Genomic DNA, 52,950 nt, shown 5'->3' on the forward strand with positions numbered 1-52,950 from the left:
CCCGTTCGGTCGTTCGTGGGGACTGTAACGACCGGGCGGAGGTCGGCATTCCAACCTGCGCGACCTGCATCCCACACCCTTGAGGGTCAGGCGGCCGGTCGGTGGTGCTGCGATCGTCAGGGTGTGTAACGACCCCGGCCCGGCCATGATTCCGCCCCACGAGTGCGCCCCGTCACAGGACAGAGATCGCATAACTCGCAGAAGCCCACGCCCCGCGTCAAGCCCGAATGCCCCGGACCGGGCAAACCTCCCAGGCTGGCCGTCTCGGCTAGCCCTTCGGGCCGCGCACTCCGCTTGATCCACTCGGCATCATCGAAAACGCGGTGTCCAGCTGGGCAGGATGCCCCGACATCAAGGAACCCGTGTTGATCATGGCGGCGTCGGCGTCGGCGTCGGCCCCTAGGCCCGACCCCCCGGTCCCCGACCCCCCGTCCCCGTCCCCGGCCCCGGCCCCGGCCCCGGCCCCGGTCCCTGCTCCTGGGCCGCCGGCCCGGCCGCTCGCTCCGAACCCCTGTCGCAGCCGCGATGGCAGGGCGCAGGGGCAGGGCGGGACCCTGACTACGCGAAACCGCGGAAACCGTATGAAACGCGCGAACCGCGCCTCCGGGACGGAGGCGCGGTTCGCGGATGTCGGGGACGTGTGTCGGGTCAGGCGACGTTGCGTTGGGCCGGGACGGTCGACTTGTGCGGGCGACCCAGGCGGGCCTCCAGTCGTGCGACGTCGACCCGGGCGTGCCGGCGGTCTGCCAGGTCCTCCCAGCCGACGGCGAGCAGTCGCAGGCGCTCCGACTCGCTGAAGCCGCCCCACACGCCGTACGGCTCTCGTACCGACAGGGCGTGAGCGGCGCACTCGGCGCGTACCGGGCAGGCGCGGCAGACCGACTTGGCAGTGGACTCGCGACGCAGCCGGGAAGAACCACGCTCACCGTCGGGGTGGAAGAACTGGGCGCTGTCGCGCCCTCGGCAGGCACCGAGTCGCTGCCAGTCCCAGAGATCGACGATGGGTCCGGGCAGTCTACGTACGTTCGACATCAGCACCCCTCCTCCCGCGCGGCTCCGCGAGAATCCTTATGGCCGGCATCCGGGCGGCGGGCCGCGCAGGCGCACCGTTCCCGGCCTGGATCTCCCGGTACCCGGGCTGTCGTCAACTCACACGTGTGTGATCGAAAACGTCCGAGAAATTGCGGCTTTTGCCCCATCTGTCGGAAAAGTTCGAAGGATTGCCGGGAACCCCCTCCCCAGCCGACCGCGTCATGGTCTGCTCGTTGGCGGAGAGGAGACCACAGTGCGTACCGTTCTTGTGTGCGTTCGGACACCACTCGCGGCCCAGCACCTTACTTCTGCTGCCGCGCGGCTGGGGTTGTCCGCGATCGTTCGTACCGCCGTCTCTGATCCCGAGGTGATGCTGCGGCTGGCCGAGCGACCGGCCGACGTGGTGCTGGCCGACACGGCCCTCACCCGGCCGGACAGCGCCGGCTTCGTCCGCCGGGTGTTGGCGCGTGCGCCGCAGGCGGCGGTGCTGCTGCTCGGCACCGAGGAGTCCGAGGCCGCGGCGGCCACCATCAGCGCCGGCGCCCGAGGGCTCATCCAGAATGTCGATCATGATCTGACCAGCGCGGTGGCGAAGGCGCTCCTGCTGCTCACCGCGCCTGGCCGAGCCTCCCGGCAGCGGATCACCGATCCGGCCCGCGACGCGGCGGCGGTGGGTGGTTCCGGCCGCTCCGGGCCGTCGCCGCGCGGTTCCGGCGAGCCCGGCTGGACGGCCACAGCAGCCGACGGGCCGGCCGGGGTGGCGTCGGTGCCGGTGCAGCGGGGCGACGACGAGGCGGAGGCGGGGACCGGCGAGTCGCCGGCGCAGACCGACCCGGGCCGTCCCGCCCCGAACGCCCGACCCAGTCGGGCGTCGATCGGGCTCACCGAGCGTGAGCTTCAGGTGCTGCTGGGCATGGCCGAGGGCAAGAGCAACGCGGAGATCGGCCGGGAACTGTTCGTCTCGGAGGACACCGTCAAGACGCACGCCCGCCGGCTGTTCCGCAAGCTTGGCGCTCGGGACCGGGCGCACGCGGTGGCGGCGGGCTTCCGCGCCGGTCTGGTGGCCTGACACCCGGGCAACGCCGCCGCACGGCACGCCGCACTGCACGCCGCGCGGAAGCGAGCACGCCGCACGGCACGCCATGCAGCCGGGCGCGCCGCGCAGTCGGGGCACGCCGCGCAGCCGGGCACGCCGCGCAGCCGGGGCACGCCGCGCAGCCGGGGCACGCCGCGCAGCCGGGCACGCCGTGCAGTCGGGGCACGCCACGCGGCAGCGGAGCATCCGGCGGGTCGGCGGGAGGGACAGCAGGGGTACGCCGCGCGGCCGCCGCGCGGGGCTACTTGGTGGCGGTCGGGGTGTCCGGCTCGTCCTCGGTGCCCTCGGACAGGGTGTCGTGCACCCCGTCCGCGTACCCCCGGGCGTAGTCCCAGGTCACGTAGTGGTCCGGGTCGGGGTCGTAGGCGGGTTCGTGCACCCGGGGCCGACCCGAGTTGAGCAGGTGCCGCAGGTTGCCGCGGAGCAGGTCCCAGTCGAAGTAGTGCGGTTCGCGACAGTCCTCGCATTCGATCACGAGCCCGCGAACCCCGATCGGGGCCAGCAGGGCCTGGTAGATCTCCAGGTCAGCGAGGTCTTCCAGCACATCCTGCCGCTCGACGTCGGTCAGCGGATCCGGCGTCGCGTCATCGCCCGGGTCATCCAGACCCGCAGTCGGATCGGCCGGGTCGCCGTTGAACGGGTCGATGGGCTCGTCGTGCACCCCCTCACCGTAGACCCAACGCGGCGCGAACGTCCGCCCCCCGGTCTCCGGGCCGGCCCGGCCTGCCACGGACGGGTCGCCCAGCTCACTGGGTACGATGAAGCGACGTGCCGGCTTCGTGGTGCGCTCCGGTGCCCGCCCGCGCCACCTCGCTGAAGCCCATCCGAGCAGCTCAGGGGAGCAATCGTGGAAAATTCGCCCAGCACCGATCTTCCGGCCGGCGGCGAGCACGCCGACCTGGGCGGCCACCTGCCCGAGCTGCCGGCCGGCTCCGCCCGGGTGGTTCCGCTCGGCCTCACCTTCGATGACGTGCTGCTTCAGCCGGGCGAGTCGGACGTGGTGCCCAGCCGTGTGAATACCCGGACGAAGCTCACCCGCAACATCGAGTTGTCCATTCCGCTGCTGTCCAGCGCGATGGACACGGTGACCGAGGCCCGGATGGCGATCGCCATGGCCCGCCAGGGCGGCATCGGCGTGTTGCACCGCAACCTCTCGCTGGAGGACCAGGCACACCAGGTCGACCTGGTGAAGCGCTCGGAGTCCGGCATGATCACCAACCCGGTGACCGCGAGCCCGGACGACACGCTGCGTGAGGTCGACGAGCTGTGCGGGCGTTACCGCATCTCCGGTGTTCCGGTGGTGGACGGCGACGGCCAGCTGGTCGGCATCGTCACCAACCGGGACATGCGTTTCGTCTCCGAGCCGAACACTCCGGTTCGCGAGATCATGACCCACACCCCGCTGGTCACCGCGCGGGTCGGGGTGAGCAAGGACGAGGCACTGGCGCTGCTGCGTCAGCACAAGGTCGAGAAGCTGCCGATCGTCGACGACTCGGGCCGGCTGCGTGGCCTGATCACCGTCAAGGACTTCACCAAGAGCGAGCAGTACCCGGACGCCAGCAAGGACGACGCCGGCCGGCTGCGGGTCGCCGCCGCCATCGGTGTGGGCGAGGACGCGTACAAGCGGGCCCGTGCACTTGTCGACGCGGGCGTCGACGTGCTGATCGTGGACACCGCGCACGGTCACCAGCGGGCCGTGCTGGACATGGTCCGCCGGCTGAAGGCCGACGTGACGGTTGACATCATGGGCGGCAACGTGGCCACGTACGCGGGTGCGAAGGCGCTTGTCGACGCCGGCGCCGACGGCGTCAAGGTGGGCGTGGGGCCGGGCGCGATCTGCACCACCCGCATCGTCGCCGGGGTCGGCGTGCCGCAGGTGACCGCGATCATGGAGGCGGCCCGGGCCGCCCGCCCGGCCGGTGTGCCGGTGATCGGCGACGGCGGCATCCAGTATTCCGGCGACATCGCCAAGGCCCTGGTGGCCGGCGCGGACACGGTGATGCTCGGCAGCCTGCTGGCCGGTTGCGAGGAGAGCCCCGGCGAGCTGATCTTCGTCAACGGTAAGCAGTTCAAGACGTACCGCGGGATGGGGTCGCTCGGCGCGATGCAGTCCCGGGGTCAGGCCAAGTCGTACAGCAAGGACCGTTACTTCCAGCAGGACGTGCTCAGCGACGACAAGCTGGTTCCCGAGGGCGTGGAGGGCCAGGTGCCCTACCGGGGGCCGCTGTCCCGGGTCGCCCACCAGCTGGTCGGCGGGCTGCGGCTGGCGATGGGGTACGCCGGTGCGGAGAACATCCCCGATCTGCACCGCCGGGGCCAGCTCATCCGGATCACCGCGGCTGGTCTGAAGGAGAGCCACCCGCACGACATCCAGATGACCGTCGAGGCGCCCAACTACCACACCCGCTGATCCAACACCCCCAACCACCTGGAGTCCCCCATGCGTGACGTGGTCGAGATCGGGCTGGGCAAGACCGCGCAGCGCGGCTACCACCTGGACGACATCGCCATCGTGCCGAGCCGCCGTACCCGGGACGTCGACGACGTCTCGACGTCGTGGCAGCTCGACGCGTACCCGTTCGGCATTCCGTGCGTCGGTCACCCCTCCGACGCCACCATGAGCCCGGCCTCCGCGGTGCGGCTCGGTCAGCTCGGCGGCCTCGGCGTGCTCAACGTCGAGGGGCTCTGGACCCGCTACGAGAACCCGACCAAGGTGCTGGACGAGCTGGCCGGCCTCGACGAGGAGGCCCGCGCCACCAAGCGGCTCCAGGAGGTGTACGCCGAGCCGATCCGCCCGGACCTGATCGCCGAGCGGGTCCGCGAGCTGCGCGCCGGTGGCGGCACCGTGGCGGTGCGGGTCTCCCCGCAGCACACCCTCGCGCTGGCGCCGGTGATCCTGGACGCCGGGGTGGACATCCTGGTCATCCAGGGCACCATCGTCTCGGCCGAGCACGTGTCGACCACCGATGAGCCGCTGAACCTCAAGGAGTTCATCGCCGACCTCGATCTGCCGGTGATCGTCGGTGGTTGCACGGACTACAAGACGGCGCTGCACCTGATGCGTACCGGCGCGGCCGGCGTGATCGTGGGCATCGGTGGCGACGAGTGGTCGACCACCGAGTCGGTGCTGGGCATCCGGGTGCCGATGGCCACCGCGATCGCCGACGCAGCGGCGGCCCGCCGTGACTACCTGGACGAGACCGGTGGCCGGTACGTGCACCTGATCGCCGACGGTGACATCCAGACCTCGGGCGACATCGCCAAGGCGCTCGGCTGCGGCGCGGACGCGGTGATGCTCGGTGAGCCGCTGTCGCTCTGCGACGAGGCCCCTGCCGGTGGTGCCTGGTGGCACTCGGCGGCGAGTCACCCGTCGCTGCCCCGGGGTGCCTTCGAGGTTTCCGGTGAGCCGCTCGGGTCGATGGAGCAGTTGCTCTTCGGGCCGGCGGACGAGGCCGACGGCCAGCTCAACCTGTTCGGTGGGCTGCGTCGGGCGATGGCCAAGTGCGGTTACCGCGACCTGAAGGAGTTCCAGAAGGTCGGCCTGGTCCTCGACCGCTGACCGTTCCTGACGCGCGAAGGCCGGCCCGCACGGGCCGGCCTTCGTCGTGTTCAGTCGGCTGTCACTTCTCCACGTAGATGGTCAGGTCGGACATGTTGCGGTAGCTGGTCGCCGCGAAGTCGAGCGACTGGCCCTTGTTGTCCGCGCCGCCGGGGGCGGTGTCCATCTCCCAGTTGGCGTGGTGGAAGTTGCGCTCGCCGATGGTCTGGAAGAACTGCTGGAAGTTGAGGTCGCCGTCGCCCAGCGGGGTCATCTGGTACCCGTTGGGAACGCTGGTGTCCCGGTCGCCGTCCTTGGCGTGGAAGAGCGGGAACCGGGTGGTCCGGTCGGCCACGGTGAGGATCGGGTCGAACAGGTCGGTCACCTCCTGGCCGGCCGGGTTGACGTACTTCTGGTGCTTGTAACGGGCCACGTAGGCCCAGTAGATGTCCAGCTCGAAGAAGACGTACCTCGGGTCGGTGATCTCGAAGAAGTACTCCAGTCGGCGGATGCCGGAGGACCGGGTCTGCCGGCCCTGCGCGTCGCGTGGGCCCCGGTCGATCAGGAAGTTGTACGCGGCGTCGTGGTTGTGCGTGTAGAGCCGCATACCCCGGGCCTTGGCCTGCCGGCCCAGCTCGTTCCAGATGTCCGCGGCGGCGTCCCACTCTGCCTTGTAGGCGCTGCTGGTCGGGTCGCTGCCGGTGCCGATGTTCTTCATGCCGAGTTCCTCGGCGATGTCCAGCTGTTGCTGGAAGGTGGCCGGCTGGATCGAGGCGTGGGTGCCGTTGGCCACCAGGCCGTTGTCGTCGAGGATCTTGCGAATCTCGGCGGGGGTGATCTGCCGGCCCAGGATCTCGGTGCTCTGGGTGTAGCCGGCGAACTCGATCTCCTTGTAACCGATCTCGGCGAGTCGGGCGAGGACGCGCTCGAAGCCGTACGGCACCCCGCTGTCGTCGGGCGCGGCGGTGATCCGGTCGCGGACGCTGTAGAGGATGATGCCGCGGTTGCGGGCCGGGATCAGCGGCTCCACCCGTAGCTTGCTCGCCTTGCCGGGGTTGGCGAGCGCGGGGGTGCCGGTGGCGAGGACGGGTAGGCCGGCCGCGCCGATCGCGGCGGCGGCGCCGGCGGAGGCGGCGAGCAGGGATCGGCGGCTGAGCCGGCCGGTGGGGGTGGCGTCGGGGGCGGTGTGGTCTGGCATGGTTCCACCTTTCGCGACGGTGGTCGGAGACAGACACTAACGTCGGTCTAAGTCGAAAGATAGGTTCGATCGACGGCAGCTTTTGTTTGATTCAACGAAAGTTACTGATGATCGTCGATACCGGCCGCGCGGCCCGCGATGCTGACTACGCTCGTCCTGACCGCACCGCGCAGGAGGCGAGAGGCGCAGGAGGCGAGAGGCGCAGGAGGCCGCAACGCCGCAGGAGGAGTGGGCATGGTCCGGACCGGACGCAGACTGCGCATCGCCGCGCTGACCTGCGCGATCGGGCTGGCAGTCACCGGTTGTACCGGCGACGACCGCGACGGCTTCCGGCCCGGTGCCGCCGACGTCAGCGACCCGTACGTGCCGGGGCACGGCAACGGCGGTTACGACGTCGGGCACTACGGCCTCGACGTGCGCTACGACCCGTCGACCGACCGGCTGACCGGTCGAGCCGTCATCACGGCCACCGCCACCCAGGACCTGTCCCGGTTCAACCTGGATCTGGTCGGCCTGGAGGTCCGCGCGGTCAGCGTGGGTGACGTGGCGGCCGAGCACCGGCGCGACGACGGCGAGTTGGTGGTGACCCCCCGCGACGGACTGCCGCGCGGCCGGCAGTTCACAGTGACTGTCGAGTACGCGGGCATCCCCACCGCCGTCGACGACGGGGCGTTGGGCAGCGGTGGTTTCCTGCACACCGCCGACGGCGCGGTGGCGCTCGGCCAACCCGACTCGGCCGCCACCTGGTTCCCGGTCAACGACCACCCGTCGGACAAGGCCACCTACGACCTGGCGGTGACCGTTCCGGACGGCCTGGCCGCGCTGAGCAACGGCGTACCCGGGCCGAAGAGCAGCGCCGACGGTTGGACCACCTGGCGCTGGTCGGAGCGCGCCCCGATGGCCAGCTATCTCAGCACGCTCGTGATCGGCGACTACCGGGTGGTGACCGGCACGCACGCGGGTCGACCGATGGTCACGGCGGTGGCCGCGAGCCTGCCGGAGACCGGCGGCGCGGCCACCTCGCTGGCCCGCACCGGCGCGATCGTCGACTTCCTGGCCAGCCGCTTCGGCCCGTACCCGTTCGACTCGTACGGGGGGATCGTGATCGCCGACGACCGGATCGGGTACGCGCTGGAGACCCAGTCCCGGCCGGTCTACGGGCCTGGCTTCTTCGCGGACGATAAGCCGAACCCGAGCGTCGTCGCGCACGAACTGGCGCACCAGTGGTTCGGCGACAGCGTGTCGCTGACCAGGTGGAGCGACATCTGGCTCAACGAGGGCTTCGCCAGCTACGCCGAGTGGTTGTGGGAGGAGCACGACGGCGGCCGGACCGCCCAGCGCAACTTCGAGATCCAGTACGCGGCGACCGACTGGACGCAGCCGTCGGTCGAGCCGGGCCGGGAGCAGATGTTCGGCACTGCCGTCTACAAGCGCGGGGCGCTCGCCGTGCACGCGTTGCGCCGGACCGTCGGCGACGACCTCTTCTTCCGCATCCTGCGTACCTGGACCACCGAGCGGGCGGCGGGCAACGCGACCACGGCGGACCTCGTCGCGCTGGCCGAGCGGGTCGCCGGGAGGCAACTGCGTCCGCTCTTCGACGCCTGGTTGGTGGGCGGGTCGGCTCCCACACTGCCGTGATCCGGCCCCGCCGCCCGGTCGATATGCTGCCGCCTGCGAACGGCGGGTAGGCGCCCGTTCGCGCGGAACTGCGGAGGCCGTGACCGGCCACCGTGCGGAAAGGGTGTGGGATGCGCGGGACGCGGCACAGACTGCGAGTGGCTGCCGGCCTGCTGGTGACCGGTGCGCTCGCACTGTCCGGATGCGACTCGGCGGGCCCGGAGGCGGCCCCGTCACCGAACGCGTCCCCCACTCCGGCGCGGACGTTCGCCGCGGGCGCCGACGGGGTCGGCGACGCCTACTTCCCGACCTACGGCAACGGCGGCTACGACGTCGGGCGGTACACGGTGAAGGTGCGCTACGACCCGGCCAAGGACCAGCTGACGGGTACGACAACGGTGCGGGCCACCGCGACCACCGACCTGTCGTCGTTCAACCTCGACCTGGCCGGCCTGACCGTCAGCGCGGTCACTGTGGACGGCGCACCGGCGACCCACAGCCGCAAGCGGAACGAGCTGGTGATCAAGCCGGCTTCCGGGCTGATCAACGGCAACGGGTTCGTCGCCGAGGTCACCTACGCGGGCAAGCCGAAGCCGCTGAAGAACGAGGCGCTCGGTGACGGTGGTTTCCTGCACACCGCCGACGGTGCCATCGCGCTGGGTCAGCCCGAGTCGGCCAGCACCTGGTTCCCGGTCAACGACCACCCGTCGGACAAGGCGGCCTACGACTACGAGGTCACCGTTCCGGACGGCCTCACCGCGATCAGCAACGGCGTTCCCGGCGGGAAGACCAGCACGGGCGGTTGGACCACCTGGAAGTGGTCGGAGAAGTCGCCGATGGCCAGCTATCTGAGCACGCTGGTGATCGGCAAGTTCCGGATCACCACCGGCGAGCACAAGGGCCGCCCGGTCTACAACGCGGTCACCACCACCGAGCCCAAGGGGAACGCGGACGCGTCGATAGCGCAGACCGTCGCGGTGGCGGACTACCTGGAGAGTGTGTTCGGGCCGTACCCGTTCGACGCGTACGGCGGTGTGGTGATCTCCGACAGCCGGATCTCCTACGCCCTGGAGACGCAGAGCCGACCGGTGTACGCGGCGAGCTTCTTCCGGCAGGGCGAGAACACCGAGGTCGTCGCGCACGAGCTGGCCCACCAGTGGTTCGGCGACAGCGTCGCGTTGGCCAGGTGGGAGGACATCTGGCTCAACGAGGGCTTCGCGACGTACGCGGAGTGGCTCTGGGCCGAGCACACCGAGGCGTACACCGCCAAGGAGGCGTTCGACAACCGGTACGCCAGCATGTCCGCGCGGGTGTGGCAGACACCGCCGGGCAAGCCGGGCGCGGAGAAGCTGTTCAGCGAGTCGGTGTACCAGCGCGGCGGCATGACCCTGCACGCCCTGCGGGTGGCCGTCGGCGACAAGGCGTTCTTCGAGATCATCAAGACCTGGGCGGCGGAGAAGCGCGACGGCACCGCCACCACTGCCGAGTTCGTGGCAGTGGCCGAGCGGATCTCCGGCAAGCAGCTCGACGCGCTCTTCGACGCCTGGCTCTACGGCACGAAGAAGCCCGCACAGCCCAAGCGGCTTTGAGCCGCGGTCAGTTCTTCACGACAAGTTTGGGGTGGGCGGCCAGGTAGGCGTCGGCGCGGCCGGCGCGGAGTTCGGTGAGGAACTTCCGGCCCTCGGTGGTGAGCTGTTCACCCCGGTAGGCGCTGCCCTTGCCGACGCCGGAACCGGGTAGCCCGACCAACGTGAAACGGTTCTCCGGCAGGCCACTGAGGGCGTACGCGATGTCGACGATCCGGCGTCCGCCCACGTAGACGAGCGTGTCGCCCAGCGCGGAGACCACCTGGTCGACGCGCTCGGGTTGCTTGGCCAGGCCCTCGTCCAGGATCTTGCGGGTCATCGCCCGGATCAGCTGCTGCTGGTGGCGCTGCCGGGCGTAGTCACCGCCGGTGATGTAGCGCTGCCGCGCGTAGTCCAGCGCCTGCCAGCCGTTGAGGTGCATCTCGCCCTTCTCGTAGACCTGCTGCGGCCCCTTGTAGCCGCCTGGCGCGCTCTCCCGGTACTTGCCGTCCGGTCGGCGGTGCAGCGACTCGACCCGCTGGTCGATGTAGATGTCCACCCCACCCAGGGCGTTGACCAGCCGGTCGAACCCGTTGAAGGTGAGCACCGCGCCGGCGTCGATGCGCAGCCCGGTGTAGCCGCTGACAGTGCTGCGCAGCAGCTCGTACCCCTGGGCCGTGCTGGGTTGTTTGGGTTTGCCCGGCACCCGGCTGCCGAAGCTCATGGCGTGCGTGAGTTTGGTCTTGCCGCCCTTGTAGCCGGCCTTCGGGAACGCCGGGATGTCCACCAGCAGGTCGCGGGGGAGCGAGAAGAGGTACGCACGATTCAACCCCTTGGGTACGTGCAGCACCAGCACGGCGTCCGAGTGCGGCTCCCATCCGGGCACGCTGACCCGGGTGTCCACACCGACCAGCAGCAGGTTGAGCGGGCCGGTGATGTCCGCGCCCGGCGGTGGGCCGCTGGGGCTCGGGGTCGGCGTGCCGACGGGTGACGGGGTCGGTGAGCCGGCCACCGGAGCGCCGCCCGGCTTGTTGTCGCCGGTCAGACGGGTGATCACCACGGTGCCGGCCGCGATCAGCGCGACGACGGCGAGGGCCGCCAACCCCAGCAGCAGCCACCGTCGGCGCGGCGCCATCGACCCGAGAACCATCCTGGATTCCTCCCACCCGTCTGGTGAACAACGCTCCGACGGGTGCTCCGGGTTGCGGCCGGGAGGCGCCGGGTCGGTCGGCCGGAGCATGATCGCGCAAAAACGGGCGCTGGCGCGAGCGCTACTGGCGAGTAATGATGCACCCATGCGGTACGACGTGCTCGTCATCGGGTCCGGCTTCGGTGGCAGCGTCACCGCGCTCAGACTGGCCGAGAAGGGCTACTCGGTCGCGGTGCTGGAAGCCGGCCGCCGCTTCGCCGACGACGAGTTCCCGCAGACGTCCTGGCGGCTCCGCCGGTTCCTCTGGGCACCCAAGCTGGGCTGCTACGGCATCCAACGGCTCACCCTGCTCCGCCCGGCCGGTCGACGATCCGGCGGCGGAGTGCTGGTGCTCTCCGGCGCCGGGGTGGGCGGCGGTTCGCTGGTCTACGCGAACACCCTCTACGAACCGCTGCCGGCCTTCTACGACGACCCGCAGTGGCGGGACATCACCGACTGGCGCGACGAGTTGGCCCACCACTACGACCAGGCGAAACGAATGCTCGGCGTCACCACGTACCCGGTGGACACCGGCGCGGACCGCGCCATGCGCGCGGTGGCCGAGCGGATGGGGGTGGGGCACACCTTCCACGCCACCCCTGTGGGCGTGCACATCGGCCGGCCCGGCCAGCGGATCGCCGACCCGTACTTCGGCGGTGCCGGCCCGGAACGCACCGGCTGCCTGCACTGCGGTTCGTGCATGACCGGCTGCCGGCACGGGGCGAAGAACACCCTCGTCAAGAACTACCTCTGGCTCGCCGAACGGCTCGGGGTCACGGTCCGTCAGTTGACCACGGTGACCGCCGTCCGGCCCGCCGACGGCGGCGGGTACGAGGTGCACACCGAACGCACCGGCGCCTGGCTGCGCAAGGCTCGACAGGTCATCCACGCCGATCAGGTGGTCTTCGCCGCCGGGGCGCTCGGCACCCAGCGGCTGCTGCACGGGATGCGGGCCGACGGTGCGCTACCCGGGCTTTCGGCCCGCCTCGGTGAGCTGACCCGGACCAACTCGGAGGCGATCCTCGGCGCCTCGGTGCCACGCCAACGGGCCCGGTCCGAGCGGTTGGACTACACCGAGGGGGTGGCCATCACCAGCTCGTTCCACCCCGACCCGCAGACACACATCGAGCCGGTCCGCTACGGGCGGGGCTCCAACGCGATGGGGCTGCTCCAGTCGCTGCTGGTCGACGGCGGCCCGCACCGGGTCCGCCGCTGGCTGGGCAGCATCGTGCGGCAGCCCCGGTTGGCGGCGCGGATGCTGTCGGTACGCGGCTGGTCGGAACGGACGGTGATCGCCCTGGTCATGCAGTCCGTGGACAACTCGCTGACCACCCGGTGGCGGCGTGGCCCGCTCGGCAGCAGGTTGGTCACCGGCCCGGGCCACGGCGCGCCCAGTCCCACCTGGATCCCCGCTGGCAACACCGCCGCCCGAATGCTCGCCGACGAGATCGGCGGCACCCCCGGCGGCTCACTCACCGAACCGTTCGACATCCCGATGACCGCGCACATCCTGGGCGGGGCGGTCATCGGCGCCACCCCGGCCGACGGGGTGATCGACCCCTGGCATCGGGTGTACGGGCACGTCGGGCTGCACGTGGTCGACGGCGCGGCCGTCTCGGCCAACCTGGGCGTGAACCCGTCCCTGACGATCACCGCACAGGCGGAACGGGCGATGTCCTTCTGGCCCAACAAGGGCGACGAGGATTTCCGCCCGCCGCTCGGCTCCCCGTACCGCCGCCTCGCACCCGTACCCCCGCACAACCCGGCGGTCCCGCCGCACGCCCCGGGCGCGCTGCGACAGTGACCCGCCGCCACCTCCGCGATCTCGCACCTTCGGATGTCCTTACGTGGCATTCGTGGCCTTTGTCGGGGCAGAAAGTGCAAGATCGCCGGGAGAGTGGATTGCCGGCGAGCCGGTGCCGGCAGCGGCCGTGACTGTCGGTAGGCTTCGTGCACATGAGCCTGCCTCGCCCAGTCCTCGTGGTGGACTTCGGAGCCCAGTACGCCCAGCTCATCGCCCGCCGGGTCCGTGAGGCGAAGGTCTACTCCGAGATCGTGCCGCACTCGATGCCGATCGCCGAGATGCTGGCGAAGAACCCGGCCGCGATCATCCTGTCCGGCGGCCCGTCCAGCGTCTACGCCCCGGACGCGCCGCAGATCGACGCGGGCGTGTTCAGCGCCGACGTGCCGGTCTTCGGCATCTGCTACGGCTTCCAGGCGATGGCCCAGGCGCTCGGCGGCACCGTCACCAGGACCGGCAACCGTGAGTACGGTGGCACCCCGCTGCGCCCCCGCCTCCTCGACCCCGGTGTGCTGCTGCGTGACCTGCCGGCGGACCTGCCGGTCTGGATGAGCCACGGCGACTGCGTCACCGAGGCGCCCGAGGGCTTCACGGTGACCGCCGAGTCGGCGGGCGCGCCGGTCGCCGCCTTCGAGGACCTGGCCGGTCGACGGGCCGGCGTGCAGTTCCACCCGGAGGTCGGCCACACCGCGCACGGCCAGGAGATGCTGACCCGCTTCCTCTACGACATCGCCGGCATCGAGCCGACCTGGACTCCCGAGAACATCATCGACGAGCAGGTCGCCCGGATCCGCGCCCAGATCGGCGACAAGGAGGTCATCTGCGGCCTCTCCGGCGGAGTCGACTCGGCGGTCGCCGCGGCGCTCGTGCACAAGGCCGTCGGTGACCAGCTCACCTGCGTCTTCGTCGATCACGGCCTGCTGCGCGCCGGCGAGGCCGAGCAGGTCGAGAAGGACTACGTCAGTGCCACCGGCATCAAGCTGAAGGTGGTCGACGCCACCGACCGGTTCCTCGGCGCGCTCGCCGGGGTGACCGACCCGGAGCAGAAGCGCAAGATCATTGGTCGGGAGTTCATCCGGGTCTTCGAGGCCGCGGCCCGCGAGATCGCCGCACACGGCGACGTCGAGTTCCTCGTCCAGGGCACCCTCTACCCCGACGTGGTGGAGTCCGGCGGCGGCACCGGCACCGCCAACATCAAGAGCCACCACAACGTCGGCGGCCTCCCGGAAGACCTGAAGTTCGCGCTGGTCGAGCCGCTGCGCACCCTGTTCAAGGACGAGGTCCGCACGCTCGGCCTCCAGTTGGGCCTGCCCGAGGCGATGGTCTGGCGGCACCCGTTCCCCGGCCCCGGTCTGGCCATCCGGATCATCGGCGCGGTCGACCAGGAGCGGCTCGACCTGCTCCGCCAGGCCGACCTGATCGCCCGCGAGGAGCTGACCGCCGCCGGCCTCGACCGGGGTGTCTGGCAGTTCCCCGTGGTGCTGCTCGCCGACGTGCGCAGCGTCGGTGTGCAGGGAGACGGGCGCAGCTACGGGCACCCCGTGGTGCTGCGCCCGGTCTCCAGCGAGGACGCGATGACCGCCGACTGGTCCCGGCTGCCCTACGACATCGTGGCCCGGATCTCCACCCGGATCACCAACGAGGTCGCCGAGGTCAACCGGGTGGTCCTGGACGTCACCAGCAAGCCGCCGGGCACCATCGAGTGGGAGTGAGCGCCGCTCAGGCCGCCGGCGGCGGGCTGGACGGGGTCGTCGGCGGGTAGAGCGGGGCCGTCGGCGGGTAGGGCGGCGTCGAGGCGTACCCCTGCGGTGGTCCGCCGGGCGCGGGCCCGGCGGTGGGCGGCGGGCCGTTCTGCGGCGCGACGCCCGCGGCGTGCGGCCAGGCCGGCGCGCCGCTAGGCTCCTCCGGCATCAGGAACCACATGATCGGGTACGCGAACAGCGCGAGCCCGCCGGTGAGCAGGCCGGTGACCGCGAAGATCACCCGGACCAGTGTGGGATCGACGGCGAAGTAGCGGCCGACGCCGCTGGCGACCCCGGCGACCATGCGGTCGGTGGTGGGTCGCCGGAGCTGCTTGTAGGGAGCGTGGGGAGCGGTGGTCGATGTCATACCCCCACAGTCCGCGCTGGTGCCCGGCCCGCCCTCGGTGACCGCCCGGATCCTTACCCTGACCAATCCCTGACCGGGGCCAGATAGTCAGGAATCCGACTCTTTTCCGTTCCGGTAACCCGGCCCGGGGAGAATTTGCTCCCGTGACCACCTTGCTCAAGCCGCTCCGCAGGATCGCGGCATACGCAGTTTGTGCTGATTCAAGCGGCCGAGTCCTGCTGGTCCGCGCATCGGAGCGCTCCGGCACCCCCGGCACGTGGTCGCTGCCCGGAGGGGCGGTCGACCACGGCGAAGACCCGAACCACACGGTCGTCCGCGAGACCGCCGCCGAAACCGGCCTCTCCGTCGCCGTCTCCGGCCTGGCCGACGTGCTCGCCGACATGCGGGCACTTCCCGACCGCGGCATCACCATCCACACCGACCGGCTGATCTACCGGGTTGCCGTGCGCGGTGGCACCCTCGCCGACCGGGTCGGCGAGCGCCCCACCGACCTGGCCCGGTGGTACACCCTCGACGAGGCGCGCGAGCTGCCGCTGCGCTCGTTCACCGCACGCGCCCTCGGGCTGCCCGCCTCCTCGGCCGACGTGGTGCCCGACGAGGCACCCGAGTTCCCCTCCTTCTACGCCGTGCCCGGCCCCGACGGGCTGCACCGGGCCCAGCGCTTCGCCGCGTACGCGGTCTGCACCGACCCCGCCGGCCGAGTGCTGCTCACCCGCATCTCCGACGGCTACCCCGGCGCCGGCTGCTGGCACCTACCCGGAGGCGGCACCGACTACGGCGAACAGCCCGGCGCGGCACTCATCCGGGAGCTGATCGAGGAAACCGGCCAGGCCGGCCGCCTCGTCGAGCTGCTCGGCGTCGCGAGTCACCGCGACGCCGCCTCACTCGGCCCCGAGGGTTACCCGATCGACTGGCACGGCGTACGCGCCTTCTACCGGGTCGTCGTCGACCAGCCCAACCCGCTGACCGTGGCCGACGTGGGCGGCTCCACCTGCGAGGCCCGCTGGTTCGGCCGCGAGGAGTTGGGCGCCCTCCCCACCGACCGCCTCACCGAGGTGACCGCCGAAGCAGTCCAGGCCGCCCAACTCACCTGACCCCCGACCCCGAGGGGTCGTCCGGCTTCGGTAGGTCCATGCCCAGCCTGTGATCCACTCGGGTTCCTTGAAAACGCGGTATCCCGGGCGCTGGAATACCGCGCCTTCCGTGAACCCGAGTGGATCACCGCCAGCCTCGGGTTTCCCGTGCACTGCCTCGCATTGATCATGAAGTTATTGTCTGAACGCCAGTTGGACGACGGTAACTTGATGATCAACAGTTGTGGGTGCGGAAGCGGGGGCGAGCGAAGGTGCAATTCGCGCGGCGAGTCGGGGCTTATGGGCTTTTGCGGGACGCGGGCCGGGTCCTGGTGGTTCGGGACGGGGCGGAGGGCGAGTTTCCCGGGGTCTGGCGGTTGCCCGGCGGTGCCGTCAGGCATGCCGAGGACCCGGAGCGCGCCGTGATCCGCCAGGTCGACGAGCAGGTCGGGTTGACGGTTGCGGTGACGCGACTACTCGCGGTGGTTGCCGATGTGGCCACCTCTTCGGAGGACAAGGCTTCGCTGCACACCGACCGGCTGCTGTTCGACCTCAGCACGCCCCACGACGCGCTGCCGGATGGCGCGGAGCGTGAGAGTGCGCGGCCCGAGGGCGGGTCGCGCGGCGTCGGGGCTGGTCTGGTCGATCAGGCTTCCTGGCTTTCGCTGGCGGAGGTGGCGCAGTTGCCGTTGGCCCCGTTCACCGCCGAGGCGCTCGGCCTGCCAGTCTCCCCACTCCCGCCGGCGGCGCACCGATCGCGGGACCTGTTGCCGCCGCAGCACCCCGACCGTCGGCTGCGCTTCGGGGCGTACGGGCTGGTCACCGACCCCGGTGGGCGGATCCTGCTCACCCAGATCGCGGAGGGCTACCCGGGGGCCGGTCTGTGGCACCTGCCTGGCGGGGGCACCGATCACGGCGAGCAGCCGACCACCGGGTTGCTACGGGAGTTGGTCGAGGAGGGTGGGCAGGTGGGCCGGGTCGTGGAGCTTCTCGGCGTCAACAATCTGCACAATCCCGCCGCGCTGGGCCCGGAGGGTCGACCTCTGGACTGGCATGGCATACGGGTGATCTATCGGGTGCTGGTGGACGTACCTACCGACGCGGTGGTCACCGAGTCCGCCGGGGGGTCGACGGCGCGGGCGGGGTGGTTCACCCGCGAGGAGGCGACTGACCTGCCGTTGAGCGACATCGCTGCCGTGGCAATCGGACAGAGTGGTCGATAGCACACCGCCCGACGAGCCGAGTTGGTGACCCTCCGGTACAGTCAAAGGCGGGAATGATGGAGGAAAAGGGCGAAGAAGCCCGGGATGGGAACAAGCGAGCGGTTCGAGCGGTTTAAGCCAGATACAAGTACCGCCGGCAGCTATCGCCAAGCCATGTTCCCCTATGCGATGGTGTACTCCGCAAAACGGCTGCCGGGCCATGCAAGGTCCGGCACGAGACAGCCGGACACCCGCCACTTGGCGGTCAGCAGATCCGGTGATGGAGGAAACGTGCCGAGAGCCCCATGGCGCCGGCGTCGTACTACTGACAGTCCGCGCCCCGCAGGGCGTCGCTGGGCGGGCCGGTTGCGCCGCAGCAGCACGTTCGCCCGCCAGGTGCTGTTGGTCCGGGTCGGCCGCCGCGACGGCGACCTGCACCCGACCGACCTGGCCCCGACCGAGCACCGGTACGCCGATCGGCAGCGCCGTCGCTACGGCCTGGACCGGCTCAGCCGGCCGACACTGGGCGTGGACCCGACACTGGGCCTGGACCGAGCCGACGTCGAGGCGGTCATGCCGGTCAGCCCGGCGATGCCACCGATGACGCAGACCGACGAGGCCCACACGATCCCGCTGCTTCCCGGCGAGCGCACCATCGCGCGCCGGATGAAGTTCGGCCTGGTCAACGCCTGCACGCTGGCCAGCCTGATGCTCGGCATGCTGGCCATCTTCCTGGCCATGCAGGGCGAGGTGCGCATGGCGGCGCTCTGCCTGATCGCGTGCGTCGGCTTCGACGGTCTGGACGGCGCGCTGGCCCGACGGCTCGGGGTGGCAAGCCCGTTCGGCGCGCAGATGGACTCACTGGCCGACATGTGCTCGTTCGGTCTCGCCGCGCCGGTAGTGGTCTACGCCTCGCTCGCCGGTTCCGTCTCCACGGCGGCGGCGGCGGTGGCGTGCGCCCTGGTCGCGGCGTGCGCCGCGATCCGACTGGCCCGCTTCAACGTCTCGCCGAAGGACGGCAGGTTCTTCTGCGGGGTGCCCACCACCATGGCGGCCGCGGTCCTCGCCGTGACAGTGGCGATCGGCCTGCCGGTGCCCGGTGCCGTGCTGGTCGCCGGTGTGGCGCTGCTGGCCTTCGCGATGGTGTCGAGCTTCCCGTACGCCAAGCTCGCCCGCCTGGTGAAGCTGCCGCCGTGGCTCTGGCTGGCCCCGGTGATCGGCGCGCTGGTCGACATCCGGCTCACGTTCGCCCTGATCGTGGTGGGCTACCTGGTCAGCGGGCCGGTTCTCTGGCTGCGGCAACGTCGTACCGCCTGATTCGAACAGACAGAACGGGGCGCCGCGGTCAGCGGCGCCCCGTTCTTCGTCTGCGGGTCAGCGCCAGCGGGCGATGACCGTGGACCCGCCGACCACCTTGTCGCCCGGCCCGACCAGCGGGTCGGCGGCCTCGGCGGGTAGGTAGACGTCGGTCCGGGAGCCGAACCGGATCAGCCCGAAGCGCTCGCCCTTGGCCAGCAGCGCGCCGATCGGCGCGCGCTGCACGATCCGGCGGGCGATCAGCCCGGTCCGCTGCGCGACCACCACGGTGCCGCGAGCGGTGTCCAGCACGGTGTACGCGGCGACGTTGTGCTCGGCGTCCGGCTTCATCGCGTTGACGAAGCCGCCGTCGGCGACGAAGTAGTCCACCACCTTGCCGGCGACCGGAGCGCGGTTGACGTGCACGTCCAGCACCGACAGGAAGACCGCGATCCGTAGCCACTCGCCGTCGCCGAAGCGCTCGTCGTGCAGCCGCTGCACCGACAGGACCTTCCCGTCCGCGCTGGCGACCACGGCGCTCGGGTCCTCCGGCACGTCCCGTTCGGGGTCCCGGAAGAACGCGGCGACCGGCCCGGCGGCCAGGGCCGGCAGCAGCCACAGCTTGGACGACGGGCGCGCCACCCGGGCCAGCGCCGCGATGCCCAGCGCGATGCCCGCCGCCGCCACCCCGTTGGAGTCGATGTGCATGCCCCGGGTCACCGGCACGCTCGACGGCCGGTACGCGGGGGCCAGGCTGTCGGCAGCGGCCGGGCTGGCCGGGGTGAACCGCAGTCGGTAGACCCGCACCGGTGGCGAGTTGCGCAGCACCAGATCGGCGCCGACGCCGTAGAGGGCGTCCTGTCGGGCCAGCTCGGCGGCGGCACCCTCGGTCCGGCCGGGGGTGGCGACGGTCGCCACGCTCAGCACCGCCCCGTCGGTCAGGTACTTGACCAACCCCTCGACGCCGCTGCGGGTGGCCTCGGCGGTGCCGGTGAACGCCTCAGCGGCGATGACGACCTCGGCGGCCTCGGCCTCGGCCAGCGAGTCGACGACGCTCACCCGGTCGGCCACCCAGCGACCCTGGGCTGTGATGTGCTCGCTGAGCGCGGCAGCGCCGAACGGCTCGGCGGGCACCACGGTGAGCCGGTCACCGGGGAGCAGCGCATCGACCGCCGCGGCCAGCACCGCGGAGTCCGGGGTCACCCCGACCAGCAGGGCGGCCTTGGGGTCGTTGATCCGGGCCAGCTCGGCGACGAGGGTACGGGCGGCTCGCTCGCCGATGCGGACCGGACCGGACCGGCCGGTGGTACGCACGGCGGGGGACTGGGTCATGTCGGGCGGGCTCCTGACGGGGGTAGAGACGGGAATCGCGGCGGGACCGCCATGGGCGGGACGGGCCGGCCGGCGGAGGCGAGATCTCCACCAGCCAGCATATGCGTCCGTCCGCGCCGGCCGCACCGCCGTGGGGATGCGGTGGACCGACGCGGACGGCCGTCCGAGGTCAGGCTTGCCTGCGCGGACCCTCGTGCTCGTCACCCGGCTGGTCGCCGGTGGCCCCGACCGGTTGGTCGGAGCGGGTCGGCTCGTCCCCCTCGGACGAGGCCGGGCGGGCGGGGTTCCCGGTGGTCGGCTCGTCGTCTCCGTTGTCGGGTCGGCCGGGGATGGGCTCGGTCGACGGCTCCGACGGCGAATGTGCCAGCCAAGCCGGGTGGATCACGTCGGCGCCCGGCACGTTCTGCGCCCGCACCTCGGTCGTCGGCGTCTCCAACATCGGGTCCGAGATGAGCGTCGGGTCCGAGATGAGCGTCGGGTCGGAGGAGGGAGAGTCCCAGGTGGACCGTTCGGCTTCCCAGACCGGCAGGGCCGCGCCGGACGTCGACGTGGCGGCACCAGAGACGGGTGCGCCGGAGACGGGTCCGCCGAAGACGGACGTGCCGGAGACGGGTGTCCCGGAGACGGGCGCGACCGCCTCGGCTGCGCCGGCCTCGGCAATCGGTTCCGGCTGGTTCGGTCGACTCGAGCGCAGCGCGCCGACCAACCCGAAGACCCCGATCAGGATGAGTGCGCCGGCCAGGAACCAGCCGACCGGCGGCAGGGCGAGCCCGAGCAGTTGGGCGAGCAGCCACCAGGCTGACAGCGCCAGGAACACGAGCCCGAAGGCGAACGACACCAGATCCGTGCGGTGAGCCTTCACCGGGTCACCTCCAGGTTGCCGGCATTGACATGGATGTAGAGACGCAGGGTCCCGCCGCCGGGCCCGTCCGCGCCGACGTCGGTGGATTCCCGCAGGCGGCCGTCCAGCCCGCCGGAGCGGTTGCCGAAAATGTTGGCGTCGCCCGCGTTGACGTCGGCCACTGTGGTGACGTCCACGTTCGGCGGCACGACCACCGTCGCCTGGCCGAAGTTGACGGCCACCGTCACCTGGCTGTCCCGTTTCGCGAAGTTGATCCCTCGTAGGTCGAGCACGGCGTCACCGAAGCTGTTCTCGTACCGGTCCGCCAGGTCGCGGTGGTCGGTGGGCGCCCAGGTCACCGCGCCGTCGACCCCCCGGATCCGGTCGTAGGACTCGGCGACGGTCGCCGTGCCCAGCGCCGCTGCGGTCACCAGACCGAGTGCGATGAGCCAGCGCGCCCGTCCGAACCACGTGCCGACCAGCAGGCCCAGCGCGATCGTGGCCAGCGCGGCAGCGAAGTACGCCGAGGCGCTGACGGCGAAGACGTCCAGCAGGTCGAGCAGGGCGACCAGACCGAGTACCAGGAAGATCAGCGAGAAGGTCACCGCACCGAGCGGCGATCGCTCCTTGGGGCGCTTCGGCGGCTTCGGTGGCTTGGGCGGACGAGGCGCGGGCGGGGTCGGCGAAGCGTACGGGCCGTGCGGCGCGAACGGAGGGCGGTAACCGGAGGGCGGCGGGGCGGTCGGATAGCCGGCCGGGGCAGCGGGTGTGCTGCTCACCGGCGCCGACGGCCAGCCGGCGCTGGGCATGGCGGTACTCGGCCAGCCGGGCTGGGCAGCCGTCGTGCCGGCCGGTTGCCCGGACGTCGGGCCGACCCCGGACACCGGCTGTGTCGCGCTGGTCGGCGGCGCGTCGTACGCCGGAGCGGTGGCTGTGGTCGCCGCCCCCGTCGTCGCGGTGGCGTACCCCGGACCGGTGCCGAACATCGGCGGTGTCGCCGCTGGGCCGGTCGACGGCGCCGGGCTATACGACGGCGCGGGCCAGGTCACCGGTGGGACGACCGGACCGGCCGGGTTGCCGGACGGTGCGGCGGGCGGCGGACCACCGGGCGTGCCGGGCCGTGGGTTGCGGCCGTCCCGGTTGAGCAGGAGCGCGCCGGCGACCAGGATGGCAGCGCCGAGCAGCACCGCGCGGAAGGCGTCGGTGACGATGTACGCGAAGCTGGCCGCGACCAGGATGCCCAGGACGATCACTGTCACCGGGGACATGCTGGAGCGACCACGACCGAGCATGGACTCGACGGGGGACGCGGTGTCGCCCTCGTTCGGGATGATCAGCCAGGCGGCGACGTACACCAGGATGCCGATGCCCCCGAAGAACCCGAGCACCGCGAGCAGCACCCGCCAGAGCACCGGATCGGTGTTGGTGGCGCGTCCGATCGCCGCGCAGACGCCGGCCAGGTACCGCCCCTCGCGGGGGCGGACCAGCCCGTACCGCGAGGTGAATCCGGTGCCGCCCAACGGCGGTGGCGGTGCGGACGGACCGGGACCACCCGGCCCTGGCGGCGTGCCGCCCGGGCCGTAGCCGGTGCCCGCCGCGAACCCCGGGCCTGGGCCGTGGCCCGCCGTGGGCGGCGCGTAGCCGTCGGCCGGCTCGCCGGGCACGGTGCCGGCTGTCGCGTCGGTGCCGGCGCCCGGACCGAACGTGATGGGCTCGGTCCACTCGGCGGGCGTGGTGGTGGGCGGGGGCGGTGCTGATCCGCCCGGCTGTGCCGACCCCGGTCGGGGTGGCGGGGCAGCTTCCTCGGTCATGCTTCGATCCTGCTGCCCGGTCCACCCGAACGACCTCAGGACCCGACCCTGACCCCACCCTGAGATCCGGCGGCCGGAATGTCGGGGGCGTCCCCGTGGTCGCGGACGCCGCAGCGTGTGACGATCGAGTCACCGACCTCGACCTGTCCGCCATCGTGACCAGGGAGCCTCCGATCAGCACCGTGACCTCGCCCCCGCGCCTGTACCGCGCCCCGGAGCACCGGATGGCCGCCGGCGTCGCCGCCGGTATCGCCGACCATCTCGGCATCTCGGTGCTGCGGGTGCGCGTCGCGTTCATGGTCCTGCTCGGGCTGAGCGGGCTCGGCCTGCTGCTCTACGCGGCCTTCTGGGCGGTGGTGCCGCTGCGTCCCGGTGACACAGCGGTGCCGCCCCGGCGGGACGTCGCCCAACTCCTGCCGTTCGTGGGGATCGGGCTCGGTGTCCTGTTGATCCAGGTGATGGTCTTCGACTCGGTCGGCGCGGCGGGCACCGCCGGTTGGTTGGTGGCCATCATCGCGGTCGGTGCCGGGGTCATCTGGCACCAGTCCGCGCCCGAGCGGCGGCGACAGTGGGGCGACGCGATGCCGGTGCCCTGGCTCGGCGCGGTCGTCGAGGAGAGCGACCGGCGGGCCTTCGTGCTGCGGTTCATCGGCGGGGGAGTGCTGGTCGCGGTCGGCATCATCGGCGTCGCGGCCGTCTACTCCCCGGCACAGAACTTCGACGCGGTGATCAATGGCGTCATCTTCGCGTTGGTCGGGTTGGCGGGCGTCGGGGTGGTCGCCGCGCCGGTGCTCTGGCGGACGTACAGCCAGCTCCGTTCGGAGCGCGAGGGGCGCATCCGCGAGCAGGAGCGGGCCGAGTTGGCCGCGATGGTGCACGACCAGGTGCTGCACACGTTGGCCCTGATCCAGCGCAACGCAGGCGACGTCAAAACGGTGCAGCGGCTGGCCCGAGGGCAGGAGCGTTCGCTGCGCAACTGGCTCTACAAGCCGACCGCCTCGCCGAGCGAGCGCTTCGCCGCCGCCCTGGAGCAGGCCGCGGCCGAGGTGGAGGACACCTTCGCGATCAGCGTGGAGACGGTCGTGGTGGGGGACCGGGAGACCGACGAGAAGGTCGGGGCGCTGGTCGCGGCCGCGCGGGAGGCGTTGGTGAACGCCGCCCGGCACGCCGGTGTGCAGACCGTGTCGCTCTACGCGGAGGTGGAGCCGGATCAGGTAAGCGTCTTCGTCCGGGACCGTGGCAAGGGCTTCGACCCCGATACGGTGGAGGACCACCGGCACGGCGTCAGCGGCTCGATCATCGGGCGAATGAAGCGGCACGGCGGACGGGCCGAGATCCGGTCCGGCCCGGGGGAGGGGACCGAGGTCCGGTTGATCCTGCCGATCTCCCGGGACTCGTCCGCAGCGGAGAGGAACAGATGACCATGGCCGAGCAGTCGACCGAGCACCTCGACCCGGCGGATGCCCGCCCCGAGCGGCTGCGGGTGTTCCTGGTGGACGACCACGCCATGTTCCGTGCCGGGGTGCGCGCGGAGTTGGGCGCTCACGTCGAGGTGGTCGGCGAGGCGAGCACGGTGGCCGAGGCCGTCACCCGGATCGCCGCCGTCGGCCCGGACGTGGTGCTGCTCGACGTGCACATGCCCGACGGCGGCGGTCGCGCGGTGCTGGAGGCGATGCGGCGTACGCACCCGCAGGTCAAGTTCCTCGCGTTGAGCGTCTCCGACGCGGCGGAGGACGTGATCGGGCTGATCCGTGCCGGTGCCCGCGGGTATGTCACCAAGACCATCTCCCCGGACGAGCTGGCTGCCGCGATCCGGCGCGTGGCCGACGGGGACGCGGTGTTCAGCCCACGGCTGGCCGGGTTCGTGCTGGACGCCTTCGCGGCCCGCCCGGACGCGCCGGTGGCCGACCCGGAGCTGGACCAGCTCACCAACCGTGAGCGGGAGGTGCTGCGGCTGCTGGCCCGGGGGTACGCGTACAAGGAGATCGCCAAGGAGCTGTTCATCTCCATCAAGACTGTGGAGACGCACGTGTCGAACGTGTTGCGCAAGCTTCAGATGTCGAATCGCTACGAGCTCTCCCGCTGGGCGGCGGACCGCCGGCTCGTGTGACGGCGCGTCGACACCGGCGAGGATCAGAGAAACCGCCGGCGCGCCCTCGTACGCCCAGCCGATGATCGTGTCCGGGTAGCCGTAGGGGCCCTCATCCGGATGGCTCGAAACATGAGTGGTGACGCACGTCCCATCGGGCTGGGTGGTCCTGGGGCGCGCGCACCGGCTCAGGCCGGGTTACCGGGTGGGCGCAACGTATTTCCTGCTCAGTGCCGCCTGCGTCGACCGTTTTATGATCATTTTTCAAGTATCGGCAACGTGGCGGGCAACTAACGGCTTGATAACGGCACCTTCACGGAAGAGGCCAGTGGGTGTCACAGTGGCAGCACCTCACCATCGGTGTGTGGCACTCCGTACGCCCCACGACCACGATTTCGCCGATCTCGGCGGCCCGTGGCTGTGTCGATTGCGTCGTGTCACGCCTCGTTGGTGGGGGAGCCCGGCGGATCGGAACATCAGGGTGTCCCCAACTTCCCTGTGGTCCCGGCGACCCGCGCCCCGGGGTGGTCGGGCGGTGTCACCCCCAAACGTGCGTGAAACCCACGACGGAACCTGGTTAGAAAGAGGAGGCCCCTCGGAATGAGAGTCTCGAAGCGGGCGACGAGCGCCATCGCGCTCAGCGCGGCTGCCGCGCTTGTCGCGAGCGGTTGCTCGAGCGGCGGCAGTGACGACACTGCCGCCAGCACGGATGGCTCGATCGTTGTGCACGGCGTCCAGCCGGAGAACCCGCTGGTCCCGTCGAACACCACGGAGACCGGTGGCGGCAAGATCATCGACTGGCTCTTCACCGGCCTCGTCGAGTACCCGAACGACGGTGGGGCCCCGCGGAACGCGCTTGCGGAGTCCATCAACACCACGGACTCCAAGGTCTTCACGATCAAGATCAAGGCCGGTACCAAGTTCCACGACGGTACCGAGGTCAAGGCGAAGAACTTCGTCGACGCCTGGAACTGGGCCGCCTACTCGCCGAACGGTGCGCAGAACGGCACCTTCTTCGCGGACATCGCGGGCTTCGAGCAGACCTACACCACGGACCCGGACGGCGCGGACGGCCCGAAGAAGGCCCCGACCCCGACGGCCGACAAGCTGTCCGGCCTGAAGGTCATCGACGACCAGACCTTCGAGGTCACCCTGGCGGCGCCGACCGCGGTCTTCCCGACCAAGCTCGGCTACAGCGCCTTCATGCCGCTGCCGGACGTCTTCTTCACCATGAAGCCGGAAGAGTTCGGCAAGACGAAGCCGATCGGCAACGGCCCGGTGAAGTTCGTGTCCTGGGAGGACAACTCCCTCATCAAGCTGACGCGCTTCGACGACTACAATCTTCGCGACAAGATGAAGATCAAGGACGTCGACGTCAAGCTGTACCAGGACGACAACGCCGCCTACGCCGATCTGCTGGCCAACAACCTCGACTTCATGGAGGTTGTCCCCACCTCGGCGCTCGCCGGTGACAAGTGGAAGACCGACCTCGGTGACCGGGGCCGCTCGACCGTCACGCCGTCGACCGCGTTCATCGCGTTCCCGATCTACGACAAGCGCTTCGCGAACCCGAAGCTGCGTCGTGCGGTGTCGCTGGCGGTCAACCGGCAGGAGATCTCGGACAAGATCTTCTTCGGTACCCGCAAGCCGGCCGACAGCTGGGCGAACCCGCTGACCCCGGGCGCCAAGCCGGGTAACTGCACCGCCTGCAAGTTCGACCCGGAGACGGCCAAGACGCTGCTCGCCGAGGCCGGTGGCTTCACTGGCGAGATGGTCTTCTACTACAACGCGGACTCCGCCCACAAGGACTGGATGGACGCCGTCGCGCAGCAGATCAAGACCAACCTCAACATCAACGCCCGGGCCGAGGGTGTGCCGACCTTCGCGGTGTTCCGTCAGAACATCAACGCCCACAAGATGAGCGGCCCGTACCGTGCCGCGTGGCAGCAGGACTACCCGGACGTCGAGAACTGGGTCAACCCGCTGTTCGTCACCAACGGCTCCTCGAACGACGGCCTCTACAGCAACCCCGAGGTCGACGCCCTTGCCAAGCAGGCCAGCGGCGCTCCGAGCCTGGAGGCCTCGCACGAGGCGTTCGCCAAGGCGGTCGAGAAGGTCGACCAGGACGTTCCGAGCATCCCGGTCTACTTCTACGGTCAGCAGTCCGGCCACTCGGAGAAGATCAAGAAGCTCGAGCTGAACAACGTCGGCGAGATCGACATCACCTCGGTCGAGCTCTGATCCGAACGGTCTGACCCCGGGTCGGGCTCGCCACATCCGGTGAGCCCGACCCGGGGCCGTTCCGCGATTGGGTGTTACAACACTCCACTCGCACGTTGTCACCACCGTGTCGGCCGTCCGACGCGCCCCCTGTCTGGAGGACCACCCCATGGGCCGTTATCTGTTGAGACGGCTGCTCCAACTCGTGCCGGTCTTCATCGGTACGACGTTCCTGATCTACTGGCTCGTCTGGGCCGTTCCGGGCGATCCGTTCGCCGGTAAGTGCGGCGAGCGTCGCTGCCCGGACCAGTACATCGCCTTCATGACCGAGAAGTACCACCTCGACCAGAACGTCTTCGTGCAGTACGCGAACTACATGAAGAACCTGCTCCAGGGCGACTTCGGTCAGACGTTCTCGCAGCGCGAGATCAGCGACATCATCATGACTTCGTACCCGAACACCCTGAAGCTGGCCGTGGTGGCGCTCGCCATCGAGGCGATCATCGGCCTCGGTGCCGGCGTGCTGAGCGGTCTGCGGCGTAACGGCTTCCTGGACAACCTGGTCCTGGTCTCCACCCTGTTCCTGATCGCGCTGCCGGTCTTCGTGGTCGGCTTCGTGCTGCAGTGGCTGCTGGGTGTGCAGTGGGGCATCATCAAGCCGACCGTCTCCTCCGAGATGCGGTGGTCCGAGTTGATCGTGCCGGGCTTCGTGCTGGGCAGCGCATCAGTGGCGTACATCGCCCGGGTCGCGAGAACGAGCATCGCCGAGAACCGTCGCGCGGACTACGTGCGTACCGCCATCGCCAAGGGCCTTCCCATGCGCCGGGTGGTCGGCGTGCACCTGCTGCGCAACTCGCTCATCCCGGTGGTGACCCTGCTCGGCACCGACCTCGGTGCCCTGATGGGTGGCGCGATCGTCACCGAGGGAATCTTCGGCATCAACGGAATCGGCCGTCAGGTCTTCCGAGCGATCATCACCAAGGAAAGCGCCACGGTGGTAGGCATCGTGGTCGTCCTGGTGCTGGTCTATCTCGTGATGAACCTGCTGGTTGACCTGCTCTACGCCGCCCTGGACCCGAGGATCCGTTATGAGTGACCCGAGTACCGCATCGATCGTCAGTACCCCTGGCGCACACCCCACCGACTCCGCCGCACCCGCCACCGCGGGCCAGCCGCAGAGCAACGATAAGCCGCGTGGCCTGCTCGGCGACGCCTGGCGGGATCTGCGGCGCAAGCCGCTGTTCTGGATCTCGGCCACGCTGATCGTGATCTTCCTGCTGATGGCGGCCTTCCCGGCGCTGTTCGCCCCGGGCGACGCGGTCAACGGTTCGCTGTCCCGCAGCCTCGACAAGCCGTCCGCCAATGGCTGGTTCGGCTACGACGTGCAGGGCCGCGACGTCTACGCACGGGTCATCTACGGCGCACGGGCCTCCATCGTGGTCGCCGTGCTCTCCGTGATAGGCACCCTGCTCATCGGCGGAACCATGGGCATCATCTCCGGCTACCGCGGTGGTTGGGTGGACGCGCTGCTCAGCCGGATCGCCGACGTCTTCTTCGGTCTGCCCTTCGTGCTCGGCGCGATCGTCATCCTGACCACCTTCAACGGGTCGGGCGCCGGCAACACCAAGGCCCAGATCATGGGCCTGGTGACCGCGTCCCTGATCGTGCTGAGCTGGCCGGTCGTGATGCGGCTGATGCGCTCCTCGGTGCTCGCCACCAAGGAGGCCGACTACATCGTGGCGGCCCGCGCGCTGGGTGCCGGCACCGGCCGGATCATCCTCAAGCACCTGCTGCCGAACTGCCTGGCCCCGCTGCTGGTCTACGGCACGATCATGGTCGGCTCGTTCATCGGCGCCGAGGCCACCCTGTCGTTCCTGGGCGTCGGTCTGAAGTCGCCGGTGGTGTCCTGGGGCATCATGATCAGTGATGGGCAGAATTTTGTCCGGGTCGCGCCAGGGCTGGTGTTCTTCCCCGCCGCGTTCCTCGTCACCGCAGTGCTGAGCTTCGTGATGCTCGGTGAGTCGGTCCGCGAGGCCCTCGATCCGAAACTCCGCTAGGGGAGATCCAGTGTCCGACATTCTCGTTTCCGAGCAGTCAGCGCCGGGACCCGGCGGGTCCGGGCGTCCCTCCGGCCGCCTGCTCGAGGTCGACGACCTGCGGGTGGAGTTCCGCACCCGGGACGGCGTCGCAAAGGTCATCAACGGGGTCACGTACCACGTCGACGCGGGGGAGACCCTCGCCGTGCTCGGCGAGTCCGGCTCCGGTAAGAGCGTCACCGCGCAGACCATCATGGGTATCCTCGACACGCCGCCCGGCTTCGTCACCGGTGGGCAGGTCCGCTTCCACGGCAAGGACATGCTCCGCATGTCCGAAGAGGAGCGCCGCCGCATCCGCGGCGAGGGCATCGCGATGATCTTCCAGGACGCGCTCTCCGCGCTGAACCCCGTCTTCACCGTCGGTTTCCAGATCGCCGAGCAGTTCCGGGTCCGGCGAGGCATGGGCCGCGCGGAGGCCAAGAAGCGCGCGATCGACATGCTCGACCAGGTCAAGATCCCGAACGCCAAGGGCCGGTTCAACAACTACCCGCACCAGTTCTCCGGTGGTATGCGGCAGCGCGCGATGATCGCGATGTCGCTGGCGCTCGACCCCGAGGTGCTGATCGCGGACGAGCCGACCACTGCCCTCGACGTGACAGTGCAGGCCCAGATCATGGACCTGCTGGCCGAGCTCCAGCGCGAGCGGCAGATGGGCATGATCCTGATCACCCACGACCTCGGCGTGGTCGCCGACGTCGCGGACCGGATCGCGGTCATGTACGCGGGCCGGATCGTCGAGGAAGCCGACGTGTACGAGCTGTACGCCAAGCCGGCGCACCCGTACACGCTGGGTCTGATCGACTCGATCCCGCGCCTCGACGAGAAGGGGCAGCAGCTCCGGACGATCAAGGGCCTCCCGCCGAACCTGATGAACATCCCGCCGGGCTGCCCGTTCAACCCGCGGTGCCCGATGGCTCAGCCGGTGTGTCGGGAGAAGGTCCCGCCGCTGCTGCAGGTCGGCCCCGCCCGGGCCAGCGCCTGCCACTTCGCCGAGGAGCTGGTGAACCGTGTCTGAGAACATCCTCGAGGTCAATGACCTGGTCAAGCACTACCCCGTCACGCAGGGTGTGGTGTTCAAGAAGACCGTCGGTCAGGTCAAGGCGGTCGACGGGGTCTCGTTCGGTCTGCGCGCCGGCGAGACGCTCGGTGTGGTCGGCGAGTCGGGCTGCGGCAAGTCGACGCTCGCCCGGGTGCTGATGAACCTGGAGAAGCCGACCGCGGGCAACGTGGTCTACAAGGGCCAGGACATCTCCAAGCTGTCCGGTGGGGCGCTGCGGCGTCTGCGCCGGCAGATCCAGCTGGTCATGCAGGACCCGTACACCTCGCTGAACCCGCGAATGACCGTCGGTGACCTGCTCGGTGAGCCGTTCGAGATCCACCCGGAGGTGGCGCCGAAGGGTAGCCGCCGGGCCAAGGTCCGCGAGCTGCTCGACCTGGTCGGGCTCAACCCGGAGCACATCAACCGGTACCCGCACCAGTTCTCCGGCGGTCAGCGTCAGCGCATCGGCATCGCCCGCGCGCTCGCACTGCGGCCCGAGATCATCGTCTGCGACGAGCCGGTGTCGGCGCTGGACGTCTCCATCCAGGCCCAGGTCATGAACCTGCTGGAGCAGTTGCAGGGCGAGTTCGGCCTCTCGTACGTCTTCATCGCGCACGACCTGTCGGTGGTCCGCCACCTGTCGGACCGGGTCGCGGTGATGTACCTCGGCAAGATCGTCGAGATCGGCACCGAGGACGAGATCTACGAGCGACCGACCCACCCGTACACCCAGGCGCTGCTCTCCGCGGTGCCGGTGCCGGACCCGACCCAGCGGCACAACAAGACGATCATCCGGCTCTCGGGTGACGTGCCGTCGCCGATCAGCCCGCCCTCGGGCTGCCGGTTCCGGACCCGCTGCTGGAAGGCGCAGGACGTCTGCGCCGAGCAGGTGCCGCTGCTGGAGATCCGCCGGGGCTCGGACCACCCGAGCGCCTGCCACTTCGCGGAGAAGCGCGAGATCGTCGCCACCCACGAGGTGTGAGTCACCGAAGCCGCCTGCCGCCGTCCCCACCACGACGACGGCAGGCGGTTTCGTCTGTTCAGGTGATGACCGGACCGGTCACGCGGCGTCGGACAGCGGCGTCAGCGAACCGCTTGTTGCCCAGGACGGGCGGCCCAGGTAGCCCTGGCCCGGTTCGGCCCGGGCTGAGGAGGCTCACAGAGGGCCGCGGCCCGCGCGGAGCAGCAGCAGAGCCAACTGGGTGCCGTCGGCACCGAGCGCGACCCGGAACCGCTCCAGGATCTCCCGTTCCCGGGAGAGCACCAGGCGGGTGCCGCCGGACGCCATCCGGGTCACACCGACCTCCTGGGACAACGCGGCCCGTTCCTGCCACAGCGTGATCAACGCGTTGTCGATCTCGTCGATGCGTTCCCTGATCTGCACGATCCGCGCCGAGGCGGACGGCTCCTCGGTGCCGGTCTGCTGCTCGGCCGGCTCGGCGTCCGCACCTGCCGGTGGTGTGGCCACCGCCGGCTCGGCCTCCTGCGCGACGGGCTGCCCCGGTCGGATCGGGCTGCCGCTCTGCTCCATCACGTCTGTCATCATCGGGTACCTCTCGCACTGTGGTGCCCGGTGCCCGGAACCTGGGACGGAAAAAGCCCCGGACTCCAGGAGCCGGGGCTTTAGCAGGTCTGAACGATCAGGCGCGACCTACGGCAGCCGGACTCCCGGTGCCATAGTAAAAGTAGAAGCGCGCAGCGATCACGCCGTCGAGTATGCCCACGTCGTTGCCGGGTGCGCAAGCATTCCTCATCGCGGAGGGCGCATGTCCCGCCGGTGGCGGTGCCGGGCGGTGGTGCGTGCCGTCGGGCACGAGCTGCTGAGCGCCAGCGGCGCAGTGTCCGGCCCGCGGCATAGACTTGTCGGGCGATGCATCCTCTCTTCGACATCCCCGCGTCCCCGCCTGCGCCGGAGTCCGCGCCGGCACGCCCGCACCGACCCGGGGCGGCTGCCGCGCGTCTCGATCCGCAGCAGCTGCTCGCCGGGCTGAACGGGCCGCAGCGCGACGCCGTCAGCCATGCCGGCTCGCCGCTGCTGATCGTGGCCGGCGCCGGGTCCGGCAAGACCCGGGTGCTCGCGCACCGGATCGCCTATCTGCTCGCCGCTCGGGACGTGCACCCCGGTGAGATCATCGCGATCACCTTCACCAACAAGGCCGCCGGCGAGATGAAGGAGCGCGTCGCCGCGCTGGTGGGCCCCCGGGCCCGCCTGATGTGGGTGTCGACGTTCCACTCGGCCTGCGTGCGGATCCTGCGCGCCGAGCACGAGCACGCCGGCCTCAAGTCGACGTTCTCGATCTATGACGCGGACGACTCCCGCAGGTTGATGCAGCTGGTCACCCGCGAGCTGGATCTCGACCCGAAGCGCTACCCGGCGCGTGGTCTGGCCGCCCAGGTCTCCAACCTCAAGAACGAGCTGGTCGACCCGGAGCAGTTCGCGGCGCGGGCCACCGGCCCCAACGAGCGGGCGCTGGCCGAGGCGTACACGCTCTACCAGCGTCGGCTTCGTGAGGCGCACGCACTGGACTTCGACGACCTGATCATGACCACGGTGCACCTGCTCCAGTCCCACCCGCACGTCGCGGAGAGCTACCGCCGGCGGTTCCGGCACGTGCTGGTGGACGAGTACCAGGACACCAACCACGCCCAGTACGTCCTGATCAAGGAGCTGGTCTCCGGCACCGACGGGCTGGAGCCCGCCGAGCTGTGCGTGGTCGGCGACGCCGACCAGTCGATCTACGCGTTCCGGGGTGCGACGATCCGCAACATCCTGGAGTTCGAACGGGACTTCACCGACGCGCGGACGATCCTGCTGGAGCAGAACTACCGCTCCACCCAGACCATCCTCAACGCGGCCAACGCGGTGATCGACCGCAACACCTCCCGCAAACCCAAACGACTGTGGAGCGAGGCCGGCGCCGGCGAGCAGATCGTCGGCTACGTCGCCGACACCGAGCACGCCGAGGCCGACTGGGTGGCCCGGGAGATCGACCGGCTGGTCGACGCCGACGAGACCCGCCCCGGCGACGTCGCCGTCTTCTATCGCACCAACGCCCAGTCCCGCGTCTTCGAGGAAGTGTTCATCCGGGTCGGCCTCCCCTACAAGGTGGTCGGCGGGGTGCGCTTCTACGAGCGCAAGGAGGTCCGCGACGCCCTGGCGTACCTGCGTTCGGTGGTGAACGACGACGACACGGTGAGCCTGCGGCGAGTGCTCAACACCCCGCGCCGGGGCATCGGCGATCGCGCGGAGGCGTGTGTCGAGGCGCTCTCCAGCCGCGACCGGATCTCCTTCGGCGCGGCGCTGCGCCGGGCCCGGGAGGCGCCGGGCATCTCCAGCCGGGCGGCCAACGGCATCGCGGACTTCGTGGCGCTGCTCGACGACGCCCGCGAGCTGGCCGAGACCGGCACCCCGGAGGAGGTGCTGGAGGCGCTGCTGACCCGTTCCGGCTACCTCACCGAGCTGGAGGAGAGCCTGGACCCGCAGGACGCCGGCCGGGTGGACAACCTCCAGGAGCTGGTCAGCGTCGCCCGCGAGTACACCGAGCGGATCGAGGCGCTGGGCGAGGAGGGGGAGCGGGCGACCCTGGCCGGCTTCCTGGAGCAGGTGGCGTTGGTCGCCGACGCCGACCAGATCCCCTCCGACGACCCCGACCACCAGGGCGTCGTCACCCTGATGACGCTGCACACCGCCAAGGGGTTGGAATTCCCGGTGGTCTTCCTGACCGGGCTGGAGGACGGCGTCTTCCCGCACCTGCGTTCGCTGGGCGACACCCGCGAGTTGGAGGAGGAGCGCCGACTGGCGTACGTCGGCATCACCCGCGCCCGACAGCGGCTCTACCTGTCCCGGTCGGTGACCCGCTCGGCCTGGGGGCAGCCGTCCTACAACCCGCCGTCGCGCTTCCTGGAGGAGCTGCCCACCGAGTTGGTGCACTGGGAGCGCACCGAGGGGTCGTACACCTCGTGGGCTGGCGGGGGCGGCGGCGTCGGTGGCCGCGCGGACCGCGCGCCCGGCGCGCGTGGCAACTTCACGGGGGGTACGCCGAAGGCGGCGCAGCTGGCCCAGCGGCTCGGGGTGGACGCCAGCCGGCTGACCACTGCCAGCGAGCTGCCGCAGGGGCCGAAGGTGTCCGCGGGCGACCGGGTCAACCATCAGCGGTATGGGTTGGGGCGGGTGCTCGCCGTCGAGGGGCACGGCCCGGGCGCCCGTGCGCAGATCGACTTCGGCGACCAGACCATGTGGCTGGTGCTCCGGCACGCCCCGGTCGACAAGCTCTGACCCGTCGCCCCAGGATCGTGCCAGATCACGGAAAGAGTGGCCTCGCGTACCGCTGAGGCCACTCTTTCCGTGTTGTTCCGCGCAGGGGTGTCGCCTCAGCAGCCCAGGTCGACGCCACGGGCCCGCATGAACGGGGCCGGGTCGATCTGGTTCCACATGCCCTGGTGCACCTCGAAGTGCAGGTGCGGGCCTGTGGCATCGCCGGTGGCGCCCTCGTAGCCGATGACCTGGCCGGCCTTGACCTTCTGGCCGACGGTGACCGCGATGCGGCTCTGGTGGGCGTAGTGGGTCAGGTAGCCGTTGCCGTGGTCGATGAAGACGGAGTTGCCGTACCCGTCGGAGGCGTCGCCGGCCTGGGTCACGGTGCCGGCGGCCGCTGCGTGGATCGGCGTACCGGAGGGCAACGCCAGGTCGATACCGGCGTGCAGGGTGCCCCAGCGCTGCCCGTAGCAGGACGTGACGGCTGCGCCCGGCATCGGGTCGACCCAGGCGGGTGTGGGCCTGGTGGTCTTCTTCGGCTTCGGCTTCGGCTTCGGCTTGGCCTTCGCGGCGGCCGTCTTCGTGGGGGTCGGGCTGGCGCTGACCGCCGACGGGCTGGGCGCCGGGCTGAGCGAGGGGTCGACCGGGGTGCTCGATTCACGGACCGAGCGGTCGGCCCGGCTCGCGGCCTCGGCCCGGGCCTGGGCGTCGAGGGAGACGGCGGCGGGTGCCCGGCGGTCGGTGTCGCTGGTGGCGACGGCGACACCGCCGAGGCCGAGGGCTACCAGGGCGGCGGCCGCGAGCACGATGAGGCGGTTGCGTCGGCCGGTGCGCTGCGACGGCGCGGTCTGGTCGGTGTCGGGGGTGTTCTCGTTCTGGACGGGGCTGTCTTCCTGCACGGCGGACCTTCACAGTCGAGGGGCACTTGACCTCGAAATACTGGTGTCGGGCCGAGGTGAGGCAGGCGGGGGGACCGGCCCTCGGACGGAGAGCGGATGGACGGCTGCCCGGATATGACCCGCTGTGCGGCGCTACATCCGGAAAAGTGATCATGCGGGTGGGTGCCGTCGGTCACATCCGGCACTGTGACCCGGGATACATGCGTCAGGACCGCGTCATGAAAAACCGCCCGGATCGACAGATCCGGGCGGTCAACGGTCGTTACGCGCTGTCAGGAGGCGGCTACCTCACTGTAGATTGCCTCGACTTGCAGCTTGATGTCCACTCCGCGCTCCTGCAGGAACGGCACCGGGTCTTCCGGCTGCCCCTTGACATGGATCTCCAGGTGCAGGTGCGTGCCGTACGCGTGGCCGGTCTGGCCCACGAGGCCGAGCTGGTCGCCCGCCTTGACCTGCTGGCCTTCCTTGACGCTGACCGCGGAGGAGTGGCCGTAGATGGCCTCGCTGCCGTCGGCGTGCTGGACGATCACGGCGTTGCCGTACCCACCGAACCAGCCGGCCTTGGTGACCAGCCCGTCGTGGATCGCCACGTAGGGCGTGCCCTCGGGGGCGACCAGGTCCACGCCGGTGTGCATCTTGCCCCAGCGGACGCCGTACGGGGAGTTGAAGTCGTAGCCCTGCAGCGGCAGCAGCCAGACCTCTTTCTCGGCGCTGTCCTCGCTGCGGCTGTCCCGGGAGGCGCGGTCGGCGTTGTCCGCACGGGCCGCCGCGTCCTGGCTGGTGACCGACGCCTGCTTGAGCTCGTCGAGGACCGTCGGGCTGACGTCCTTGGCGTCCGGCAGGGCGCTCGCGCCGAGGGCCACGATGCCGGCACCGACGAACGCGGTGGTGACGACAGCGGCGTAACGGCTGCGGGGTGGGGTGGGTACGCGGCGGCGACCGCGATATCGATCGGGCTCAGACGACAGGCGCTGGCGCACGCACACCCTCCGTTGTCGGGGTTCCGAAGCGGCCGGTGGGCGTCCCCTGAGACTCCAGTGAGACGTCCGCTGACCGCGTCGTCACCCGTCCATGGACCTGATGACAACCGTGGACACGTTAGCCAACCGCCAGGCGAGTCACAAGCTAGACCGAAAAATTGGCGTGTCGATCTGTCCGTTTGCGTCCATGATTGTCATGCATCGCGCCGCTGAACGGTGCCCCTGTCGCTGCCCGTTCGTCGCCGAGCGTGACCGTTCCGGCGGAGTCGTCCGGCTTGACTCCGGACGGCGCCGGGATGGTGTCCCGGTCCTGCCAGCGGCGTGGCTCTGGCGAAGCCGGGTCGGGCGCCTCCGGGTTGCGCGGTGGATGCGTCGGGTAACGGCCGGTGACGGAGCCCGGATTTCCCGGGCCGGGCCCGCCGGGTTACCGTTCGTTAAGGTGAAGGCGGTCAAGCCGGTGAAAGGTGTGCGCTGATGAGCTCTCGGATTCGGGTCGTCGTCGCGAAGCCCGGCCTGGACGGCCACGATCGGGGCGCGAAGGTCGTCGCGCGCGCCCTGCGGGACGCCGGGATGGAGGTCGTCTACACCGGCCTGCACCAGACCCCCGAGCAGATCGTGGAGACCGCCATCCAGGAGGACGCCGACGCGGTCGGCCTGTCCGTGCTCTCCGGCGCGCACATGACGCTCTTCCGGCGGGTGTTGGAACTGCTCGGTGAGCGGGACGCACGCGACATCGTCGTGTTCGGTGGCGGCATCATTCCGAACGGCGACATTCCCGAGTTGGAGAAGTTGGGCGTCGCGAAGATCTTCACACCGGGCGCTACCACCCAGGCGATTGTCGAGTGGGTCCGAGAGAACGTGGCCCAGCCGGTTTCCTGAGGAACGCCGAACTGCTGCCCCACCGATTTTGGGCACGGGGGAGGGGCCGGACGCACCCCTCACACGTCCGGCCCCTCTATGCACGATGCCCCGCCGCCACCCCTCGACCGACAGGGCATCGGCCGTATCCCGTCTTTGCGCTGTTCAGCGCTCCGACATCTGACTCAACGACGCCCCCACGGCAGGGTTACGCAAGCCGGACAACATCGCCCGGACGGTGGATGCCACCGGAGTTGTGGCCGGAAACCGGCCACACCTGATGTTCGGTTGTGCATTACCGCACACCGTGCACCCGCTCGGTTGCCGGTGGTGCCGACCTCGCTAGGCTGCGGCCAATGGCCTGTTTCAACTGATGACAGGCGTCAAGCTGTTTTCTGAACGCTGGTGGCGGCGCGACGGCGCGCCGCGGAGACGGGACGGGACGCGCAATCGTGGACCTGTACGAGTACCAGGGGCGGGACCTGTTCGAGCGGCACGGCTTGCCCGTGCTGGCCGGCGGCGTTGCCACTACCCCGGAAGAGGCCCGCGCGATCGCCGAACGCCTTGGCGGCCGTGTGGTCGTCAAGGCGCAGGTAAAGGTCGGCGGCCGAGGTAAGGCCGGCGGCGTCAAGCTGGCCGAGGGCCCGGATGAGGCGGTGGCTCGGGCCACCGACATCCTCGGCATGGACATCAAGGGTCACACCGTCCACAAGGTCATGATCACGGTGACCGCGGACGTGGCCGAGGAGTACTACTTCTCGTACCTGCTCGACCGGGCGAACCGCACCTTCCTCTGCATCGCCAGCGTCGCCGGCGGCATGGACATCGAGCAGGTCGCCGCCGAGACCCCCGACAAGGTCGTGAAGGCCCCGATCGACGCCGTCAAGGGCGTGGACGAGGCCAAGGCCCGCGAGATCGTGACCGCCGCCGGCTTCCCGGCCGAGGTCGCCGACCAGGTGGTCGAGATCGCCGTCGGCCTGTGGCAGGCGTTCGTCGCCGAGGACGCCACCCTGGTCGAGGTCAACCCGCTCGCCAAGAACGGCGACGGCCGGATGCTGCTGCTCGACGCCAAGATCAGCCTGGACGAGAACGCGGCGTTCCGGCACCCGGACCACGAGGCGCTCGTCGACCAGGCCGCTGTGGACCCGCTGGAGCAGGCCGCCAAGGCCAAGGACCTCAACTACGTCAAGCTCGACGGCGAGGTCGGCATCATCGGCAACGGCGCGGGTCTGGTCATGTCGACCCTCGACGTGGTCGCGTACGCCGGTGAGCGGCACGGCAACGTCAAGCCCGCCAACTTCCTCGACATCGGCGGCGGCGCGAGCGCCGCGGTGATGGCGAACGGGCTGGAGATCGTTCTCTCCGACCCGGCCGTGAAGAGCGTCTTCGTCAACGTCTTCGGCGGCATCACCGCCTGCGACGAGGTCGCCAACGGCATCATCCAGGCGCTGGCCCTGCTGGAGCAGCGCGGCGAGCAGGTCACCAAGCCGCTCGTCGTCCGTCTCGACGGCAACAACGCCGAGGCTGGCCGGGCGATCCTGGACAGCGCGAACAACCCGCTCGTGCAGCGGGTGGACACCATGGACGGTGCGGCCGAGCGGGCCGCCGAGCTGGCAGCTGCGGGGGTCTGATCATGGCTATCTGGCTGACCAAGGACTCGAAGGTCATCGTCCAGGGGATGACCGGTTCCGAGGGTTCCAAGCACACCCGGCGGATGCTGGCCGCCGGCACCAACGTCGTCGGTGGCGTCAACCCGCGCAAGGCGGGCCAGACTGTCGACTTCGACGGCACCGAGCTGCCGGTCTTCGCGTCCGTCGCGGACGCGATGGCGCAGACCGGGGCCGACGTCACTGTCATCTTCGTGCCGCCGCAGTTCACCAAGGCCGCCGTGGTCGAGGCGATCGACGCCGCGATCGACCTGGCCGTGGTGATCACCGAGGGCGTCCCGGTGCACGACACCGCGTCGTTCTGGGCGTACAACGTCTCGCAGGGCGAGCGGACCCGGATCATCGGGCCGAACTGCCCGGGCATCGCCTCGCCGGGCGCGTCCAACGCCGGCATCATCCCGGCCGACATCACCGGCTCCGGCCGGATCGGCCTGGTCAGCAAGAGCGGCACGCTGACCTACCAGATGATGTACGAGCTGCGCGACATCGGCTTCTCCACCTGCGTCGGCATCGGCGGTGACCCGATCATCGGGACCACCCACATCGACGCCCTCGCGGCGTTCGAGGCCGACCCGGAGACCGACGCCATCGTCATGATCGGTGAGATCGGTGGCGACGCCGAGGAGCGGGCCGCCGAGTTCATCAAGGCGAACGTCACCAAGCCGGTGGTCGGCTACATCGCCGGCTTCACCGCTCCGCCCGGCAAGACCATGGGTCACGCCGGGGCGATCATCTCCGGCTCCGCCGGCACCGCCGAGGCGAAGCAGGCCGCGCTGGAGGCCGTCGGCGTCAAGGTCGGCAAGACGCCGACCGAGACCGCGAAGCTGATGCGGGAGATCATGTCCGGCAACTGAGCCGGTCAGGCAGCACAGAGGGGGTCGACCGGTCACGGTCGACCCCCTCTGCCGTACGCGTCAGTCGTTGTTCCAGAACGGGTAGTTGCCGGTCGAGCGCAGGATCGCCCCGCCGATGATGTTGATCACGCCGAACGTGATGGCGAGGTAACCGAGCAGCGGCGACTGCCCGTACCGCCGGGCGTCGCGGATGGACAGGTAGCCGAAGACGATGCCGAAGATGCCGCAGCAGATCAGCCCCAGCACGATGCCCAGCACGCCCCACAGGGTGGTTCGGTCGCGTCCCTGGGCCGGTGGTGGTGGGGGAGGCGGGTATGGCGTCGTCACAGCTTCCTCCGAGCGGTCATGGGCGACGTGCCGGCCCGTACCGCGGCCGGCGGGCCCGTCCCGGGTGGCGGCGACTCGCGCCCCCTCAGGGCCGAGGCTAGACCGGCCCGGGTGGGCAGGACGTCGGTTCGGTGAACTCGCCGACCTTAGGAGGGGTTAACGGACTGCCACCGCCCGCGCGACGTGCCAGAGTAGAGCGGATGTCCCCCGTCACCCCTGACCGTCCCAGCCGTCCCGGCGGTGTGAGCGCCGACGACCGGCCGGTCGACCGTGCCGCACCGGCCCGGCGGGTGCCCGCGCCTCGCGCTGGTGGGTCGCCGCGCGGGCGGGCGCCACTGCCCGTCGCCGCCGGGGTGGCCGCCTGCTGGGCCGCCGTCACCTCGTACCTGCCGGTCGCCATCGTGCTCGGCCTGGTGCAGCTCGGCGCGGATGGCACCACAGTGACCGGCACCCTGCGCACCGCGCTGGCCGGCTGGCTGCTCGGGCACGGCGTGCCGTTGCACACCGAGACCGGGCCGCTCGGGCTCGCCCCGCTGGCGCTGACAGTGCTCGCGCTCTGGCGGCTGAGCCGCGCCGGCGTGCACGTGAGCCGCGCGATCGGTGCCCGCGACACCCGCTCACCGCGCCGGGCACTGCTCGCCGCGGTCGCTGTCGGCATCGCGTACGCGCTGCTCGGCGCGCTCGCGGCGGTGCTGGTCGGCACCGGCGGGCCGAGTGTGTCGCTGATCCGGGCGGGCGCCACGTTCGCTGCGGTCGGCACGCTCGCCGCGCTGGTCGGCGCGGTCCGGATCACCGCCGTGACCCGGCTGCTCGTCTCCCGGCTCCCGAGCCCGGTGCGCGACGGCGTTCGCACCGGCCTGGTGGCCGGGCTGCTGCTGCTCGGCGCGGGCGCCGGAGCGGCCGGCCTGGCGGTGGCCACCGGTGGCGGCGATGCGGCCGACATGATCGGGGCGTACCGGACCGGAGTCGCCGGGCAGGCCGGCATCACCCTGGTCAGCGTCGCGTACGCGCCCAACGCGGCGGTCTGGTCGACCAGTTACCTGCTCGGGCCGGGGTTCGCTGTCGGAACTGACACAGCGGTCCGCACCAGCGAGGTGTCGATCGGCGCGCTGCCGGCCGTGCCGCTGCTCGCTGGCCTGCCGCGCGGCCCGGTGGACGGCTTCGGTGCCCTGCTGCTCGCGGTGCCGGTTCTCGCCGGGATGGTCGCCGGTTGGCTGCTCGCCCGGCGAGTGGCTCGACTCGCCGGGCCGGAGCGGGCTGCGCAGCGCTGGGCCGTGTTGCTGACGCCGGCGGTGCTGGCCGGGCCGGTGGCCGGTGTGGTGCTCGGTGCGGCAGCGGCGGTCTCCGGTGGGCCGCTCGGCGCCGGCCGACTGTCCCAGGTCGGGCCGGTGGGTTGGCAGGTCGGGGCGGTGGCGGCCGGTGTCATAGCGGTCGGCGCGCTGGTCGGCGCTGCCGCGACCCGGGCGCTGACCCGCGGGCCCGCGCAGTAGACGAGCGCGGGGCGCCCCGAGTGAAACCGGAGCGCCCCGTCGAATCCGAACCCGTCAGGGCTGGGTGGGCAGGTTGACCTGCGCCACCACGCTCAGGATGAGCAGCAGGATGCCCAGCCCGACGCCGACCGCGCCGCAGATCAGACCGGCCTTGGCCTGGCCGGCGTTGTTGGCCTGACCCTGGGCCACCTTCTGCTTGGCGAGGTAGCCGGTCACGATGCCCGCGATGCCGACCGGGATGCCCAGGTACAGGCAGCAGACCAGCGGGATCGACGCGATACCGAGGATCATCGACACCAGGCCGAGGGTGTTGTTCTGCCCCTGCGCCTGCGGGTACCCGGCGTTCGGGTAGGTCGGGCTGGCGCCGTACGGGGGCTGCTGCTGCGCGTACGGGTCGTTCGGCTGCTGACCGTACGGCTGGCCCGAGGTGGGCTGCTGGCCGTACGGGGCCTGCGGCGCGGCGTACGGGTCGTTCGGCTGCTGACCGTACGGCTGGCCGGAGGTGGGCTGCTGGCCGTACGGGGCGGCCGGCGGCTGGGGAGCGGTCGGGTCCTGGTTGGGCTGCTGGCCGTACGGGTCCTGACCGGGGTTACCGGGCTGCATTCGAGAAGCTCCTTGGACTGGTTCCGTCAGTTGGTGCTCTTATTTCCATCCATGATCGCGGTCAGTCCTCCCAAAGCCCAGTACAGCAACAGGACGACATGTCTCCCAAAGCAGGCGAAAAGCTCCTAGTCGACCGCTTCGCGTGCCGGATCAGGGGCGGTGTGTGGGCCGGTGCGGCGTTCGGCCCGAGCGAGCGGCAGCGTACCGGGTCGACGCACGTCGGCACTGTCGAAGATCGGCGTGCCGCCCAGTCGAAGGGCGTCCCTGACCTGCCCGATAGGGTGGCCCGGTGACCGAGCCCGCGCCTGTCGCCCGCATCGTCGTCCTCATCTCCGGCTCCGGGAGCAACCTTCAGTCGCTGCTGGATGCCGCCGCCGACCCCGCGTACGGCGCACAGGTCGTCGCGGTCGGCGCGGACCGCGACGGCATCGCGGGCCTGGACCGGGCCGACGCGGCGGGGGTGCCCACCTTCGTCGAGCGGGTCCGCGACCACGACACCCGGGAGGACTGGGACCGCGCGCTCACCGCGCACGTCGCGAAGCACCAACCCGACCTGGTCATCTCCGCCGGTTTCCTCAAGCTGGTCGGCCCGCACTTCCTCGCCGCCTTCGGCGACCGCTACCTGAACACCCACAACACGCTGCTGCCGGCGTTTCCCGGCATCCACGGCCCGCGTGACGCTCTCGCCTACGGCGTGAAGCTCACCGGAGCCACCCTCTTCTTCGTCGACGCCGGCATGGACACCGGGCCGATCGTCGCGCAGGTCGCGGTGCCGGTGCTGGACGACGACGACGTCGACACGCTCACCGAGCGCATCAAGGAAGCCGAGCGACGCCAGCTCGTCGAGCAGGTTGGTCGGCTGGTCCGCGAAGGCTGGACCATCACCGGAAGGAAGGTCACGGTTCCGTGAGTCCCACTCAGGACGGGCGCCGCCCGATCAGGCGGGCGCTGGTCAGCGTCTACGACAAGACCGGGCTGGCCGAGCTGGCTCAGGCCCTGCACGCTGCCGGTGTGGAGATCGTGTCCACCGGCAGCACGGCGGGCACCATCGCCGCCGCCGGGGTGCCGGTGACGCCGGTGGAGACGGTGACCGGGTTCCCCGAGGTGCTCGACGGCCGGGTGAAGACCCTGCACCCGAAGGTGCACGCGGGTCTCCTCGCGGACCTGCGGAAGGACACCCACGTGGCGCAGCTCGACGAGCTGGGCGTGGCGGCGTTCGACCTGCTGGTCTCCAACCTGTACCCGTTCCAGGCGACCGTCGCCTCCGGCGCCGACGTCGAGGAGTGCGTGGAGCAGATCGACATCGGCGGCCCGGCCATGGTGCGCGCCGCCGCCAAGAACCACGCCTCGGTCGCCGTGGTCACCGACCCGGCCGCTTACCCGGCGCTGCTCGGCGCGCTCGCCGAGGGTGGCTTCACAGTGGCCCAGCGCCGCGCGCTGGCCGCCCGGGCGTTCGCCGACATCGCCGAGTACGACGTGGCGGTGGCCCAATGGTTCGCGCAGGAGCTGGCACCCGCCGACGACTCGTGGCCGAAGTTCGCGGGGCTGGCGCTGCGCAAGTCGACAGCGCTGCGCTACGGCGAGAACCCGCACCAGCCGGCCGCGCTCTACACCGACCCGGACGCCCCGGCCGGGCTGGCCCAGGCCGAGCAGCTGCACGGCAAGGAGATGTCGTACAACAACTACGTCGACGCCGACGCCGCCTGGCGGGCCGCGAACGACTTCGCCGACCAGCCGGCGGTGGCGATCATCAAGCACGCGAACCCGTGCGGCATCGCGATCGGCGCGGACGTCGCCGAGGCGCACCGCAGGGCGCACGCCTGCGACCCGGTGTCGGCGTTCGGCGGCGTCATCGCGGTCAACCGGCCGGTCTCGGTCGAGATGGCTAAGCAGGTCGCCGAGATCTTCACCGAGGTGGTGGTCGCCCCCGGCTTCGACGAGGGCGCGGTCGAGGTGTTGCAGGGCAAGAAGAACATCCGACTGCTGCGGGCACCGGCCTGGACGCCGGCGCGGGTGGAGTTGCGCCCGGTGACCGGCGGCGTGCTGGCCCAGGTCGCCGACCGGGTGGACGCCCCCGGCGACGACCCGGCGAGTTGGCAGTTGGCGACCGGCGAGGCCGCCGACGAGGAGCTGCTGCGGGACCTCGCGTTCGCCTGGCGGGCGGTCCGCGCGGTGAAGAGCAACGCGATCCTGCTCGCCAAGGACGGCGCCACCGTCGGTGTCGGCATGGGTCAGGTCAACCGGGTCGACTCGGCGCAGCTCGCTGTCACCCGCGCCGGCGCCGACCGGGCCCGCGGCTCGGTCGCCGCCTCGGACGCGTTCTTCCCGTTCGCCGACGGCCCGCAGATCCTCATCGACGCCGGCGTCCGCGCCATCGTGCAGCCCGGCGGCTCCATCCGTGACGAGGAAGTCATCGAAGCGGCCAAGAAGGCAAACGTGACGATGTACCTGACCGGAACCCGCCACTTCTTCCACTGACACCGAGGGCTCCGACCTCGTCGATCATGAAGTTATTGCCCCGACACGCCGATGTGCAGGGCAATAACTTCATGATCAACGGTTGAGGTCGGGTTGGGGTCAGGCTGTGGGGGTGGGGCGGAGTTCGGCGAAGTGGCAGGCGGACGGGTGGGGGTCCGCTGCCCTCGGCACCGTCGCCGGGTCCTGGGTGGCGCAGATGTCCTGGGCCTTCCAGCAGCGGGTCCGGAAGTGGCACCCGCTGGGCGGATCGGCCGGGCTGGGCACGTCGCCGACCAGCCGGATCATGTTGCGCTGGTCGCGGGCCTCCGGGTCCGGCACCGGCACCGCGGAGAGCAGAGCCTGGGTGTACGGGTGGGTGGCCCGCTCGTAGATCTCGTCCTCGGTGCCGATCTCGACGATCCGACCGAGGTACATCACCGCGACGCGGTCGGCGATGTGCCGCACCACCGACAGGTCGTGCGCGATGAAGATGTACGAGAGCCCCAGCTCGCCCTGCAGCTGCTTGAGCAGGTTGATCACCTGGGCCTGGATGGAGACGTCGAGCGCCGACACCGGCTCGTCGCAGACGATCACCTCGGGCTTCAGCGCGAGGGCGCGGGCGATGCCGATGCGCTGACGCTGACCGCCGGAGAACTGGTGCGGGTACCTGTTGATGTGCTCCGGGTTGAGCCCGACCAGGTCCAACAGCTCCTGGACCCGCTTGGCCTTGCTGCCCTTCGGCGCGGCATCCGGGTGGATCTCGAACGGCTCGCCGATGATGTCGCCGACCGTCATCCGGGGGTTCAGCGAGGTGTACGGATCCTGCATCACCATCTGCATGTTGCGGCGCAGCCGGCGCAGCTCACCCCCGGAAGCCTTGAACAGGTCCTTGCCCTCCAGGGTGGCGCGCCCGGAGGTGGGCGTCTCCAACCGCATCAGCAGCCGGGCGAGGGTGGACTTGCCGCAGCCGGACTCGCCGACGACGCCGAGCGTCTCGCCCCGACGCAGCTCGAAGCTCACCCCGTCGACGGCCTTCACCGCCCCGATCTGCCGCTGGAACAGCACGCCCTGGGTGATCGGGAAGTGCTTCACCAGGTTGTCGACGGAGAGAATGGTCTCGCCGCGGACCTTCGTGGGGTTAGCGGGCGACGCTGTCATCACGGACCTCCTGCGCGAAGTGGCAAGCGCTGGTCCGGCCGTCGCCGAGGACCAGGTCGTGCGGCACCTCGTCCACGCAGACCTGCTGGACGTACGGGCACCGGGGGTGGAACGGGCAGCCGGACGGGATGCGCATCAGGTTCGGCGGCAACCCCTTGATCGTCGACAGTTCCTGGCCGCGAACGTCCAGGCGCGGGATCGACTCCAACAAACCCTTTGTGTACGGGTGGGCGGGCGCCTTGTAGAGCGAGCGGACGTCGGCGTGTTCGACGATCCGGCCGGCGTACATGACAGCGATCCGGTCCGCGACACCGGCGACCACACCCAGGTCGTGGGTGATCAGGATCATCGCCATGTTGAGTTCCCGGCGGAGGTCGGCCAGCAGGTCCATGATCTGGGCCTGCACTGTCACGTCGAGGGCCGTGGTGGGCTCGTCGGCGATCAGCACCTTCGGGTCCAGCGCCAACGCCATGGCGATCATGACGCGCTGCCGCATACCGCCGGAGAACTGGTGCGGGTAGTCGCCGATCCGCTTGGCGGCGCCCGGGATCTTGACCAGATCCATCAGCTCGACGGCACGACGTCGAGCGTCGGCTCGGGACATGCCGGCGCGCTGGCGCAGCGTCTCACCGATCTGCCAGCCGACGGGGAAGACCGGGTTGAGGGCGGAGAGCGCGTCCTGGAAGATCATTGCGATCTCCTTGCCGCGTACCTGCCGGCGCTGCTCCTCGGAGCGGGTGAGCAGGTCCTCACCCTGGTAGAGGATCTGGCCGGAGCGGACGAACGCGGGCGGGGTGTCCAGGATGCCCATGATCGCCTGGGCGGTGACCGACTTCCCCGAGCCGGATTCGCCGAGCACGGCAAGGGTCTCGCCGGCGTCCAGGTGGTACGACACCCCGTTGATCACCCGGGCGACACCCTCGTTGGTGCGGAACTCGACGTGCAGGTCCCGCAACTCCAGCAGGTGACCGCCCTCGGGAGTGGCAGAGGCGGGAGTGGGATTGACGGTCATGATGTTCTCACCGCAGCTTCGGGTCGAAGGCGTCACGGATCGCGTCGCCGAGCATGATGAACGCCAGCACGGTCAGTGCCAGGAAGGCCGACGGGACGATCAACGGGGTCGCCGCCTCCCGCATGTGGATCCGGCCGGTGTCGATGTCCTGCCCCCACGAGATGGTGGGCGCCTTCAGGCCGATGCCGAGGAAGGAGAGCGTCGCCTCAGCCGCGATGAACGAGCCGAGCGCGATGGTCAGCACGACGATCGCCGGGGCCAGCGAGTTCGGCAGAATGTGCCGCCACATGATCCGGCTGTTGCCGGCACCGAGCATCCGGGCCGCCGCGACATAGTCCTGCTCCTTCGCGGTGATCACCGAGGACCGGACCACGCGGGCGGCGGTGGTCCATCCGAGGAGGGCCAACACAAAGACGACAGCGCCGATCCGAGCCCACTGGTTGTCACTGGACACCCGCTTGAGCAGCACGATCGCGGCCAGCAGCAGCGGGATGCCGAGCACCACGTCGATCACCCGGGAGAGCACAGCGTCGACCCAGCGGCCGAAGTAACCGGCCAGCATGCCGACCACCAGCGCGATGATGCCGGTGCCGAGCGCGGCGAGCGCGCCGACCAGCAGCGACGCCCGGGTGCCGTAGACCGCCCGGGAGTACGTGTCGCAGCCCTGGAAGTCGTACCCGAAGATGGCCCCGCCGGACGGCCCGGCGTGTTGCCGGGAGAGCAGGCAGTCGTTCGGGTTGTTGGCAGTGAAGACCCCGGGGAGCAGCGCCATCAGGGTGAAGATGACGACCAGCGCCAGCGAGATCCAGAAGATCGGGTTGCGGCGCAGGTCGCGCCAGGCGTCCCCGGCCAGGCTGCGGGGCTTGTTCGCGGCACCGACCTGGTTGGGCGTGCCCGGCTCTCCCGAGGGGCCACGTCGCGCGGCCTGGTTCTCGGTGGCCGCCACAGTCTCAAAGTCACTCATAGCGGATCCTCGGGTCGAGTACGGCGTACAGGACGTCCACCACCAGGTTCGAGACCAGGTAGACCACGACGAGCACACTGACGATGCCCACCACCAGGGGGCCGTCCTCGGTGCGGATGCCGCGGAAGAGGTTGAAGCCCACGCCGGGGATGTTGAAGACGCCCTCGGTGATGATCGCGCCGCTCATCAGGTTGCCCAGTTCCACACCGAGGAAGGTGACCACCGGGATCAGCGAGTTGCGCAGCACGTGGACGATGACGATGCGCCGCTTGACCAGGCCCTTGGACCGGGCGGTCCGGACGTAGTCCGCGCGCAGGTTCTCCGCCACCGAGGCCCGGGTGAGTCGTAGGGCGGTGGCCAGCGACAGCGAGCCGAGCACGATGCCCGGCAGCAGGAGCGCGTAGAACGTCGGGTCGGAGCCGGCGGTGGGTGGGAAGAGCTGCCACTTGACGCCCAGGAAGTACTGCGCCAGCGGTGCCAGCACGATCGTCGGGATGCCCAGCACCAGCAGGGTCAGCACCAGCGTCGAGTTGTCGAAGATGCTGGCCCGGCGGATGCCGGCGAGAACCCCGGCGGTGACACCGAAGATGATCGCCACGGCGAGCGCGATGAGCGCGAGCCGCACGGTGACCGGCCAGGCCTGCTGGAGGATGTCACCGATGCTCCGACCCGTGAGCGACTCGCCCAGGTTGCCCTGGAGCAGGTCCTTCACGTAGTCGAAGTAGCGGTAGAAGAAGCCACCGACGCCCGTCTGATCCAGGTTGTACTTCTCGGTGAGGTAGGCCCGCTGCGCTGGCGTCACCGGCCGTTCGCCGGCGAGCGCCTGGATCGGGTCGCCCTGCCCGGCGAATGTCAGCGCGTAGACGATCAAGGTGGTCCCGAAGAACGCCAGGACCATCTGCAGTAGGCGCCGCAGGATGTAGCGGAACATGCTTAGCAGTCTCTCCGGAAATGTGCGAAAGGGTCGCAGGACGGCATCTCTGGTCGTACCCGAAATATCCGAGACGTTCCGTCCGGCCCGGGGGAGCCGGCGCCACCGACGCCGGGTCCGCTGCTGCGGCCCGGCCCCGGTGGCGCGGTCGGGGCCACCCGGGCGACGATGCCCGGGTGGCCCGCACCATGGTCAGCTCAGCTGGCTGCTTCGATCTTGACGAGGTTGACCCGCTGGAACAGGTCCATCTCGACGTTCTTGACCTTGGACGAGTGGCCGAACACGTTCTCGCCGAAGCGGAGCGGGATCACCGGCATGTCCTTGGCCAGGATGTCCTCCGCCTGCTGGTACTTGGCGATCGCCTCGTCCTGCGTCTTGGCGGCGGAACCCTCCTTGACCAGCTTGTCGAACTCCGGGTTGCTGTAGCCGTAGTAGTTCGACGAGCCGTTCGTGCTGTACAGCGGGCCGAGGTAGTCCTCCATGGTCGGGTAGTCCATGACCCAGCCCATCCGGAACGCACCCACCGGCGTCTTCTTCTCGACCTTGGTCAGCAGGTCGGCGAACTTCGGCTCGACCGAGCCGACCGCGTCCACGCCCAGGTTGGTCTTGAGCTGGTTGACCGTGGCGTCGACCCAGTCCTTGTGCCCGCCGTCGCCGTTGTACGAGATGACGATCTTCGACGGACCGCCGGCGGCCTGGTAGAGCTTCTTGGCCTCGGTCGGGTTGAACTCGGCGGCCTTGCCCGCGGTGTCCTCCCGGTAGCCCGGCAGGACCGGTGCGACGAAGGAGCGCGCCGACGTCTGCGAGCCCTTGAAGACCGACTTGGTGATCTCGTCACGGTCGATCGCCATCGAGATGGCCTTGCGCACGTCCGGGTTGCTGTAGTCCTTGTCGAACGTCGGGAACGCGAGGAACTGGAACGACGACATCGGGCTGGTCTTGTACCGGTCGCCCAGGTCGCTCGGCGCGGTGCTCAGGCTCTCGGTCGGGATCGTGGGCAGCACGTCCAGGTTGTCCGCCAGGACGTCCGCGTAGGCCGCGGTGAGCTGCTGGTAGATCCGGAACTCGATGTTCTTGACCTTGGGCTTCTCGCCCGGGTACGCGTCGTAGCGCTCGACGTCGATCTTGCTGTCGTGCTGCCAGGTGCCCTTCATCTTGAAGGGGCCCTGCCCGATCGGCGCCTGCTCGTAGGAGTCCTTGAGCACGCCCGGAGCCGAGAACGCGGCGTCCGGCATCGGGAAGAACGCGTTGTAGCCCAGCGTCGTCTTGAAGTCGATGTACGGATCGGACAGCGTCACGGTGAAGGTGAGGTCGTCGACCTTCTTCAGGCCGGACATCTCCTTGGCCTTCGGCGCCTTGTCCTGCAGGTCGGCGTAACCAGCGATCTTCTCGAAGAAGGGGTTGGTGTCCTGACCGTTCGGGGCGTACGCGCCGTAGTTCCAGGCGTTGATGTAGTTCTGGGACGTGACCTTCTCACCGTTGTGGAAGGTGAAGCCGTCCTTGATCTTGATCGTCCAGACCTTGTTGTCGGACGAGGTGATCGACTGAGCGGCGACCTCGTACGGCTTGTTCTGGGCGTCGTAGTCGACGAGCGGGCTGAACAGGCCGGCGATCACCTGCGACCCGGACGTCTCGGTGGTGTTTGTGGGAACCAGGTGCTTCGGCTCGGCGATCTGGATGCTGACCACCGAACTGTCGCTGCCACCGGATCCACCGTCTCCGCCGCTGCCGCAGGCCGCGAGGCCCAGCGTCACCGCGAGCGGGAGGGCGGTCCAGGCGGCGAGTCTACGAACTCGCATTGAGCCTCCTCATCTCCTCACGCTGCGCAGTCAGGCCCGACGCTGGGTTTACGCTGCGCAACAAGCGGTAACGGTAGGTCGGTGACCGGCCTTCGACAACGACGCGGTTGCGGGTGGGTAACGGTCCGGGGTTGATTCAGTTGTCGAAGGCGAGTGAATCTGCTACCCCAAACCGGAATCATCGACTTGGCCTGCTGAAATGGCGACGTTTGACGTTGCGTTCGTACCTTCCCGGTCGGGTCGACGCCGCCTGGGGTTGCCGTCCCCTCTCCGTGGATCAGCCCCCTCCTGTCTGGTTCGACAGTGATCGAATCCACAGATTGTCACTGAAAGTGACTAGCAACACCTCACGCAGGGTTACTCCAGCGGCGGTCACTCCGACGTGACCCGGCCCGTCCGATGGCCGCCCCGCCGCAGTGGGGCGGCGGACGGCCCGGAGCGAGGTCGTCTGATCCGCGGGCGGTGGCCGTGAGACGATCTGGTCGTGACGGCGACGCTTCTGGACGGCAAGGCAACCGCAGCGGAGATCAAGGACGAGCTGCGCATCCGGGTGAAGGCACTCGCGGAACGCGGCATCACCCCCGGGCTCGGCACGGTCCTGGTCGGGGCGGATCCGGGCAGCCAGGCGTACGTCAACGGCAAGCACCGCGACTGCGCCGAGGTGGGCATCGCCTCGATCCGCCGCGAACTGCCGGCCGACGCCACCCAACAGCAGGTCGACGACGTACTGGCCGAGCTGAACGCCGACCCGGCGTGCCACGGCTACATCGTCCAGCTGCCGCTGCCGGCCCACCTCGACACCCAGCGGGTGCTGGAGTTGATCGACCCGGACAAGGACGCCGACGGCCTGCACCCGGTCAACCTGGGTCGGCTCGTGCTCGGCTACGACGGTCCGCTGCCGTGCACGCCGCGCGGCATCGTCGAGCTGCTCCGCCGGCACGACGTGGCGCTGCGCGGGGCCACCGTCGCGGTGGTCGGTCGCGGCAACACGGTTGGCCGACCGCTCGGCCTGCTGCTCACCAGGCGCAGCGAGAACGCCACAGTCACCCTCTGCCACACCGGCACCCTCGACCTCGCCTCGCACACGCGCGCCGCCGACATCGTCATCGTCGCGGCCGGCGTACCGGGTCTGCTCACCGCCGATATGATCAACCCGGGCGCGGTGGTGGTGGACGTCGGCATCACCCGCGTCATCGGAGCGGACGGCAAGGGCCGCTACACCGGTGACGTGGACCCGGAGGTGGCCGAGACGGCCGGCGCGCTGGTCCCCATGCCCGGCGGCGTGGGCCCGATGACCCGGGCCATGCTGCTCACCAACGTCGTCGAGCGCGCCGAGCGCGGCTGAACCGGACGCCGGCGACGCCGGTGACGTTCGACCCATCCCGGCGACGGCCGCCGCCCCTGCCCTGTTCGGTGCCAGGATGACTGATACGGTCCGGAAAACCGACTGGTATCAGGGAGTGGGACGACCATGGGTAAGAAGGTCACTGTCGTCGGGGCTGGCTTCTACGGCTCCACCACCGCACAGCGCCTGGCCGAGTACGACGTCTTCGACACCGTAGTGATCACCGACATCGTGGAGGGCAAGCCCGCAGGCCTCGCGCTCGACCTCAACCAGTCCCGGGCCATCGAAGGCTTCGAGACCAAGGTGGTCGGCGTGACCACCGGCCCCAACGGTGAGGGCTACGAGAGCATCGAGGGCTCCGACGTCGTCGTGATCACCGCTGGTCTGCCGCGCAAGCCCGGCATGAGCCGGATGGACCTGCTGGAGACCAACGCCAAGATCGTCCGGCAGGTCGCCGAGAACGTCGCCAAGTACGCCCCGAACGCCGTCGTCATCGTGGTCTCCAACCCGCTGGACGAGATGACCGCGCTGGCCCAGCTCGCCACCCAGTTCCCGAAGAACCGGGTGCTCGGCCAGGCCGGCATGCTCGACACCGCCCGGTTCAGCAACTTCGTCGCCGAGGCGCTGAAGGTGCCGGTGGCCTCCGTACGCACCCTGACCCTGGGCTCGCACGGAGACACCATGGTCCCGGTGCCGTCGAAGAGCACCGTCAACGGCAAGCCGCTGCGCGACGCCATGCCGGCCGAGCAGATCGAGGAGCTGGTCGTCAAGACCCGCAACGGTGGCGCCGAGGTGGTCGCGCTGCTCAAGACCGGTTCGGCCTACTACGCCCCGTCCGCCGCCGCGGCGCGGATGGCGAAGGCCGTCGCGGAGGACTCCGGCGAGGTCATGCCGGTCTGCGCCTGGGTCGACGGCGAGTACGGCATCTCCGGTGTCTACCTGGGTGTCGAGGCCGAGATCGGCGCCGAGGGCGTCAAGCGGGTCGTCGAGACCGACCTGGACGCCGACGAGCGCGCCAGCCTCCTGGAGGCTGCCGAAGCCGTCCGCGCCAAGCAGGGCGACATCTCCAGCATGTAGTTCCCCCGAACCACAGCATCAGCGAAGGGCGCGCCGGCAAAAGCCGGCGCAGAGTAAAAAGGCAATAGGGTGGGAAAGAGTGTCAGTCGGGGGGTGTAGATCTCGGTGGGGGCCGGGTCAGTAAAAAGGG

Annotated in this window: 43 protein-coding genes and 1 pseudogene; 26 read left to right on the forward strand and 18 right to left on the reverse strand. The window is 70.3% G+C overall.

What is annotated here, in order from left to right; genetic code table 11:
* Positions 1-648: 648 nt before the first annotated feature.
* The gene (locus tag AB0B68_RS28605; protein ID WP_355010075.1) at positions 649-1,032 is read right to left on the reverse strand and encodes a WhiB family transcriptional regulator; all 384 of its coding nucleotides are present in this window, start codon (positions 1,030-1,032) and stop codon (positions 649-651) included.
* A gap of 253 nt (positions 1,033-1,285) precedes the next feature.
* Here AB0B68_RS28605 and AB0B68_RS28610 point away from each other — a divergent pair, with 253 nt between their 5' ends.
* Entirely contained in the window at positions 1,286-2,101 is an 816-nt protein-coding gene (locus AB0B68_RS28610) for a response regulator transcription factor (RefSeq protein WP_355010074.1), read from the forward strand.
* Between the two features lie 268 nt (positions 2,102-2,369).
* Here the strand turns inward: AB0B68_RS28610 and AB0B68_RS28615 are convergent, their stop codons facing one another.
* Positions 2,370-2,789: a DUF5319 domain-containing protein gene (locus AB0B68_RS28615; RefSeq protein ID WP_355010073.1), complete on the reverse strand. Its 420-nt coding sequence runs from the start codon at positions 2,787-2,789 to the stop codon at positions 2,370-2,372.
* A gap of 186 nt (positions 2,790-2,975) precedes the next feature.
* Between AB0B68_RS28615 and guaB the strand changes: the two genes are divergently transcribed.
* Both guaB and AB0B68_RS28625 read left to right on the forward strand, forming a co-directional pair.
* Positions 2,976-4,538 carry an IMP dehydrogenase gene (gene guaB, locus AB0B68_RS28620; RefSeq protein ID WP_357197765.1) on the forward strand — a complete coding sequence of 521 codons (1,563 nt, stop codon included), beginning with the start codon at positions 2,976-2,978 and terminating at the stop codon, positions 4,536-4,538.
* A 30-nt stretch (positions 4,539-4,568) separates the two neighbouring features.
* Positions 4,569-5,687 (forward strand): GuaB3 family IMP dehydrogenase-related protein, encoded by a 1,119-nt coding sequence (locus tag AB0B68_RS28625; protein ID WP_091406427.1) that lies wholly within the window; start codon positions 4,569-4,571, stop codon positions 5,685-5,687.
* 61 nt (positions 5,688-5,748) lie between these two features.
* Here the strand turns inward: AB0B68_RS28625 and AB0B68_RS28630 are convergent, their stop codons facing one another.
* Positions 5,749-6,864, reverse strand: coding sequence for a sugar phosphate isomerase/epimerase (locus AB0B68_RS28630; RefSeq protein ID WP_357197760.1), 1,116 nt, complete (start codon positions 6,862-6,864; stop codon positions 5,749-5,751).
* Positions 6,865-7,098: 234 nt separating this feature from the next.
* On the opposite strand from AB0B68_RS28630, the gene AB0B68_RS28635 reads away from it, so the two are divergent.
* Positions 7,099-8,502 (forward strand): M1 family metallopeptidase, encoded by a 1,404-nt coding sequence (locus AB0B68_RS28635; protein WP_357264007.1) that lies wholly within the window; start codon positions 7,099-7,101, stop codon positions 8,500-8,502.
* Positions 8,503-8,612: 110 nt separating this feature from the next.
* The gene (locus tag AB0B68_RS28640) at positions 8,613-10,070 is read left to right on the forward strand and encodes a M1 family metallopeptidase (protein ID WP_357264010.1); all 1,458 of its coding nucleotides are present in this window, start codon (positions 8,613-8,615) and stop codon (positions 10,068-10,070) included.
* Between the two features lie 7 nt (positions 10,071-10,077).
* Here AB0B68_RS28640 and AB0B68_RS28645 read toward each other — a convergent pair whose 3' ends face one another.
* Complete coding sequence (locus AB0B68_RS28645; RefSeq protein WP_357197751.1) at positions 10,078-11,196, reverse strand: LCP family protein; 1,119 nt, start codon at positions 11,194-11,196, stop codon at positions 10,078-10,080.
* A 145-nt stretch (positions 11,197-11,341) separates the two neighbouring features.
* Here AB0B68_RS28645 and AB0B68_RS28650 point away from each other — a divergent pair, with 145 nt between their 5' ends.
* Positions 11,342-13,039 carry a GMC family oxidoreductase gene (locus tag AB0B68_RS28650; protein ID WP_357264014.1) on the forward strand — a complete coding sequence of 566 codons (1,698 nt, stop codon included), beginning with the start codon at positions 11,342-11,344 and terminating at the stop codon, positions 13,037-13,039.
* A gap of 152 nt (positions 13,040-13,191) precedes the next feature.
* Positions 13,192-14,748, forward strand: coding sequence for a glutamine-hydrolyzing GMP synthase (guaA, locus tag AB0B68_RS28655; RefSeq protein ID WP_355010065.1), 1,557 nt, complete (start codon positions 13,192-13,194; stop codon positions 14,746-14,748).
* A gap of 7 nt (positions 14,749-14,755) precedes the next feature.
* Here guaA and AB0B68_RS28660 read toward each other — a convergent pair whose 3' ends face one another.
* A complete protein-coding gene (locus tag AB0B68_RS28660; RefSeq protein WP_357197744.1) occupies positions 14,756-15,145 on the reverse strand; it encodes a PspC domain-containing protein in 390 nt (129 codons plus the stop codon).
* A gap of 143 nt (positions 15,146-15,288) precedes the next feature.
* Between AB0B68_RS28660 and AB0B68_RS28665 the strand changes: the two genes are divergently transcribed.
* The 3 genes from AB0B68_RS28665 (at position 15,289) to AB0B68_RS28675 (ending at position 18,737) form a co-directional block, all read left to right on the forward strand.
* Positions 15,289-16,239 carry an NUDIX domain-containing protein gene (locus AB0B68_RS28665; RefSeq protein WP_124856350.1) on the forward strand — a complete coding sequence of 317 codons (951 nt, stop codon included), beginning with the start codon at positions 15,289-15,291 and terminating at the stop codon, positions 16,237-16,239.
* A gap of 251 nt (positions 16,240-16,490) precedes the next feature.
* Positions 16,491-17,441, forward strand: a complete 951-nt coding sequence (locus AB0B68_RS28670; RefSeq protein WP_357264017.1) for an NUDIX domain-containing protein — start codon at positions 16,491-16,493, stop codon at positions 17,439-17,441.
* A 345-nt stretch (positions 17,442-17,786) separates the two neighbouring features.
* Positions 17,787-18,737 carry a CDP-alcohol phosphatidyltransferase family protein gene (locus tag AB0B68_RS28675; protein ID WP_357197737.1) on the forward strand — a complete coding sequence of 317 codons (951 nt, stop codon included), beginning with the start codon at positions 17,787-17,789 and terminating at the stop codon, positions 18,735-18,737.
* A 57-nt stretch (positions 18,738-18,794) separates the two neighbouring features.
* On the opposite strand, the gene AB0B68_RS28680 is transcribed toward AB0B68_RS28675, so the two are convergent.
* The 3 genes and pseudogenes from AB0B68_RS28680 to AB0B68_RS28690 form a co-directional block, all read right to left on the reverse strand.
* Positions 18,795-20,048 carry a phosphatidylserine decarboxylase gene (locus tag AB0B68_RS28680; RefSeq protein ID WP_357197734.1) on the reverse strand — a complete coding sequence of 418 codons (1,254 nt, stop codon included), beginning with the start codon at positions 20,046-20,048 and terminating at the stop codon, positions 18,795-18,797.
* A gap of 679 nt (positions 20,049-20,727) precedes the next feature.
* A pseudogene (locus tag AB0B68_RS28685) lies at positions 20,728-20,910 on the reverse strand (hypothetical protein); the annotation flags it as partial.
* Positions 20,907-22,700, reverse strand: coding sequence for a PspC domain-containing protein (locus AB0B68_RS28690; protein WP_357264020.1), 1,794 nt, complete (start codon positions 22,698-22,700; stop codon positions 20,907-20,909). The gene AB0B68_RS28690 and the pseudogene AB0B68_RS28685, both read right to left, overlap by 4 nt.
* Before the next feature lie 155 nt (positions 22,701-22,855).
* Between AB0B68_RS28690 and AB0B68_RS28695 the strand changes: the two genes are divergently transcribed.
* The 7 genes from AB0B68_RS28695 (at position 22,856) to AB0B68_RS28725 (ending at position 31,126) form a co-directional block, all read left to right on the forward strand.
* Positions 22,856-24,121 (forward strand): PspC domain-containing protein, encoded by a 1,266-nt coding sequence (locus AB0B68_RS28695; RefSeq protein WP_357197774.1) that lies wholly within the window; start codon positions 22,856-22,858, stop codon positions 24,119-24,121.
* 2 nt (positions 24,122-24,123) lie between these two features.
* Entirely contained in the window at positions 24,124-24,810 is a 687-nt protein-coding gene (locus AB0B68_RS28700; protein WP_030337843.1) for a response regulator transcription factor, read from the forward strand.
* A gap of 579 nt (positions 24,811-25,389) precedes the next feature.
* The gene (locus AB0B68_RS28705; protein WP_357197728.1) at positions 25,390-27,030 is read left to right on the forward strand and encodes an ABC transporter substrate-binding protein; all 1,641 of its coding nucleotides are present in this window, start codon (positions 25,390-25,392) and stop codon (positions 27,028-27,030) included.
* A gap of 148 nt (positions 27,031-27,178) precedes the next feature.
* Positions 27,179-28,105 carry an ABC transporter permease gene (locus AB0B68_RS28710; protein ID WP_112638660.1) on the forward strand — a complete coding sequence of 309 codons (927 nt, stop codon included), beginning with the start codon at positions 27,179-27,181 and terminating at the stop codon, positions 28,103-28,105.
* Entirely contained in the window at positions 28,098-29,066 is a 969-nt protein-coding gene (locus AB0B68_RS28715) for an ABC transporter permease (protein ID WP_357197724.1), read from the forward strand. Before AB0B68_RS28710 ends, AB0B68_RS28715 begins: the two co-directional genes overlap by 8 nt.
* Before the next feature lie 19 nt (positions 29,067-29,085).
* Entirely contained in the window at positions 29,086-30,120 is a 1,035-nt protein-coding gene (locus tag AB0B68_RS28720) for an ABC transporter ATP-binding protein (protein ID WP_357197769.1), read from the forward strand.
* A complete protein-coding gene (locus AB0B68_RS28725) occupies positions 30,113-31,126 on the forward strand; it encodes a dipeptide ABC transporter ATP-binding protein (protein WP_357197721.1) in 1,014 nt (337 codons plus the stop codon). The genes AB0B68_RS28720 and AB0B68_RS28725 overlap by 8 nt, the downstream gene beginning before the upstream one ends.
* A gap of 174 nt (positions 31,127-31,300) precedes the next feature.
* Here the strand turns inward: AB0B68_RS28725 and AB0B68_RS28730 are convergent, their stop codons facing one another.
* Entirely contained in the window at positions 31,301-31,690 is a 390-nt protein-coding gene (locus AB0B68_RS28730) for a chorismate mutase (RefSeq protein WP_357233231.1), read from the reverse strand.
* A gap of 324 nt (positions 31,691-32,014) precedes the next feature.
* On the opposite strand from AB0B68_RS28730, the gene pcrA reads away from it, so the two are divergent.
* Complete coding sequence (gene pcrA, locus AB0B68_RS28735) at positions 32,015-34,420, forward strand: DNA helicase PcrA (RefSeq protein ID WP_357264023.1); 2,406 nt, start codon at positions 32,015-32,017, stop codon at positions 34,418-34,420.
* Positions 34,421-34,515: 95 nt separating this feature from the next.
* On the opposite strand, the gene AB0B68_RS28740 is transcribed toward pcrA, so the two are convergent.
* Both AB0B68_RS28740 and AB0B68_RS28745 read right to left on the reverse strand, forming a co-directional pair.
* Positions 34,516-35,298 carry a M23 family metallopeptidase gene (locus AB0B68_RS28740; RefSeq protein WP_357264026.1) on the reverse strand — a complete coding sequence of 261 codons (783 nt, stop codon included), beginning with the start codon at positions 35,296-35,298 and terminating at the stop codon, positions 34,516-34,518.
* Between the two features lie 272 nt (positions 35,299-35,570).
* Positions 35,571-36,278 carry a M23 family metallopeptidase gene (locus AB0B68_RS28745; protein ID WP_357197712.1) on the reverse strand — a complete coding sequence of 236 codons (708 nt, stop codon included), beginning with the start codon at positions 36,276-36,278 and terminating at the stop codon, positions 35,571-35,573.
* A 474-nt stretch (positions 36,279-36,752) separates the two neighbouring features.
* Here AB0B68_RS28745 and AB0B68_RS28750 point away from each other — a divergent pair, with 474 nt between their 5' ends.
* From AB0B68_RS28750 to sucD, 3 genes are all read left to right on the forward strand, one after another.
* Positions 36,753-37,157: a cobalamin B12-binding domain-containing protein gene (locus AB0B68_RS28750; protein WP_088987674.1), complete on the forward strand. Its 405-nt coding sequence runs from the start codon at positions 36,753-36,755 to the stop codon at positions 37,155-37,157.
* A gap of 431 nt (positions 37,158-37,588) precedes the next feature.
* A complete protein-coding gene (gene sucC, locus AB0B68_RS28755; RefSeq protein WP_091406357.1) occupies positions 37,589-38,767 on the forward strand; it encodes an ADP-forming succinate--CoA ligase subunit beta in 1,179 nt (392 codons plus the stop codon).
* A gap of 2 nt (positions 38,768-38,769) precedes the next feature.
* Positions 38,770-39,657 carry a succinate--CoA ligase subunit alpha gene (gene sucD, locus AB0B68_RS28760; RefSeq protein WP_355010054.1) on the forward strand — a complete coding sequence of 296 codons (888 nt, stop codon included), beginning with the start codon at positions 38,770-38,772 and terminating at the stop codon, positions 39,655-39,657.
* A gap of 60 nt (positions 39,658-39,717) precedes the next feature.
* Here sucD and AB0B68_RS28765 read toward each other — a convergent pair whose 3' ends face one another.
* On the reverse strand, positions 39,718-39,984 hold the full coding sequence (locus tag AB0B68_RS28765) for a DUF4190 domain-containing protein (RefSeq protein WP_357264029.1): 267 nt from the start codon (positions 39,982-39,984) through the stop codon (positions 39,718-39,720).
* 200 nt (positions 39,985-40,184) lie between these two features.
* On the opposite strand from AB0B68_RS28765, the gene AB0B68_RS28770 reads away from it, so the two are divergent.
* Positions 40,185-41,474 (forward strand): DUF6350 family protein, encoded by a 1,290-nt coding sequence (locus AB0B68_RS28770; RefSeq protein WP_357197708.1) that lies wholly within the window; start codon positions 40,185-40,187, stop codon positions 41,472-41,474.
* Between the two features lie 54 nt (positions 41,475-41,528).
* On the opposite strand, the gene AB0B68_RS28775 is transcribed toward AB0B68_RS28770, so the two are convergent.
* Complete coding sequence (locus AB0B68_RS28775; protein WP_357197705.1) at positions 41,529-42,077, reverse strand: DUF4190 domain-containing protein; 549 nt, start codon at positions 42,075-42,077, stop codon at positions 41,529-41,531.
* Positions 42,078-42,366: 289 nt separating this feature from the next.
* Between AB0B68_RS28775 and purN the strand changes: the two genes are divergently transcribed.
* Together purN and purH are read left to right on the forward strand one after the other, a co-directional pair.
* Positions 42,367-42,987 (forward strand): phosphoribosylglycinamide formyltransferase, encoded by a 621-nt coding sequence (gene purN, locus AB0B68_RS28780; RefSeq protein WP_091406347.1) that lies wholly within the window; start codon positions 42,367-42,369, stop codon positions 42,985-42,987.
* Positions 42,984-44,555 carry a bifunctional phosphoribosylaminoimidazolecarboxamide formyltransferase/IMP cyclohydrolase gene (gene purH, locus AB0B68_RS28785; protein WP_357197702.1) on the forward strand — a complete coding sequence of 524 codons (1,572 nt, stop codon included), beginning with the start codon at positions 42,984-42,986 and terminating at the stop codon, positions 44,553-44,555. The genes purN and purH overlap by 4 nt, the downstream gene beginning before the upstream one ends.
* Positions 44,556-44,654: 99 nt before the next feature.
* On the opposite strand, the gene AB0B68_RS28790 is transcribed toward purH, so the two are convergent.
* The 5 genes from AB0B68_RS28790 to AB0B68_RS28810 form a co-directional block, all read right to left on the reverse strand.
* The gene (locus AB0B68_RS28790) at positions 44,655-45,692 is read right to left on the reverse strand and encodes a dipeptide ABC transporter ATP-binding protein (RefSeq protein ID WP_357207417.1); all 1,038 of its coding nucleotides are present in this window, start codon (positions 45,690-45,692) and stop codon (positions 44,655-44,657) included.
* Positions 45,673-46,704 (reverse strand): ABC transporter ATP-binding protein, encoded by a 1,032-nt coding sequence (locus AB0B68_RS28795; RefSeq protein ID WP_112583768.1) that lies wholly within the window; start codon positions 46,702-46,704, stop codon positions 45,673-45,675. The genes AB0B68_RS28790 and AB0B68_RS28795 overlap by 20 nt, the downstream gene beginning before the upstream one ends.
* 7 nt (positions 46,705-46,711) lie before the next feature.
* The gene (locus AB0B68_RS28800; protein WP_357207420.1) at positions 46,712-47,668 is read right to left on the reverse strand and encodes an ABC transporter permease; all 957 of its coding nucleotides are present in this window, start codon (positions 47,666-47,668) and stop codon (positions 46,712-46,714) included.
* A complete protein-coding gene (locus AB0B68_RS28805; RefSeq protein ID WP_112583767.1) occupies positions 47,661-48,599 on the reverse strand; it encodes an ABC transporter permease in 939 nt (312 codons plus the stop codon). The genes AB0B68_RS28800 and AB0B68_RS28805 overlap by 8 nt, the downstream gene beginning before the upstream one ends.
* Positions 48,600-48,796: 197 nt before the next feature.
* A complete protein-coding gene (locus tag AB0B68_RS28810; RefSeq protein WP_357207424.1) occupies positions 48,797-50,398 on the reverse strand; it encodes an ABC transporter substrate-binding protein in 1,602 nt (533 codons plus the stop codon).
* Between the two features lie 484 nt (positions 50,399-50,882).
* On the opposite strand from AB0B68_RS28810, the gene AB0B68_RS28815 reads away from it, so the two are divergent.
* On the forward strand, positions 50,883-51,743 hold the full coding sequence (locus AB0B68_RS28815) for a bifunctional methylenetetrahydrofolate dehydrogenase/methenyltetrahydrofolate cyclohydrolase (RefSeq protein WP_088950132.1): 861 nt from the start codon (positions 50,883-50,885) through the stop codon (positions 51,741-51,743).
* Positions 51,744-51,869: 126 nt separating this feature from the next.
* Positions 51,870-52,820 carry a malate dehydrogenase gene (locus tag AB0B68_RS28820; RefSeq protein WP_357207426.1) on the forward strand — a complete coding sequence of 317 codons (951 nt, stop codon included), beginning with the start codon at positions 51,870-51,872 and terminating at the stop codon, positions 52,818-52,820.
* The last annotated feature ends 130 nt before the right edge of the window (positions 52,821-52,950 follow it).

This window comes from Micromonospora sp. NPDC049049 (assembly GCF_040649115.1).
In the GTDB taxonomy this organism is placed as follows: Bacteria; Actinomycetota; Actinomycetes; order Mycobacteriales; family Micromonosporaceae; genus Micromonospora.

What these genes read in the sequence shown, in the direction of transcription:
- AB0B68_RS28605 (WP_355010075.1), bottom strand. Translation starts at nt 1,032, where the DNA reads ATGTCGAACGTACGTAGACTGCCCGGACCCATCGTCGATCTCTGGGAC.
- AB0B68_RS28625 (WP_091406427.1), top strand. Translation starts at nt 4,569, where the DNA reads ATGCGTGACGTGGTCGAGATCGGGCTGGGCAAGACCGCGCAGCGCGGC.
- AB0B68_RS28630 (WP_357197760.1), bottom strand. Translation starts at nt 6,864, where the DNA reads ATGCCAGACCACACCGCCCCCGACGCCACCCCCACCGGCCGGCTCAGC.
- AB0B68_RS28635 (WP_357264007.1), top strand. Translation starts at nt 7,099, where the DNA reads ATGGTCCGGACCGGACGCAGACTGCGCATCGCCGCGCTGACCTGCGCG.
- AB0B68_RS28640 (WP_357264010.1), top strand. Translation starts at nt 8,613, where the DNA reads ATGCGCGGGACGCGGCACAGACTGCGAGTGGCTGCCGGCCTGCTGGTG.
- AB0B68_RS28645 (WP_357197751.1), bottom strand. Translation starts at nt 11,196, where the DNA reads ATGGTTCTCGGGTCGATGGCGCCGCGCCGACGGTGGCTGCTGCTGGGG.
- AB0B68_RS28650 (WP_357264014.1), top strand. Translation starts at nt 11,342, where the DNA reads ATGCGGTACGACGTGCTCGTCATCGGGTCCGGCTTCGGTGGCAGCGTC.
- guaA (WP_355010065.1), top strand. Translation starts at nt 13,192, where the DNA reads ATGAGCCTGCCTCGCCCAGTCCTCGTGGTGGACTTCGGAGCCCAGTAC.
- AB0B68_RS28660 (WP_357197744.1), bottom strand. Translation starts at nt 15,145, where the DNA reads ATGACATCGACCACCGCTCCCCACGCTCCCTACAAGCAGCTCCGGCGA.
- AB0B68_RS28680 (WP_357197734.1), bottom strand. Translation starts at nt 20,048, where the DNA reads ATGACCCAGTCCCCCGCCGTGCGTACCACCGGCCGGTCCGGTCCGGTC.
- AB0B68_RS28690 (WP_357264020.1), bottom strand. Translation starts at nt 22,700, where the DNA reads ATGACCGAGGAAGCTGCCCCGCCACCCCGACCGGGGTCGGCACAGCCG.
- AB0B68_RS28700 (WP_030337843.1), top strand. Translation starts at nt 24,124, where the DNA reads ATGGCCGAGCAGTCGACCGAGCACCTCGACCCGGCGGATGCCCGCCCC.
- AB0B68_RS28705 (WP_357197728.1), top strand. Translation starts at nt 25,390, where the DNA reads ATGAGAGTCTCGAAGCGGGCGACGAGCGCCATCGCGCTCAGCGCGGCT.
- AB0B68_RS28710 (WP_112638660.1), top strand. Translation starts at nt 27,179, where the DNA reads ATGGGCCGTTATCTGTTGAGACGGCTGCTCCAACTCGTGCCGGTCTTC.
- AB0B68_RS28715 (WP_357197724.1), top strand. Translation starts at nt 28,098, where the DNA reads ATGAGTGACCCGAGTACCGCATCGATCGTCAGTACCCCTGGCGCACAC.
- AB0B68_RS28730 (WP_357233231.1), bottom strand. Translation starts at nt 31,690, where the DNA reads ATGATGACAGACGTGATGGAGCAGAGCGGCAGCCCGATCCGACCGGGG.
- pcrA (WP_357264023.1), top strand. Translation starts at nt 32,015, where the DNA reads ATGCATCCTCTCTTCGACATCCCCGCGTCCCCGCCTGCGCCGGAGTCC.
- AB0B68_RS28750 (WP_088987674.1), top strand. Translation starts at nt 36,753, where the DNA reads ATGAGCTCTCGGATTCGGGTCGTCGTCGCGAAGCCCGGCCTGGACGGC.
- sucD (WP_355010054.1), top strand. Translation starts at nt 38,770, where the DNA reads ATGGCTATCTGGCTGACCAAGGACTCGAAGGTCATCGTCCAGGGGATG.
- AB0B68_RS28770 (WP_357197708.1), top strand. Translation starts at nt 40,185, where the DNA reads ATGTCCCCCGTCACCCCTGACCGTCCCAGCCGTCCCGGCGGTGTGAGC.
- AB0B68_RS28775 (WP_357197705.1), bottom strand. Translation starts at nt 42,077, where the DNA reads ATGCAGCCCGGTAACCCCGGTCAGGACCCGTACGGCCAGCAGCCCAAC.
- AB0B68_RS28790 (WP_357207417.1), bottom strand. Translation starts at nt 45,692, where the DNA reads ATGACAGCGTCGCCCGCTAACCCCACGAAGGTCCGCGGCGAGACCATT.
- AB0B68_RS28795 (WP_112583768.1), bottom strand. Translation starts at nt 46,704, where the DNA reads ATGACCGTCAATCCCACTCCCGCCTCTGCCACTCCCGAGGGCGGTCAC.
- AB0B68_RS28800 (WP_357207420.1), bottom strand. Translation starts at nt 47,668, where the DNA reads ATGAGTGACTTTGAGACTGTGGCGGCCACCGAGAACCAGGCCGCGCGA.
- AB0B68_RS28805 (WP_112583767.1), bottom strand. Translation starts at nt 48,599, where the DNA reads ATGTTCCGCTACATCCTGCGGCGCCTACTGCAGATGGTCCTGGCGTTC.
- AB0B68_RS28810 (WP_357207424.1), bottom strand. Translation starts at nt 50,398, where the DNA reads ATGCGAGTTCGTAGACTCGCCGCCTGGACCGCCCTCCCGCTCGCGGTG.
- AB0B68_RS28820 (WP_357207426.1), top strand. Translation starts at nt 51,870, where the DNA reads ATGGGTAAGAAGGTCACTGTCGTCGGGGCTGGCTTCTACGGCTCCACC.